General features: G+C 58.7%; 35 protein-coding genes and 10 pseudogenes (2 of these 45 only partly in view). 30 read left to right on the top strand and 15 right to left on the bottom strand.

Going from position 1 to position 57671, the window contains the following annotated elements; translation table 11 throughout:
* Together ACVWY5_RS05945 and ACVWY5_RS05950 are read left to right on the top strand one after the other, a co-directional pair.
* On the top strand, positions 1 to 1050 hold the 3' portion of the coding sequence (locus ACVWY5_RS05945) for a Fic family protein (protein WP_028337971.1). Its footprint begins 66 nt before the window's first position; the window shows 1050 of its 1116 coding nt (coding positions 67-1116); the start codon falls outside the window, past its left edge; the stop codon is at positions 1048 to 1050.
* Positions 1051 to 1311: 261 nt separating this feature from the next.
* A pseudogene (locus tag ACVWY5_RS05950) lies at positions 1312 to 2158 on the top strand (IS3 family transposase); the annotation flags it as partial.
* A gap of 139 nt (positions 2159 to 2297) precedes the next feature.
* On the opposite strand, the pseudogene ACVWY5_RS05955 reads toward ACVWY5_RS05950, so the two are convergent.
* A pseudogene (locus tag ACVWY5_RS05955) lies at positions 2298 to 2501 on the bottom strand (SOS response-associated peptidase family protein); the annotation flags it as partial.
* A 172-nt stretch (positions 2502 to 2673) separates the two neighbouring features.
* Between ACVWY5_RS05955 and ACVWY5_RS05960 the strand changes: the two are divergent.
* Complete coding sequence (locus ACVWY5_RS05960; protein ID WP_028337846.1) at positions 2674 to 3060, top strand: hypothetical protein; 387 nt, start codon at positions 2674 to 2676, stop codon at positions 3058 to 3060.
* A 593-nt stretch (positions 3061 to 3653) separates the two neighbouring features.
* On the opposite strand, the gene ACVWY5_RS05965 is transcribed toward ACVWY5_RS05960, so the two are convergent.
* Genes ACVWY5_RS05965 through ACVWY5_RS05975 form a run of 3 tightly spaced genes read right to left on the bottom strand, consistent with a single transcriptional unit; the run spans position 3654 to position 7847 of the window.
* Complete coding sequence (locus ACVWY5_RS05965; RefSeq protein WP_038378054.1) at positions 3654 to 5405, bottom strand: oleate hydratase; 1752 nt, start codon at positions 5403 to 5405, stop codon at positions 3654 to 3656.
* Positions 5406 to 5442: 37 nt separating this feature from the next.
* Positions 5443 to 6201 (bottom strand): glucose 1-dehydrogenase, encoded by a 759-nt coding sequence (locus tag ACVWY5_RS05970; protein ID WP_028337845.1) that lies wholly within the window; start codon positions 6199 to 6201, stop codon positions 5443 to 5445.
* A gap of 26 nt (positions 6202 to 6227) precedes the next feature.
* On the bottom strand, positions 6228 to 7847 hold the full coding sequence (locus ACVWY5_RS05975) for an oleate hydratase (RefSeq protein WP_051376399.1): 1620 nt from the start codon (positions 7845 to 7847) through the stop codon (positions 6228 to 6230).
* A 577-nt stretch (positions 7848 to 8424) separates the two neighbouring features.
* Between ACVWY5_RS05975 and ACVWY5_RS05980 the strand changes: the two genes are divergently transcribed.
* The 4 genes and pseudogenes from ACVWY5_RS05980 (at position 8425) to ACVWY5_RS05995 (ending at position 13814) form a co-directional block, all read left to right on the top strand.
* On the top strand, positions 8425 to 8748 hold the full coding sequence (locus ACVWY5_RS05980; RefSeq protein ID WP_028337843.1) for a hypothetical protein: 324 nt from the start codon (positions 8425 to 8427) through the stop codon (positions 8746 to 8748).
* Positions 8749 to 9062: 314 nt separating this feature from the next.
* Complete coding sequence (locus ACVWY5_RS05985; protein WP_028337842.1) at positions 9063 to 10466, top strand: sensor domain-containing diguanylate cyclase; 1404 nt, start codon at positions 9063 to 9065, stop codon at positions 10464 to 10466.
* Positions 10467 to 10672: 206 nt separating this feature from the next.
* Positions 10673 to 11663, top strand: a pseudogene (locus tag ACVWY5_RS05990) (IS481 family transposase).
* Between the two features lie 384 nt (positions 11664 to 12047).
* Positions 12048 to 13814, top strand: coding sequence for a putative bifunctional diguanylate cyclase/phosphodiesterase (locus tag ACVWY5_RS05995; protein ID WP_321177130.1), 1767 nt, complete (start codon positions 12048 to 12050; stop codon positions 13812 to 13814).
* A 223-nt stretch (positions 13815 to 14037) separates the two neighbouring features.
* On the opposite strand, the pseudogene ACVWY5_RS06000 reads toward ACVWY5_RS05995, so the two are convergent.
* Positions 14038 to 14253 (bottom strand): annotated as a pseudogene (locus ACVWY5_RS06000) (transposase); the annotation flags it as partial.
* A 242-nt stretch (positions 14254 to 14495) separates the two neighbouring features.
* Between ACVWY5_RS06000 and ACVWY5_RS06005 the strand changes: the two are divergent.
* A pseudogene (locus ACVWY5_RS06005) lies at positions 14496 to 15440 on the top strand (IS110 family RNA-guided transposase); the annotation flags it as partial.
* Here the strand turns inward: ACVWY5_RS06005 and ACVWY5_RS06010 are convergent.
* A complete protein-coding gene (locus ACVWY5_RS06010) occupies positions 15429 to 15650 on the bottom strand; it encodes a hypothetical protein (protein ID WP_244481911.1) in 222 nt (73 codons plus the stop codon). The pseudogene ACVWY5_RS06005 and the gene ACVWY5_RS06010 sit on opposite strands and share 12 nt — an antisense overlap.
* Positions 15651 to 15816: 166 nt before the next feature.
* Between ACVWY5_RS06010 and ACVWY5_RS06015 the strand changes: the two are divergent.
* From ACVWY5_RS06015 to ACVWY5_RS06030, 4 genes and pseudogenes are all read left to right on the top strand, one after another.
* A pseudogene (locus ACVWY5_RS06015) lies at positions 15817 to 16083 on the top strand (transposase); the annotation flags it as partial.
* Positions 16084 to 17507: 1424 nt separating this feature from the next.
* Complete coding sequence (locus ACVWY5_RS06020) at positions 17508 to 18713, top strand: HlyD family secretion protein (protein ID WP_051376398.1); 1206 nt, start codon at positions 17508 to 17510, stop codon at positions 18711 to 18713.
* On the top strand, positions 18713 to 20683 hold the full coding sequence (locus ACVWY5_RS06025) for a glycosyltransferase family 2 protein (RefSeq protein ID WP_028337838.1): 1971 nt from the start codon (positions 18713 to 18715) through the stop codon (positions 20681 to 20683). Before ACVWY5_RS06020 ends, ACVWY5_RS06025 begins: the two co-directional genes overlap by 1 nt.
* A gap of 58 nt (positions 20684 to 20741) precedes the next feature.
* A complete protein-coding gene (locus ACVWY5_RS06030; protein ID WP_321177129.1) occupies positions 20742 to 21806 on the top strand; it encodes a hypothetical protein in 1065 nt (354 codons plus the stop codon).
* 335 nt (positions 21807 to 22141) lie between these two features.
* Here ACVWY5_RS06030 and ACVWY5_RS06035 read toward each other — a convergent pair whose 3' ends face one another.
* The 4 genes from ACVWY5_RS06035 to ACVWY5_RS06050 form a co-directional block, all read right to left on the bottom strand.
* Positions 22142 to 22510: a hypothetical protein gene (locus ACVWY5_RS06035; RefSeq protein ID WP_051376397.1), complete on the bottom strand. Its 369-nt coding sequence runs from the start codon at positions 22508 to 22510 to the stop codon at positions 22142 to 22144.
* Positions 22511 to 23361: 851 nt separating this feature from the next.
* Entirely contained in the window at positions 23362 to 23694 is a 333-nt protein-coding gene (locus ACVWY5_RS06040) for a hypothetical protein (RefSeq protein WP_321177128.1), read from the bottom strand.
* 524 nt (positions 23695 to 24218) lie between these two features.
* Positions 24219 to 24962, bottom strand: coding sequence for a nucleotidyl transferase AbiEii/AbiGii toxin family protein (locus ACVWY5_RS06045; protein WP_431016665.1), 744 nt, complete (start codon positions 24960 to 24962; stop codon positions 24219 to 24221).
* Positions 24963 to 25068: 106 nt separating this feature from the next.
* The gene (locus ACVWY5_RS06050; protein ID WP_051376395.1) at positions 25069 to 25305 is read right to left on the bottom strand and encodes a hypothetical protein; all 237 of its coding nucleotides are present in this window, start codon (positions 25303 to 25305) and stop codon (positions 25069 to 25071) included.
* 1205 nt (positions 25306 to 26510) lie between these two features.
* Here ACVWY5_RS06050 and ACVWY5_RS06055 point away from each other — a divergent pair.
* The 5 genes and pseudogenes from ACVWY5_RS06055 to ACVWY5_RS06075 all read left to right on the top strand — a co-directional run bounded on the left by ACVWY5_RS06055 (position 26511) and on the right by ACVWY5_RS06075 (position 36046).
* Positions 26511 to 27263, top strand: a complete 753-nt coding sequence (locus tag ACVWY5_RS06055; protein ID WP_028337833.1) for a hypothetical protein — start codon at positions 26511 to 26513, stop codon at positions 27261 to 27263.
* Entirely contained in the window at positions 27176 to 34318 is a 7143-nt protein-coding gene (locus ACVWY5_RS06060; protein WP_321177127.1) for a shikimate kinase, read from the top strand. Before ACVWY5_RS06055 ends, ACVWY5_RS06060 begins: the two co-directional genes overlap by 88 nt.
* A 360-nt stretch (positions 34319 to 34678) precedes the next feature.
* Positions 34679 to 35167: a mobile mystery protein A gene (locus ACVWY5_RS06065; protein WP_028337917.1), complete on the top strand. Its 489-nt coding sequence runs from the start codon at positions 34679 to 34681 to the stop codon at positions 35165 to 35167.
* A pseudogene (locus ACVWY5_RS06070) lies at positions 35164 to 35749 on the top strand (mobile mystery protein B). The gene ACVWY5_RS06065 and the pseudogene ACVWY5_RS06070 overlap by 4 nt, the downstream one beginning before the upstream one ends.
* 156 nt (positions 35750 to 35905) lie before the next feature.
* Entirely contained in the window at positions 35906 to 36046 is a 141-nt protein-coding gene (locus tag ACVWY5_RS06075; protein ID WP_321177126.1) for a hypothetical protein, read from the top strand.
* A gap of 789 nt (positions 36047 to 36835) precedes the next feature.
* Here the strand turns inward: ACVWY5_RS06075 and ACVWY5_RS06080 are convergent.
* Positions 36836 to 37720: a LysR family transcriptional regulator gene (locus ACVWY5_RS06080; protein WP_321177625.1), complete on the bottom strand. Its 885-nt coding sequence runs from the start codon at positions 37718 to 37720 to the stop codon at positions 36836 to 36838.
* Positions 37721 to 38612: 892 nt separating this feature from the next.
* Between ACVWY5_RS06080 and ACVWY5_RS06085 the strand changes: the two genes are divergently transcribed.
* The 3 genes from ACVWY5_RS06085 (at position 38613) to nolL (ending at position 42685) form a co-directional block, all read left to right on the top strand.
* A complete protein-coding gene (locus ACVWY5_RS06085; protein ID WP_038378073.1) occupies positions 38613 to 39911 on the top strand; it encodes a glycoside hydrolase family 28 protein in 1299 nt (432 codons plus the stop codon).
* A 258-nt stretch (positions 39912 to 40169) separates the two neighbouring features.
* Entirely contained in the window at positions 40170 to 41150 is a 981-nt protein-coding gene (locus ACVWY5_RS06090) for a pectinesterase family protein (protein WP_051376403.1), read from the top strand.
* 419 nt (positions 41151 to 41569) lie between these two features.
* A complete protein-coding gene (gene nolL / locus ACVWY5_RS06095) occupies positions 41570 to 42685 on the top strand; it encodes a nodulation factor fucose acetyltransferase NolL (protein ID WP_028337919.1) in 1116 nt (371 codons plus the stop codon).
* A gap of 204 nt (positions 42686 to 42889) precedes the next feature.
* On the opposite strand, the gene ACVWY5_RS06100 is transcribed toward nolL, so the two are convergent.
* On the bottom strand, positions 42890 to 44257 hold the full coding sequence (locus ACVWY5_RS06100; protein WP_028337920.1) for a carbohydrate porin: 1368 nt from the start codon (positions 44255 to 44257) through the stop codon (positions 42890 to 42892).
* Positions 44258 to 45685: 1428 nt separating this feature from the next.
* Here ACVWY5_RS06100 and ACVWY5_RS06105 point away from each other — a divergent pair.
* On the top strand, positions 45686 to 46192 hold the full coding sequence (locus ACVWY5_RS06105; protein WP_028337922.1) for a hypothetical protein: 507 nt from the start codon (positions 45686 to 45688) through the stop codon (positions 46190 to 46192).
* Positions 46193 to 46492: 300 nt separating this feature from the next.
* Here the strand turns inward: ACVWY5_RS06105 and hemN are convergent, their stop codons facing one another.
* The gene (gene hemN / locus ACVWY5_RS06110) at positions 46493 to 47827 is read right to left on the bottom strand and encodes an oxygen-independent coproporphyrinogen III oxidase (protein WP_028337923.1); all 1335 of its coding nucleotides are present in this window, start codon (positions 47825 to 47827) and stop codon (positions 46493 to 46495) included.
* 2207 nt (positions 47828 to 50034) lie between these two features.
* On the opposite strand from hemN, the gene ACVWY5_RS06115 reads away from it, so the two are divergent.
* The 6 genes and pseudogenes from ACVWY5_RS06115 to ACVWY5_RS06140 all read left to right on the top strand — a co-directional run bounded on the left by ACVWY5_RS06115 (position 50035) and on the right by ACVWY5_RS06140 (position 53527).
* Positions 50035 to 50760, top strand: coding sequence for a helix-turn-helix transcriptional regulator (locus ACVWY5_RS06115; RefSeq protein ID WP_028337924.1), 726 nt, complete (start codon positions 50035 to 50037; stop codon positions 50758 to 50760).
* A 343-nt stretch (positions 50761 to 51103) separates the two neighbouring features.
* Entirely contained in the window at positions 51104 to 51526 is a 423-nt protein-coding gene (gene tnpA / locus ACVWY5_RS06120; RefSeq protein ID WP_028337925.1) for an IS66-like element accessory protein TnpA, read from the top strand.
* Positions 51523 to 51876, top strand: a complete 354-nt coding sequence (gene tnpB, locus ACVWY5_RS06125) for an IS66 family insertion sequence element accessory protein TnpB (RefSeq protein ID WP_028337926.1) — start codon at positions 51523 to 51525, stop codon at positions 51874 to 51876. Before tnpA ends, tnpB begins: the two co-directional genes overlap by 4 nt.
* 69 nt (positions 51877 to 51945) lie before the next feature.
* Positions 51946 to 52386 (top strand): annotated as a pseudogene (locus tag ACVWY5_RS06130) (IS66 family transposase); the annotation flags it as partial.
* 11 nt (positions 52387 to 52397) lie between these two features.
* Positions 52398 to 53299 (top strand): annotated as a pseudogene (gene tnpC, locus ACVWY5_RS06135) (IS66 family transposase); the annotation flags it as partial.
* Positions 53300 to 53368: 69 nt separating this feature from the next.
* A complete protein-coding gene (locus ACVWY5_RS06140) occupies positions 53369 to 53527 on the top strand; it encodes a transposase domain-containing protein (protein WP_321177628.1) in 159 nt (52 codons plus the stop codon).
* A gap of 121 nt (positions 53528 to 53648) precedes the next feature.
* On the opposite strand, the gene ACVWY5_RS06145 is transcribed toward ACVWY5_RS06140, so the two are convergent.
* Positions 53649 to 54374, bottom strand: coding sequence for an outer membrane protein (locus tag ACVWY5_RS06145; RefSeq protein WP_028337930.1), 726 nt, complete (start codon positions 54372 to 54374; stop codon positions 53649 to 53651).
* 561 nt (positions 54375 to 54935) lie between these two features.
* Between ACVWY5_RS06145 and ACVWY5_RS06150 the strand changes: the two genes are divergently transcribed.
* Positions 54936 to 55319 carry a hypothetical protein gene (locus tag ACVWY5_RS06150; protein WP_028337932.1) on the top strand — a complete coding sequence of 128 codons (384 nt, stop codon included), beginning with the start codon at positions 54936 to 54938 and terminating at the stop codon, positions 55317 to 55319.
* A 592-nt stretch (positions 55320 to 55911) separates the two neighbouring features.
* Positions 55912 to 56196: a hypothetical protein gene (locus tag ACVWY5_RS06155; protein WP_321177125.1), complete on the top strand. Its 285-nt coding sequence runs from the start codon at positions 55912 to 55914 to the stop codon at positions 56194 to 56196.
* A gap of 151 nt (positions 56197 to 56347) precedes the next feature.
* On the opposite strand, the gene ACVWY5_RS06160 is transcribed toward ACVWY5_RS06155, so the two are convergent.
* A complete protein-coding gene (locus ACVWY5_RS06160) occupies positions 56348 to 56647 on the bottom strand; it encodes a MarR family winged helix-turn-helix transcriptional regulator (protein ID WP_321177627.1) in 300 nt (99 codons plus the stop codon).
* Between ACVWY5_RS06160 and ACVWY5_RS06165 the strand changes: the two are divergent.
* A pseudogene (locus tag ACVWY5_RS06165) lies at positions 56646 to 57671 on the top strand (IS630 family transposase); it runs 93 nt beyond the window's last position. The gene ACVWY5_RS06160 and the pseudogene ACVWY5_RS06165 overlap by 2 nt on opposite strands.

A 57671-nucleotide genomic window follows, 5' to 3' on the forward strand; every position in this document is an offset into this window, starting at 1 on the left:
ACCCTCGTCCAGGTCCGCCATCAGCAGGGGCGGCTACTCGGCCGGATGGAAAGCCTGGGCTTCCAGCTGCAGGCGGAAGCTTCGCTCCAGACCCTGACCGAGGAGGTCGTTAAATCCAGTGAGATCGAAGGTGAAATCCTGGACCGCGACCAAGTGCGCTCATCGATCGCCCAGCGGCTCGGAATGGACATTGGGGCCCTTACGCCCGCTGAGCGGCATGTCGAAGGCGTGGTCGAGCTCATGCTCGACGCCACCCAGAACTACGATCAGGCGCTGACCGCGGACCGCTTGTTCGGCTGGCATGCGGCGCTATTCCCGACAGGGCGCAGCGGCATGCGCAAGATCACCATCGGCGATTGGCGTGCCGACGAAACTGGCCCCATGCAGGTGGTGTCGGGGGCCGTTGGCGGCGAAAAAGTTCACTTCGAAGCGCCAGCCGCCAAGCGGCTGCCGGGTGAGATGAAGGCGTTTCTGGGCTGGTTCAACGCAGAGCGTGAGAATGACCCTGTCATCAAGGCTGCGCTGGCGCATCTGTGGTTCGTGACCATCCATCCGTTCGAAGATGGCAACGGTCGCATCGCGCGCGCGATTGCCGACCTCGCGCTCGCACGGTCCGAGCACAGCCCGCAGCGTTTTTACAGCATGTCGGCGCAAATCCGGAAGGAGCGTAATGCCTACTACGATATTCTGGAGCGCACCCAGCGCGGCGCGCTTGACATCACCAGGTGGCTCGACTGGTTCCTTGGTTGCCTCGGCCGCGCCTTCGATGGCACCGAGACCATCATCGGAAATGTGCGGCAAAAGGCGGAGTTCTGGGAAAAACACGGCGCGAGTGGACTAAATGAACGGCAAACGCTGATGCTCAACCGTCTGCTGGATGGCTTCGAGGGTAAGCTCACCTCGTCTAAGTGGGAGAAAATTGCAAAAGTCTCGCAGCCGACTGCTACGCGCGACATCAATGATTTGATCAAACGCGGCATTTTGCAGAAGGACGAGGCTGGTGGCCGCAGCACCAGCTACTCTCTTACGAAGGTCGGAACTGAAAGCTGAACGACTAGCTCTTCAAAACCGCGAATACGCTCGCACGTCGATCATCGGCACAGTCGCCATTGTCTGAAGTCTCGCGATAGCTCCAACAGGAACGCGGTTGCCGCGCGCTTGTCGGCCTCGATCACGACACCGGCGTCCTGCTTCATGAAGGTGCCGTGTGCCGCCACACACCCCAAATCCAGAGGCGCCACGGCCTGTGACCTTGCCCCGCGGGCTTAATCCAGTTTGAAGTTCGTTCTGGCCCACGACAAGAACCAGAGCATGAAGCGCAGCCGCTTTTCGGAAGAGCAGATCATCGGGATTTTGAAGGAGCACGAGGCCGGCGTGTCGGTCGCCGATCTGTGCCGCAAGCATGGCGTCAGCGACGCCAGCATCTACAAATGGAAGGCCAAGTTCGGCGGGCTGGAGGTCTCGGAGGCCAAGCGGCTGAAGACGCTGGAGGATGAGAACACGCGGCTGAAACGGTTGCTGGCCGACGCCATGCTGGACAACGCAGCCTTGAAGGACCTCGTGGGAAAGAAATGGTAACGCCCGCGGCCAAGCGGAAAGCTGTCGCCCATCTACGGGACTCTTTCGGGATGAGCGAACGGCAGGCGTGTAAAGCCATCGGCTGTTGCCGAATGACCATGAGATACCAAGGTCAGACAATGTCGGCCTTCGCCAACGCATGCGAACGATCGCCCGAGAGCGGCGTCGCTTCGGCTATCGACGCCTGCATGTTCTGCTCAAGCGGGAGGGCTATGTGATTAACCACAAGAAGCTGTTCCGGCTCTACCGGGAAGAGAAGCTTGCGGTGCGTCGCCGTGGCGGCCGCAAGCGGGCAATCGGGACCCGGGCACCGATGATGGTGCCGATGGCCCCCAACGATCGCTGGTCGCTCGACTTCGTGTCCGATCAGCTCACGGACGGCCGCCGCTTCCGCATCCTGACCGTGGTCGACGACTGCACTCGCGAGTGTCTGGCGCTGGTGGCCGATACCTCGCTCTCGGGCACCCGGGTGGCGCGGGAATTGGACCGGCTGACGAACGAGCGCGGCAAGCCCAGGATGGTGGTCAGCGACGATGGCACCGAGCTCACCAGCAACGCCATCCTGACGTGGGCCGACCAGAGAGCCGCGTCGCAGAGCGAACTCAGAACTGGATAAATCTCGGGGCAAGGTCAAGGTGTCAAGGTCCAGCCACTTCTCCGGATCGATCACCGCGACCGGCATGCGGTCATGGTACGGCGAGACCGATTCATTGGGCTCGTCAGTAAGGATGGCAAACGACGGAACTTCGTTCGCCTTTGACTTCGGACCAATCCCAATTCCGACGAGCATGAGCGGCTTGCATGAGCGGCTTGCCGTCCTGGCGTGCGAACAAACATGGCTGTTTTTCGCCGTCTTCTTCCCGCCATTCATAAATGTATTCGGCGGGAATGATGCAGTGCCGGTTCGCGAGCATCGACTTGAACGATCCGCGCTTGCATGCTCACGTTGTATGTCGTCGTGATGTCAGTCCTTATCGAATCCACCAAAAGAGGTAGGTATCAGACGTTGGAGACCGTGTTACCCTCTGAAAGTTGATGGGAGCTGATCCGCGAAACCAATCACAACTTTACAGTCCTTCAGAGAGGAGACTTCCAATGGCGTCGAGTATAGCCGAAGACGAGAAACGCCGTACACAACAAGGGCCGCAAGTGGCCCAGGCATCGGCCGCCGGGTTAGGCGGCGCCGCCGAGCACACTAAAGAGTCGACCGCAGCCGCGCGCGGTTCATTTGTGTTTCCAGAATGGCAGAAGTCGATCGAAGCAACGACAAGCTTCTTCGCGGCGGCTTTGAAGGACGGATTGAGATTTTCTGCTTCCTCCTTGCACGATCAGGCCAATTTTCTAAAAGTCGTTGCCGAGGTCAAAACTCCCTCCGAGTTGCTGAAAAGCTATCTCGACTTGGCAGAGCGATCTTGGTCGAGATCGTTCAGTGAAGGCTCGAAGTTGTTGGATAATCTCAAGGTACAACAACATCAGCGGTGAGCAGTCGGATCGATTGATATAAACGGCGAGCTTGGGGCGGTCGTCTGATACTCCCCCAAGATCGTCCGATTGCCAAGTATGATGGCAATGCGCCTTCGGTAGAAGCAAAGCATTTTCGAGCGACCAGCGCCGCCGTTTGCTGAAAACGGACGCAGGTGTAAGGGCAGCAAGACTGGCTAAGCATTAGTGCCGGCAATTTGCATAAGGCCACGATCGGAGCAGCGAACCGCATCGCTTATGTACCGGTCCGCGCCACGGCTGCAGGCGCATAAGAATGCGGGAATCCGCGAGCTAAAGACCGCTGGCGGCGTTGTTCGATGGCATGAGCGCTCCGATTTCCGTGCTGGCCAGCCGTCAGTAATATGCTGAGGCGTTGTGGTGATCTTGCGAATGATCGACGTTGCCTATATTTGTAGTCTGCAGCAGTGATGGTCGCCGCTATTTGTCCGCAAGTTCGCTCATGATGCAAGCGCTGGGCTCGACGCTTGGCGAGGCGGCGCTTGCCCTCCGGGGCAGAGCGCAGGGACAGCGCGAAGGATCTTTTCGACGACCGACGATCAGCGCAAGATGGCCACCCGGCAATCAGATGATATTCATTGAGCAGTGTTTCCGAAGTCTGTACCGCCGATATTCTTCAGCATCAGCTTGCGCAAGAACGCTGGTTCTAGTTCGGGAACTTGGACTTCCTTGCCATCGCGCAGCCTGCGGATCCCCGCGAACAGCTTGCGGATATCATAGGTAGAATTGAACACCTCCGGCACGCAACGTTCGAGTTTGAGGAGCGCGTACACGGCCTCCATCGCCGTGCGAACTGAGTATTCCGTCGTGAAGACGCAATCGCGCTCCGTCGACTCAGCAAACTGGCCGATGAAGGCAAAATTGACGGCGCCGTTCGGCACAACATTTGGCCGATCGCCCGCCTTGCGCGGCATGAAGAGAGAGGTGACATAGGGCATCATCACCGGCACTGTCTTTGCGGCCGTTGCAGCAAATCCCGGTATGTCGTCGGCCGGCACGCCGAGGTGATAAAGCCATTCCTGCGTGATTTCCTCGCCTGTGCAATGTTGCATTGGCTTGTTCACGTAATCGCCGAGCGTATCAACAAAAAGCGAATAGAGCCAGACGACGATCTGATCGCTGGGCTGGTGCTTGAAATGCGGCTGGCGGTTTACGGTCCAACTGAGCAGCCAGCTCGAGTCCTTCGCCGTGACTATTCCTCCCGTGACGACCTTGCCGCTGAACGGCTCACGTTTAGCGATCTTGCGGATATAGGCGGGAATGCGCGCGTCCAGAGTCGTGATGGTCGCCGATTCCCATTTGGTGGCAGGGATATTGCCGGCGAAGACGTCCGGGCGGCCGAAGGCTGTGTCCTTGGCAGCGATACGTCGCCACAGATCCCAAGCAGGCGCCGGGCCTTGGTCGAGAATAGAGGAGGTGTGATGGTCTCCCATGTCCGAGTTTTCGGTGAGCGAGCCGATCGTCATGAATACAAGATCGTCGGCGCCGAGCCCGATACCGCCCGCGACGCCATCCTCCAACCAGTGAATGGCCGTGGCCTGCTTGCGTCCGGCCTTGATATCGAAATCGACACAGGTGACTTCGACGCCGTAGCGGAAGTCAACGTCCTGCTCCAACAGCCATTTGCACAGCGGTAGAACCAGCGATTCATACTGATTGTACCTGGTAAACTTCAGCGCGCTGAAATCCGGCAGGCCGCCAATATGGTGAACAAACCGATGCAGATAAAGCTTCATCTCGAGAGCAGAATGCCATTCCTGAAAAGCGAACATCGTTCGCCAATAAAGCCAAAAATTGCCGTTCAGAAAGTCACTTCCGAACACTTCGTCGATGCGCTTGTTTTCCATCTCCTCACGGGAGGCAAGAAAGACTGCAATCAACTCCTTGAGCGCCCTTTCGCTCAGCCTGAAAAGCCCGTCCGTGCGCGCATCCTGTCCCTGGTTCACAGTCGCCCGCTGCAAAGAGTAGTTTGGATCATCCTTGTTCAACCAGTAGAATTCATCGAGGACGCTGGCACCTTCGATTTCGAGCGAAGGGATCGATCGGTACAAATCCCATAGACACTCGAAATGATCCTCCATTTCGCGGCCGCCCCGGATCACGAATCCCCTTTCCAGGTCTTGGCCACCGTCGAGCGCCCCACCCGGTATTTTCAGCCGTTCGAAGATGGTGATCCGATCGCCGCGCATATGGCCATCGCGGATCAAGAAGGCTGCGCCAGAGAGCGCTGCCAGGCCTGCTCCGACGAACCACGCCGTCTTATTGTCCACACCTTCGGGTTTTCGGGGGCGGGCAAATGCTTCGTAATTTCCGCTACCATGATGCATGGAACACTCCGTCCGGGTGGGTGATCAGTTGGACTCATCAAAAGATGTTCTCGGGTGCCGGGTATTTGCGCGGGACGCCGACCGTCAGGCCGCCATCGATTACGATCTCGGAACCAGTGAGGTAGCTGGACTCATCGCTGAGTAGGAACAAGACTGCCTGCGACACTTCCTGCGGCTCGGCTGGCCGGCCCAGCGGAATGGGGAAAAGAGAGGACTCGAAGCTCTCGGTCATCGAGGTGGCGATGAAGCCGGGATGGATCGAGTTGACGCGGATCCCCGAGGCCGCAGCTTCCAGCGCAGCGGACTTGGTTATGCCCCGCACGCCGAATTTGGAAGCGACATAGGCATGGAGACCGGCACTGCCTCGCAGCCCCTCGACCGACGAGATGTTGACAATCGAACCTCCGCCGGCGCGCCTGATGGCCGGCAAGGCCGCCTTCATTCCGAGGAATACACCGGTCAGATTGACGGCGAGGGTCTTGTTCCATTGATCCAGCGAAAATTGCTCGAGGGGAGCCATGTTGGCGATCCCCGCATTGTTGACCAGCCCGTGCAGCGCACCGAACTGCCGTTCGGCACTCGCGACCGCCTCGGCCCACTCCTCCGGCTGGGTAACGTCCTGACAGACATAGACGGCGGATCCGCCTAGTTGAGCGGCAAGAGCTTCGCCTTCCGTATGCCGAATATCAGTGATTACTACCTTGGCCCCCTCAGCCACCAACAGGCGCGCATGAGCCGCGCCCATCCCGCGAGCCCCGCCCGTCACCAGAATGACTTTGTTGTTCACACGCCTCATGACGGATCCTTGCTTCCTGCCGTTGATCAGTGGCGGTGCAGCGTCTTCCAGGCATCGAAGAGGACGCTGGGATCATGCTGGCCTTTGTAGAACGGTGAGACCGGACGCTGGACGTCGAGTAGGCCGAAGACAGCGATCTGCGCCGCCCGCACGGAATATTCGACGGTAAAGACTACGTCGTCGGGGATCTCGCAGAATTGTCCGATGAAGGCGAGATTGCGCGAGCCGTTCGGAATGACTTCCGGTCGGTCGGACCTCACGCGCGGCATGAACTGGGCCGTAACGTAAGGCATCAGCGAGGTCATGACGCGCGAAGTATCGAGAATGTGCGCAATACTGTCTGTGAATCGCAGGTGCGAAAGCAACTCGATGAGGATTTCACGCCCCGTGCACTCCGCCATAGGTTTATGCACGTATTGGCCCGGCCTGTCCGGGAAAAGTCCGTATCCCCACCAGACCCAGACATTCTTCGGCTGTTCGTAATAGTGCGGTTGATGATTAAGGACGACGGTCAGGAGCCAATTGGAGTCTTTGATCGTTATCAGCCCGCCCTTGCCGGCTCGACTACCGGAGAGGGCTTCAAGCCGGTCGAAGAAGCTCGCGTCGTCTGCAGTGACGGTAAATGATTCCCATTTGGACTGATCGATGTTGGAAACGAAAGCAGCGGGGCGACCGAAGTCGGGGCTTTTGGCGGCCAAGCGCTCCCATAGTTGCCAGGAGCCTCCGATTCGCTGCGTTTTCAGCACCGGAACCGTGTCCATAGAGCCGTAGCTGCTGTCGGATGTCATTGACCCATTGGTGACGAACACAATATCCCGTTCGGCGAGCTCAATGGTGCGATCCTCGCCGCCCTTCCGATAGTGCAAATGGGTCGCGGTCTTCTGCCCGCCCTCGACAACAACATCAATATCGGTCACTTCCGCCCTCATCTCGAGCCGCACGCCTCGCGCCTTCAACCATGCGACGATCGGGCGGACTACCGCATCGAACTGGTTGAACTGCGTTCGGTAGATTCCTGCCATCGTATCGATCGTCGAGAACAGATGCAGGAAGCGTAAACAGTAGCGCTTGAACTCGACGGCACTATGCCAAGGCGCAAAAGCAAAGGTCGTGGACCAGATGAGCCAGAAGTTGCTACGGAAGAAATGGGGTTTGAACCAGTCCTGGATTGTCCTGACGCCGAGCGCCGATTCTGGCGTCGCACAAAGAGCGATCAGGTCGAGGCGATCTCTCTCGCTGAAACCGAGATCGGAGACGTCGACGATCTGCCCGCCTGAAACCAAGCGCGCCTTGTCGTTCCAGAAGAACTCCTGATGAAACTCCATCAGTTCGTCCTTGGCCGATTTCGTCGGGTCAGCGATCGAGGGAATGAAGGACAACAAGTCGTAGGTGCAGTTGAACTTCTCCTCGAACATACGCCCGCCACGCATGACATATCCATCCTTCGGATTGCCGTGTGCGTCGAGGCTTCCACCGAACTGCTCCATTTGTTCGAAAAGGACGATATTCGGGCCCGATAGCCCGCCCTCCTTGAGGAGGTAGGCCGCTGCGGCCAACGCGCCGATGCCGGTTCCGATCAAGTAGGCGTTGCGAGGAGCCGCCTGCTTCGGTGACTCCAGGCGGGAAAAGAAGGAAGCAGAGCACATAACGTTCTCCGGCATGTAACGGTTCGAATACCGTCAGTGCAATCGGCGCGCCGATAACGGTGCGTGCAAAGAAGTTCGTGAAGCACAGCTCCGGGACAAATCACTGCAAAGATCATAATAAGCAGCAACTACGCCGCGTTGATCGGGACCAATCAAAGTCATGCCAGCAGATTTTCGCGGCTCGCAAAGGACCGATTGGGGTCCTTGCTTGAATAAGGAATGGAAGCATCGTCATGTCGGGTTTCTGACTTCGCCGTCTTCAACCAGACAGGGGCGGCAAAACGGAAATTCATTACTACCGGTGGCGCCTGTGCCGACCAATAAACATTCCAGCGCGACCAGTTTGGCTAGTGCCGAGTAAGCGGATTGTTGCCTATTCCTGCAACACTGCGCCATTAGGCGCGCTTACACCGAAGCGGCACCGCATTTTCAATGTGCTGAAAGCTATCTGACAGGTTCCGAATATTGGCCGCCTACAAGATCTGGCAGGGGCCTAGCTCAACCGGCTTATGTATATAGCGGAATCTCTGTCCCGCATTTCGGCGCGGGGACGCCCAGCAGGTAACGGAGGTCACAGGTGGCGTACAAGAAACTCATCAATCAAAGCGGGCTGACACTTACGGTGTTGCTCGTCACGCGCGTTGGCTCAGAGCCGAACCAGCCCGGACCGATCGTCGCAGCGGCGCTACCGGTGGGTGGCAAGCAGACGATTGAGTACGGTAATGCGCAGAATCCTTTCCTTAACGGGCTCGTGATTTCCTCATCCTCCGATGGCGCCTTTTCGAACGGGTCGCAGATCGTGACGACTCGGGGCAGCAGCTGGGATACCGTACTGAACACGCACGATACCCTTACCTTCAGCGGAGCGGGCGGACTGAACGTGGTGGCCTCTAACACATAACGCGCCACCGGCGTGGGAACCCCGCGGCTGCGGAACTCGGCCCTGCTGGATGGCAAGCCGATCCTGGCGGCGTCGCCGTGCTGCTTGAGTGAGTGCAGCAGATGGACGGAAGGTGAAGCTCATGACCTCCGCGCCCGTCAGCAGTGATTATCGTGCTAGGCTGTTAGATGGCCTTCGGCGGAGACGAACCATGATGCCTTCATCTTGGTTGTACAGCAGGACTCTTTGGACAGCAGGACTCTAAGGTCTCTGAAGAAAAGCCCAGGAGTCAGGAAAAGACTGCGCGGAATCATCGTGGAATGACGGTATAGCATATGAGTACCAATCTTACGGTGCATGAGCGGCCCAACGCGCTGCGGCTGGTCACAGAGGCCTATACGATCCTTCTCATCACCGGCTTCGCGCTGCTGCCCACTCAGTTCATCGCCTACCTATATTTCCAGCAAGATCCCGCGCTGAAGTTTGAAGATCACCTGTTCCACGAATTCGCGATCGTCGTCGCCACCCTCGAGGGGCTGTTCGTCACATATGTGACGTGGCGTTGCTACCGGTCTTCAGGCGAGCCCCTGTTGCGCTGGTTGACGCTTGGCTTTCTGGCGTTCGCGCTGATCTATTCGCTGCACGGTGCCTTCACTGGGATGGCACACCGCAATATTTGGCTGTTTCTGCTCTATGGGCCGGCGTCGCGTCTGGTGATGTCGATTTTGCTCTTCATCGGGCTGCTCAGCTACAATCAGCCGTCAGACGAGCCCGAGAAGCGTTCGGACGCGCGCGCATGGCTGATGTGGATTGGCCTATTCCTGACGGTGGACATAGCTGTCGCACTGGTCGCCTATTCTCACTATGCTGGGCACCCGGCGGTCCGCTTGTCCATGGAGGGCGGCGCATTGCTATTCAGTGCGCTGAACGTCTCGGTCATGCTCATGCGACGGATTCACTCGCCGCTCATGCTTGTTTTCGGCGTTTCCGTCGCGTGGTTCGCGCTATCGTCGCTCGCATTCATTCTGGCGGCGCCATGGAACCATATGTGGTGGCTGGCCCACGCGATCTTTGCCGGCGGGTTCTTTCTGCTCAGCTATGGCGTTGTTCAGGCTTTCCGAACAACGCAATCGTTCGCGACCATCTATAGCCAGGAAGAAATGACGGCACGCCTGGCCAGATCGATGGCAGACACTAAAAAGGCGCTTCAACAAGTGCAAATGAGCAATCAAAGGCTAGAACGGCTCGCCGCCACCGATCCACTGACTGGTGCCGGGAACCGGCGCCACTTCATCGAGCATATCGGCGCCGAGATCGCGCGGACCAAGCGGACCGGTGCTCCATTGTCTCTGCTGTCGCTCGATCTCGATCATTTCAAGGATATCAATGACTCACGCGGTCACAGCGTCGGCGATGAGGTCCTGCGCGTATTCGTGCGAAAATGTCTGGAGGCGATCCGGCCTTACGACTCTGTCGCGCGCGTGGGCGGTGAAGAATTCATGGTATTGCTGCCGGGGGCGACGCTCGACGCGGCTTGCGCGGTAGCCGAGCGCCTTCGGTCAGCCATCGAACGCACTGCATTCGACGTCGGAGCCGAACCGTCGGTTGGCGTCACCATCAGTGTTGGAGTATCGGAATTCGGGCGCGATGGAGACACGCTCGACGGGTTCCTGAACGTCGCCGACCAGCGGCTCTATCGCGCAAAGTTTGAAGGTCGCAACCGTGTGGTTGTCGCCTAGGTTATCGTTCGTCGCGCACTTCGACTCAAGCGCGCGCCGGCGCGACGTCGGTTCTCACTGTCGTAAGTCAGAGCCACAATACTACTAACAGTTCTATTCGGTCATGGTCCATCAATTGCAATGTTTGCATGCGAGTTCGCGCCGCACTAGATGTTGATCCCGGGTTTTGATGGGGCATTCCTGTCTGCCGAATCAAAGGATGCACTATGGGCCAGGTTCTTCATGGGAGCGCCACGACGACAGAGGCGATCCGTCGAGCGATACAGCATAGTCAAGCGAGCCTGAGAACGCTGGCAAAGCGCTACGGCATCAACCAGAAGACCGTCGCCAAGTGGAAGAAGCGGACCTCGGTCGCCGACCTCCCAACCGGCCCCAAGCGGGCGAAATCAACGGTACTGTCCGTCGAAGAGGAGGCGGTTATCGTCGCCTTCCGGCGCTACACGCTATTGCCGCTTGATGACTGCCTCTATGCACTGCAGCCGACCATCCTGCAACTGACACGCTCATCACTGCACCGCTGTCTGCCGCGCCACGGTATCGGCCGACTGCCGGACGTCGAAGGCGACAGACTGGCAAAGAAGAAGTTCAAGAGCTACCCGATCGGCTTCTTCCACATCGATATCGCCGAGGTGCGGACCGAACAGGTAAGCTCCACATGTTCGTGGCGATCGACCGAACCTCCAAGTTCGCTTACGTCGAACTGCACGAAAGGGCTACCACCGCCGTATCAAGGGAGTTCCTGCTGCGCTTGATCGCGGCCGTTCCCTATAAGATCCATACGGTGCTCACCGACAATGGCATCCAGTTCACGACCCCCGGTGCCGGAGGCTCGGCTGTGCCTTTGATCAAGGAGGCCATGGCAAACGGCGAACTCTTCTGGGCCCACGCGTTCGAACTCGCCTGTGCAAAGAATGACATCGACTATCGGACACCAAAGCGAAGCACCCATGGACCAACGGTCAGGTCGAGCGAATGAACCGAACCATAAAGGACGCAACGGTCAAGCGCTTCTACTACGAGAGCCATGACCAGCTCCGCCAGCATCTGGCCGACTTCGTCTCGGCTTACAACTTCGGCCGCAGGCTCAAAACCCTCAAGGGCCTCACGCCCTACGAGTTCAATTGCAAAGCCTGGGCTTCCAGCCCCGAACGCTTCTCTATCAATCCGCTCCAGCAAATGCCGGGGCTAAACATCTAGGCCGCGACCACTAGCTGCCGGGAGCTGCAATGTCGTTGCCTGCTACGGCGTCGCTCAACAGCCTTGGTTCTGTCGAGCGCTCAGCCGGCGGTCGTCTCACCCCACCAAGGCGGGCAGCCCCGGCGCGCGACGCTGCGATCACCAATCCGCTCGTCAGGCATTTGGCGGAAGGTCCCGATCAGTGGGCGCCACTGGCAGGAGCCTGGTCGCAATAAGCGCTGTTGCACGCTGACTAACGTTCACTAGCCACTCGCGTTCCAGAGCGTCCAGAACGTTGAAGCGGCATATTGAGGGCGCAACTCGTTGCTTCGGCCGCGTTGACGATGTGCGAAGTCGCTGGTCGATCGAACAGGACGGTTGCCGGTGACAAACGATCGAGAGTCGATGGCGCAGCTTGCGAAGCCGGCAATGGTTCGGCAATCGGCGCACATCATCTGGTCCTCAGTTGACATTCATGCTACGGGTAGGAACCTCACTGAACCAATCTGCGTTAGCGAAGATCCGAATGAGATGAAATTTTTAACTCCACCATCTCGCGTAATGCAGTTCGATTGGCGGAGTTCTGCCACGAGGGACTTCATTGCTCTCTTCGGCGGCCTCGTTGTCGCTTCAATCTTAGCTCATCTCTATGAGATTAGTCCTCGCTTGATTCAGCTGGGGCGGGGCTTAGACTCGGTACTCGGCGACATTGTATTCATCATATTCGTTGCGTTCTTAATGAGCGTTTCGCTTACAATCTTTAGTGTTCGGCGCTATCGAGAACTCGCGCGCGAAACTGAAGCACGAATCATTGCAAAAGGAGAAGCCCGCGATCTGGCGCGACACGATCCATTGACGGGCCTGCCGAACCGCCGCTTGTTTGATGAAAAACTTGATCTGTGCCTTGGCCTCGCCACCGACACGCAACAAGTCGCTGTTTTGATGCTTGGCCTCGACGGCGTAAAGCGGATCAAGGACACGCATGGACATGCAGCGAGGGACAAGGTGCTTTGCGAATTTGCTAAGCGGCTTGCCGAAATCTTGCGCAAGGACGGCCTCCTGGCGAGGATCGGAGGCGACGAATTCGGGATCGTCCTGCCAAACATTAGTTCCCTCGAAGATCCCGCCAATCTGGCACGCGGTATCGTGGCGTCCACCGCCGACACTTTCGCGCTTGAGACTGGCGCGGCCGAGCTTGGTGTTGGAATTGGCATCGCCATCGCTCCGCTTGACGGTGTCAATCTCCACGAATTGGTCAGGCGCGCAGATCGCGCGCTTTATCGCGCGCAAGGCGACGGCAGGTCGCGTGTTCGCTTTTTCGAACCAGGCATGGACATGCATGTCGAGCGGCGCATTCAAATCGAGCGTGAGCTTCGCAGCGCCATCGCGGCGGATATTATCGAGCTGCACTACCAACCGCTGGTTTCACTCGAAAGTAATCGCATTATCGGGTTCGAGGCCTTGGCGCGTTGGGAAAATAGGACATTGGGGCAGATCCCGCCCGACGTTTTTATTCCGATTGCAGAAGAAACGGGCCTCATCAACGCTCTTGGAGATCAGCTTTTTCGCCGCGCCTGTTTTGATGCCAATGCATGGCCGAAGACGTTTTCGCTTGCCTTCAACATTTCGCCAGTTCAATTGCGGGATTCCACGGTTGGAGAGCGCATTCTATCGATCCTTGAGCAAACCGGCCTCAGTCCACGCCGCGTGGAGGTTGAAATTACCGAGAGCGCGTTCGTGGAAAGAACCGGGGTTGCGAAGACCGTGATTGACGAACTTCGTCAAGCCGGCATCCGGATCGTGCTCGATGATTTCGGAACAGGTTATGCTACACTTAGCCAGCTGCTTTGGTTTCGCCTTGACAAGATCAAGATTGACCGCAGCTTCGTGTCGCATCTCGACGACAGTGCCGACTGCCGGGTGATCGTTCGTGCTATACTCGGCCTTGCTGAAGGATTTGGTTTGACCGCCACGGCAGAGGGGATCGAAGACGAAGGCCAGCTGGTCTACCTGGTGGCCAATGGTTGCACAGAAGGACAAGGCTATCTGTTTAGTAGTGCTGTTCCAGCCTCCGGTATCCCCGCGTTGCTTGATCGCGAAGCCGGCCGCGCAGCGGTTACTGAAGATGGAGCAGGAAGCCTACATGCGCCAGTCGACGCGCTGATTTCTTAAGAAGCTTCTGCCTCTACGACGGTTTCCCGAGCAGGTCAGGCTCAATCTCCTCCAATGACACGTGGAGCGTGCTCGGGAGCGCTGATTAGAAAGAAGGGGTCTAGATTTGTGGCGCAGCATTGGACGCATCAATCGGAATTGTTGCTCAGGGTAGCCGCATTCGATCGTGTCCCTGGGCGTGGTGTAACAGGGGTCACCACGTTCGCCGGCATGGCCGGATCGGTCAACTGGCGATTGCCGGGAAGCTGACGGCGTGATCATCGCCCAACGGGGCGATCGTTTCCAGTGTCATGTAGCGGCCGCGCTGAACCGCCCACTCGTAGTTCTGCTCGAGCAGGATCGCACCGACGAGGCGCACGATGGCGTCTTCATTGGGGAAGATGCCGACCACTTCGGTTCGACGCTTGATCTCGCCATTGACCCGTTCGAGCGGATTGGTAACCGGTATGAGATGTCTCGGTGCCAACGTTCCGCTGCGGTGTTCTATATCGTAGCGTATGGTACGACCATCGGGACAGAGGCACCGGAGCACGATGTGCGGGCAGGCCGATACACACGATGAGCCGAGAGCTCGAGTTAGTAGCTGGCCGCCTCTGCGACTCGCCCGGTTGCGCCGAGAGCGCGTATCCGTAGTTGTCGTGTCGCCCGCAGCTCCCGTCATGTGTCTGGCAGGAGGTGCGAATGCGACGGGTAATTGGCATCGATGTCCACCGAACCTTCGGGCAGGTGGTATTTTGGGGGAACGGCAGGCTCCGACATGCGGGCCGCATTGATATGACGCGGACTGCGCTGGAGGGGTTTGGCAAGACGCTGCTGGCCAGTGATGAGGTGGTGCTCGAAGCGACCGGCAACAGCGTAGCGGTGTCGCGAGTTCTGGCGCTCTTCGTGGCGCGGGTGACCATTGCCAATCCCTTGCAGGTGAAGGCGATCGCCCAGGCGCACGTCAAGACTGCCAAGATCGATGCCGGCACGCTCGCCAGTCTGCAGGCGGCAGGATACCTACCGCAGATCCGGACGCCTGACGCGGAGACCGAACGCAAGCGCAGACTGGTGGCGCGGCGCTACCAGATCGTGCGGCATCGCACGCGGTTCAAGAACGAGGTGCATTCGATCCTGCACGCGCATCTGATCCCGAAGTGCCCGCATGCCGATCTGTTCAACGCTCGCGGCCGGGCCTGGTTGGCTGCTTAACAGCTGCCAGACGATGAGCGCGCCGCCATCGATCGGCACGTCCGTGAGCTTGACCGGCTGGCAGAAGACCTGGCCCTGCTCGACCGCGAGATCGCGCAGGACGCAATCGAGGATTCCGCGGTCAACCGATTGATGACGATCACCGACGTCAACTTGGCGGTCGCCGCCGGCATCATGGCGGCGATCGGCGACATCAGCCGGTTCAACAGCCCGCAGAAGCTGGTAAGCTATTTCGGGCTGAACCCGCGAGTGCGGCAGTCGGGACTCGGAGCCGCCCATCACGGCCGTATCAGCAAGATCGGCCGCAGTCACGCGCGTGCCATGCTGGTTGAGGCGGCCTGGGCCGCGGCCAAGGCGCCCGGTCCATGCCATAGTAGCCGTAGCGCCCGCGCAGGACGGCGGCAAACCACTCGTGCTGCGTGGTCAGTGGCGCGTGCATGAGCCGCCAGGCTTGTGCTTCACGATGAACCGGCCATCTCTGGTCCGCCCGCAGTAGTGGGTGAAGCCGAGGAAGGCGAAGGTCTCTGGCCGCCGCTCGCCGCGCCGTTGACGCGAGAGGGCCGCGAACCGGCCAAACTCGATCAGCCGCGTCTTGTCCTCATGGACCGTCAAGCCGAAGCTGGCCAGCCGCGCTTTGAGGGCCAAGAGCATTTTTTGCGCATCTGAACGGCACTCAGCACCTCGGCCATCGCGCTTTGGACGATCTTGTCTTCTAGCACTGGCACACCGAGAGGCCCCTTACCGCCATCGGCTTTGGGGATGTAGACTCGCCGCACCGGCTGTGGCCGGTAGCGACCGGTGTGGACCCGTCCGCAGGCGTGTCCACTTCATGCGCAACGCGCTGGCGCATGCCGGCAAGAGCGGACGGCGCGTCGTCTCCGCCTTCATCGCCACCGCCTTCGTCCAGGACGATGCGGAGGCGGCGCGGGCGCAATGGCGGCGCATCGCCGACCAACTCCGCCCCAAGCTACCGAAGCTCGCCGCCTTTCTCGACTAGACCGAGACCGACGTGCTCGCTTACATGAACTTCCCGGCCGCGCATCGCGCCAAGCTGCACTCAACGGATGAGATGGACAAGCGATTTCTTCATGGCCGAGACGACAATTGCGGAGGTCGCCGTAAGTTCATTGTTCGGTCGCGCTGCGGGCCATTCTTCCGTCCCGGCCACCGATCTCGCAGCCGCCGCGCGCGCAAAGGGTGTCGGGACCTGGCAGCGTTGTCTGAGACGGCGCAGCCAGAAAAGCCGGCGCATGGGCTGGCCGGAGTTCGAGACCCTGACGGCACGCTTCCGCCTGCCAACTCCACGCATCACTCGCACATGGGCGCAGGCGCGGATATGACGCGGGTTACTCTCGGGAAGAGCCGGGTGCGCGAAAGCCGCCCGCCCGGATCTGTGAGGGCAAAACCAAATGGCCGAGCTACTCGACCGCTGGCGGCCTGTCGTGGATCACTGTTTTGATCTGCTCGAACGTGAAGGCGCAGGGCATCCTCGAATGCCCTGTGTGCTCAGGCCGCGCGAGCGGCAAGGCGCCTGATCCTCGATCACCTCTCTTCGGCCCGGCGGCGTTCAGATGTACATAGCATCAATGGCGATCAGATATCCGAATTCCGGATATCGGATGCGCCTCGAAGATCCGTCATCCACACGCGGCTAATACCCTCCGACTGAAGCGCCGGAGTTGACCGTTGCAGTCTCCGAACAGCTCCTAACTGCGCCAGGGAGTGTCGTACGCACGATCCAAAGCACACTTCCACGATCATCCGCTTGTCCCGCCAAGGGGAGCCCTATCGGGCCATCTAGGATCAGCGACGCCTGCGAGGCCGACTCACTCAACACCAAACGATCCACCCAAGACTTCCAGAACGTCGCTGAATCTGATTTGCGGTCTTACGTTAGAACAAGACCCAGACTGTCCGAATTCTTACATGCTGTCGGTCTGGTACGCGCTTCCTTGAGAACAATTACCTTTACTGATCGAGCTGTCGCAGTTGGCACAAGTTTTGATGAGAAGGGTCCATCCGCCGCACCCGCTCGCGAAGCGACGGCTACAATATTGCTTTTTAGGCTACGACCTTTTTGCGCAATGACACGGACTATCACATGGAGTCGGTCTCAATAGTACGTCACAAAATCTGCCCCCAATGCAGCTCTGCATTGGTCCACCTTGAGTGGCATGAACGCATCGGTGTGCGGGAAGTTCAAAATCTTTGGCGCTGCTGGAACTGCAGGAACGAATTTATCACCGTTGTTACTTCTGAAGGGACGGATCCTCCTGCCGCTGAGATCGCAAAGCTATTCTTTACTAGCCTGTTAGTCTGATCAATGACGCCTGAGCCGCTAACAGTCGTATCCGAGCGGCGCCGGGCTTGGCAATCCAGAGCAGGGGCGGAGGGTCGCTTAGGGGAAATAGAGTCGACCTCAGGCTGCACAGCATATGTTTGCCCCGTGTGCGAATACCGCTGCGCCACCCCTCCCATCATAAATGCAGTTGGAATGTCCTTATGAGCCTCGTACGTGCGATCGTCGGCTTAACGCTGTTGGCAGTGGGATTGTACGTTGTTATCGGCGAGCACTTCGCTGGAACATCGGCGGATGCTACACTCAATGCTCGACTCTACATCGTTCGCGCCCCAATCGAAGGAAAGGTAACGCTTGTCGTAAAGAGCATCGGCGCCCGCATGAGCCGCGGCGAGCTCATCGCAGAAATCAACGACCAGCGCTTCGATACCGCGAGGCTACTTGAGCTCGATCGCGATCGCGCAAACCAGCAGATTGAGCTGAACCGCCTCGTTGGCCAGCGAGAGGCCTTGTCCGCATCCAGGTCTCGCTTCGATGCTCAATCAACTGATTACCAGCGTGGCAGGGTTCGGCAGATCGAGGCCCGAATTGCCGAAACGAAAGCAGCTCAAGACGCTGCAGCCGCGCGCCTTCGTCAGGCGGACGCAGAATTTAAGCGCGCAAACGAACTAAGCACGCGTGGTGTACAAACGGCGGCGAATCTGGATCGCGCTCGCGCAACTTACGACGTTGCGCAGCAAGAACTGGAGAGTGCGCAGCAGCGAGTGAATTACCTGGAGACGGAACTTACGTCCGCTCGCGACGGCGTGTTCATCGGGGAGTCCTATAACGACGCTCCATCCTCGGCTCAACGTATCCGAGAGCTCGAGCAGCGGCTGGCCGAGCTGAATGTCGACAAAGAGCAGGTGAAAGCGCGTATTGTCCAGCTCGACGGCCAAATCGCTGCCGAGCGTCTTCGTGCCAATAGTTTGAGTTTCGCTACGCTTAATGCCAGCGTTGTTGGTCTAGTCTGGGACATATTAGTAGACGATGGCCAATATGCGCGGCGCGGCCAGGATCTCGTCAAGATCGTCGACTGCAGTACGCTGATCGTCACTGCGGGCGTCAACGAATCTCTCTACGACAGTCTTTCGGTCGGAACGGCCGTCCAATTTCGGTTGTTTGGGGATGATCGGATTTTCAATGGAACCATAACCCGCCTTGGCGGAGCCGGTGCAGCCTCGCTCTACACCAACCTTGCGGTTGGTCCAAGTGCACAACATCTCCAGCGCTTTGATGTCACCGTGACTGTTTCAGACCTCGCAGGAGAGCCAGATCTCAGCTGCGCGATTGGGCGTACTGGACGCGTTATCTTCACAGCCGGCCCAATCGCTCAATTCCGTCAGTTTATCACGCGGTACGGACTCTGATGCTTCTGCTGTCACCAATCGCTGCTGCCTTCGCAGGTGCTGCTTTCATAATTGGCCTCCGCCTTACCATCTTTCCGTTCCTTAATCCTATGAACTGGTATTGGCGCGCTCTGCTCCTGGGGACGGCTGGCTTACTGTCTTGGCGTTATATGGCTTGGCGCTTCACCGAAACGCTGGCGCCACTCGACTGGACTGCGGACGCGCTGTTCAGTTGGGGATTCGCCTTGCTCGAAGCGCTGACAGTGCTGTCCTCTAGCATTGCGTTTTTTATACTGTCGCGGGTGAAGGAGCGGACGGCCGAAGCAGACCAGCACTCCGAATGGTGGCCGCCTGGAGAAGCGCCGCGCGTGGATGTTTTCATCACGACCTACAACGAGCCGTCGGAAGTACTCGAGCGCACGATCGTCGGCGCGACAGAAATCCGCCATCCTCGACTTCGGATTTTTATTCTCGACGACGGTGCCAGGAATTGGGTGCAGCAACTCTGCGAGCTGCACGAAATCGGATATTTGGCACGCTCGGACAAGGAGCACGCTAAAGCGGGGAACATCAATCATGCACTTCGCGCGCGCGCTCGAGATCCGGATCCCCCGGCCTTTGTTGCTGTACTTGACGCCGATTTCGTTCCCCATGCGGACTTCATCGAGCGGACGCTAGCGTTGTTTCACGAGCCAAGCGTCGCGCTCGTGCAGACCCCTCAGCACTTCTTCAATCCTGATCCGATCCAACATAACCTGAGAATAAGCACCGCATATCCGGATGAGCAACGTCATTTCTTTGACAACGTTGAGCCAGCGCGCGACGCTTGGGGCATTGCTATCTGCTGCGGAACCTCATCCGTAATGCGGGTCCAAGCCGTCGAGCAGATTGGCTGGATTCCGACACAAAGCGTAACCGAGGACTTTCTGCTCACGCTTAAGCTCGCGGAAAACGGCTGGCAAACGGTGTACCTTAACGAGCCGTTGACGGAAGGCTTGGCTCCCGAGGGATTGAAAGAATATATCACTCAGCGCGGACGGTGGTGCCTTGGCCTGATGCAGATTGTCCGCAACTCATACAACCCCTTTGGCATGCACGGCCTTGGTCTGATGCATCGAATCGGCATTATTGATTCGTTGCTCTACTGGCTCAGTACCTTTCCCTTCAGGCTTGCCAGCCTGATCATCCCACTCTTGTACTGGTGGTGTGGCATCACCATCGTGAACGCGTCGTTGGTGGAAATTATCAAATATTATGTACCCTATTACCTAATGGTTCTGGTGTCCCTGAACTGGCTTTCAAAAGGGTTATTTGTCCCGCTTCTCAACGATACGGCTCAGCTGATCGCGGCCTGGCCCATCAGCCAGGCAGCCGCTCTCGGGCTGCTGACCGGGGGATCGCATAAGTTCTCGGTGACGGCCAAAGGCGGCGACCGTGCCAAAGTCGTTGTTCAATGGATATTGATGCGACCATTCCTACTCCTACTCGGACTGACGATCGGTGGTCTGATCGTGCCGCTGAACTCCGATTTCGTCTTCAATACGTCCGCTACCGCGGGCGACGGCACGGCTATTGTGATGTTCTGGACGGTTTATAACATTCTGGTGTTGCTAGTAGCAGTCGTGGTGTGCATCGAACGACCGCGATACGATCGACCTCAGCGCCAGATCCCAGAACCCATCACGTTGGTGATCCAAGGTGAGAAGCATCGCGGATGGCTTCTCAATCTGGGCCGTGGGGGCGCTCGAATCAGCGGTCCATCCGGACTTTCCGCTGGAGCAGCAGGGAAGCTCAACCTGCCGGGGATTAGCGGAGTGGACGCGCATGTTGCTGCGACAACACGTGATGGCTATCGACTTAAGTTCTCTCCAACTCCGGAGCAAAGGGTGAAAATTATCAAGAAGCTTCACACCGAATCCGCCATGCCAGGGGCCAATCGAGGAAACGTCTTGCAAATGATCCGTGAGTTGGCGCGAGCTCTAACGAGTTGAGGAGCGCGAGATGCCGAAAAGACCTAGCCTACTGTCCTTGGTGTTCTGTGGAGGCGCCTTGCTCATATTGGTCCCTGCGATCGTGACCGCAACAATCTACACGGCCTTACTACAGCAACGGGGAGAGCAGCTGCAATTCGAGGCTCTAAGGATTCGCGGCGAATTGAGCTCCGCGCTGTTGGCCCGCCGGCTCTATGGGGTTTGGATGGATGTAGCTCGGTCCGCTGAGCTCATTGACCCAACAGATCTAAAAAAGGCGAGAGAACACATAGATTTCTTGAGCCGCCTTGATCAGCGCTACACTTGGCTCGGCGTGGCGGATCTCGAAGGGACCATTCTTGTGGCTAAAGACGGCATGCTGGAAGGAGTAAGCGGTGCACAGCGACCTTGGTTTAGGCGGGGCCTTGTCTCGCCAGCGGCTATCGATGTGCATGCCGCTCAACTACTGGCCACCCAGTTGCCTCCATCCCTTGAGCCCTATCGCTTTATCGACCTTGCTGCGCCGTTGCGCCACGCCGGCTCCGTTGCCGGTGTCATCGGCGCTCACCTTGATTGGAAATGGGTTGCAGAAGGCATGGATTCGTTGCAAGTACCCGGCATTGACGTGCTGCTGCTTTCGGGTGATCGAACCGTCCTATTTGGTCCACCGGATCTCATCAACAAGCCGCTTAACATCGGCTCCGCGCTTGCGGCTAGTCGCGTCACGACTGCGTCTCTACGCGAAGGTTGGCCTGACGGTAGGGACTACTTCACGGTGATCGTTCCCACGGTCGGCTTCGCGAACCTTCCAAGCTTCGGCTGGTCTCTTCTGGTTCGGCAGAGTGCCGACGAGGCGCTTGCGTCCACCCATAACTTGATCCGATCATTCTGGAGGAGTTTCGTTGCTTGCGCCATTGCCACACTAGCGCTGCTCTTATGTGCAGCGCAGTGGCTGAGGACGCCCCTCCGCCGGCTCTCGAATACAGCGGAGGCCCTCGTGCACGATCCTTCCGCGCGGCCGCCATACCCGGAGACACGCTTTAGTGAAGCGGCGAGGCTCAGTGACGCGCTAGCTCGCATCCAATCGAAGCTGATGGGGCACTCTGGTCGCAATTGGACCCAAGCACCGGGTGGAGACGACTAGCTGAACGACGGTCAAAATAGTCTTCACGGCGGCCTCCGGCGCCGACGTTCAGGCACACCAACCTCGGTCACCAGCGCATTGGTGCTTGGCCTCTTCTGGTCAGGACCATACCCCATCACCGCCATCGACGATGATGGCGCCCCGCCAAACGCCTGTTCGAGACGGCTGTTGACTGCCGATCACGCATTGAAGCTGTCGTTGACACGTCTGCCCTGTCGGAACATCCGTAAACCTTCCACTCGACATCCGTCGGCTGTGCGCCAGCGTTAAAGAAAGAACAGCACAAAGCACGATCGTGGTTGCCACCGTTATCCGTAGCGCGATTGCCGCTCGGTTCATCTCGACATCACTCGCTGGCGATAGGCGTCGATCATGGCGGTCGTCACGTCATGCGGGTAGCAGATCGCCGCAGCGCCGCCGGGTCGGGAGTAGGCGCTTCGCGCGCCGCAGGCTCGGCCGTTCCGCTTCACGTCATCTGGGCAAGCGCAGGGTTTACCCGTCGCGTGGTACTGACCCCGGCTGGTCTTGATCAAAATCGAGGCAATCGCAGCGGCCGTCAGCGCGGCCTCAATGTTGCGCTTTGGGGCAGGCGGCAAAGTCTTGTCGGGGACGTTGATCTTGTTGACGGGCGCGCTGTCGCCGACGCCAGAGGCCGGCGTCGTGGGTGGTTTCGGCTGCATCACAATGACCGGCCCATCAGTCATAGCGAGTGGCGTTGCGGGTCCAACGGTCTGCGATGGCGCAGACGGCACCGGCGGATACGCTACAGGCGCATCCTGACGACCAATCGAATAGGCCCCGAGGGCTGTGACGCCCAAGAGCAAAATGACAACTCCGCTCCGCATGATTTCTCATTCAAGCGCAAGCCGAGATGCAGCGCAAGCAGTGGTTGAGTGTTTCCCGCGTCAGTGCGTTTTCGGATGTGCATGCCATTTGGTTGCGCTCTAAATTTTGTGGTCGCGCAAGGGGCACGCTGGAACAGATACTCATTTGGGGTATCTTCGCGATTGTCGTCGCGGTTGCTGCCACCGGTCCCGGTCGTCGTCCCTTTCGGATGGTTCGTTCTCGCTTGTGTGATCTCGCCGTTGCTGGCGGTCATCCTGCTCGCATTGTTGCCGAGACGTGGGGATGATGGCGACCCTTCGTAGATGGAGTGTCACGAAGGAAAGGCGAGGAAATCTCCGTTTTGCGCTGAGTACATCAAACGCGAGGCCATCGTCTGCAACCTCAGCAGCAGTTGCGCGTGGGCATGGGCATCAATTTGCGATGCAGCATCACTTCGACGCTTGAACCCAAGATCAACCGCAGTCGGATGTTCGCGGGCGGGTGTTTCTTCTGTGCAAGGATGTGTTCGACGGAGTTCTCACGCACAATAGGTCATATACCCGCTTAGCAGCGACGGCTGGTCGTGTGCTAAGCCGGTGCAAGCCTTGTCCGATCGCGAAACAATCGGCCTGAAATTCGACAGCTTGGTAGTCCAGCGCAGAGAACGATTCCGCTTCTGAGGTCAGGCTGGAGCCGGTGACCTGCTTCTGCAGAGCGGTCTGACCGTTGACTATGTGGCCCAACTCATGGTCGAACAAGTGATCAATAGCTGAAGGGCGAGATCTGAGGCGTACTTCGCGCGTGCTGGGTCCTTCGGCTGCCAGTTGCGTTGCGCGGTGGTCGTCAGATCATAGAAGCTGCGTCTCGGTTGATAATCTCTGCGAACGATCTCCGCACTAGGCCATCCTACGTGGGGCAAATTGTTGGGGTGCGAAAGCATCTGATCAAACAGATCGCGCAACAGAAGCCCCGTCCCGCGGTTGATCTTGATGACATTCTTGCCGTCGTCCTGCATATCAGCAGATGCGCCAAGATAGGCATCTTGCCACAACTCGGCGGCCACAGAGTCCGCCGCCTCCAGCCCGCATGCTTTGACATGGCATTCGCGCGATCGTTATAGCGCTCGCTTAAGCTATCGACATCGCTTGGGAAGAGGTCCTGCGGGAAGGGATCAGGCGCAAGACTGCCGCGGCAGTGTTTGTGTCGTAGTCCGCTCCCGCACGGACACGTTGGTTGCGGCTGAACTCGACCATCATGAACCGGTCTCAGCCCCTCGGCGATGGTGGATGATCTTCCTTGTCTGGGCCTCTCATCACGATCAAGGTGCAGATTTTGAGAATTGTTGGTCCGCGATGTTGGGTTTGAGCATTCAGAAATGTGTTTCCGCTTCTCTTATGACAGAACTGCTAAAGCTTGCCGATCCAATTTCCGATCTCCGCCAGGATCTCGTCGAAGCTCGACTTGCCCTCATAGTACAGGGCGCTGCTGCGCTCATAGGCGTCGGCATAGAGCGCGCGCGTCTTGGCGTCGCTCGGGGTGAAGGCCTCGTTCGTGGCGATCTCCTTGTTGTCCGCTTTCGGAAAGCGATCATTCTTGTGCTTGTTGTAGGCCTCGGTGCCAATGTAGGTTCGGACATCGTCGCGTTGAAGCAGTTGGTGAATGTCTCAATAGGGGCGCTGCCGTCAGCCTGCTGATGACGGAGCTTCGTCGCCACCGTTTGCAGCTTCTCGAAGGTGTAGCGCGGGTCATAGCTAGGGACAGCCTTGGCCCGGTTGTCGATGACCTCGACCTTGCCCGCGGCGTAGTCATAGGCCCACGAACTGATGTCCCTCGGCTCGTTTGGTGCAACGGTGTCGAAGCCAACTTCGGGCAACACCCCGTCGCGAGACCTTCCATGGCCTCGACCGTGCTGGGAAAGGTCAGCTTGAGTCCCGCGCTGCGATATTTCGGGATATCATCAAAGTCCGCGTCCCGTTCGACCGTGGCGATGCCATCGATCTTGATGCTTTGCGCCAGCCAATCGTAAAAGTCTTTCCGGGATTGAATATGTGCCGGCTTATCGTGGTTCTTGCCGGTCTTTACATCCCGCTCAGCCGGAGGCTCGATGAGAATGTCGATGTCCTCCGAAAAGCGACCGATAATGCCGTGCCCCTTGGAAAGCGACGTGCCGCCCTTCAACTGAAACGTGAAGCCAAACTGCTGGAGTCCATGGAGGCAATGCATGATCCAGTAGTCCTTTTCGACCAGGGCTGGATCGATGCCTTTTTCCTCCGCCACGATGCGGATCAAGTCGCCGAATTGCGGATGGTTGTGAAGGAAATCACGCGGCATGCGACCCGCTCGCTTTCAAGGCGCGATCGAAGAACTTCCTTGTTCGCTCATTTCCATAGGAACGAACCGCCTGTTGCAGGCGCCGCCGGTCCGATGACATGGCACGTTAGGCGACCCTCCTGAGAACCTCGTCTTTCGCTTCGGCAAGCCGATCGACGTTGTTGACCAGATCAACGAGCAGAAACTCCCGCGTCAGCGACTTGGGAAAGCGTGGTTTCACGCGAAAGGCAAACTTGCGATTGCCGAGCTGAGATTCGCCGTGGCGCTTGTGGTTATAGACGACGGTCTTGTCGTAAAGCTGCGTGGTACCGACGCCGAGGCTGTTGTAGGCGCCGCGGGCCACGTCCCGAACGAGGCGGGACTTCTGACTCGTCCAAACGCTTCGCCCTTGACTGCAAAAAAGCCACGCTCCAATTCCTGCATTGGGTTTCTGTCGATCGGCACCGGTATTATCCATACACTGCAGTTGTTCAGGCCACTGGTCGGTAGCTTTTCCGGACGGCCAAAGCGGTCGGGAAGTTGGGCACGAGAAGCGTGCCACCTGCCGATCCGGTTTCCTTTTTGCCACCGGGCTCCACTTTGAAAAAACGGAGGCGCGGCGCTAGCAGGAAGTGGTCGTGGCCGAGCGGCTCATCTTGCCGGCGGCCGGCACGTCGCACTGGCCGCGGCCGGCGTTTGTGAGCAGACAGATCCACTTTCACGATCAGGTCACGTCAGCTTTCCGTCAGCTGAACTCGGTATCTGCCTCACCCCGCCGTTCGTGATGAATGTCCTCGTCGGGGAACCAATTTGTTGCGGGTAGGTAGTGCTGTCCCGTCTAGATCGGAGATGAAAAGATGCGGGGCATTGATGAGCGCGGCAAGCCGTTCATGTCGGAGGCTGGCCGCACCGAGGCCGACAATGCCGATAGTGCTCGCGTTGAAACGGCTGCTGGCGAGCGTGAGGAGCGTCAATCATTCAACTCTGTCGTGGATCAAATGCGCTCCGAGCCCGACGATTTGCGAACGTCCTCGTCTGGTGGCGAGCGCCCCGCAAGCGCCGGTCTGCCGGACCGGCCTGTCCGTCCAACTTCCGCTGCCCATCGGATGTTGGCGCATGCGCTGCACAACGCGACCCGAGCCAACCAGAATCTCCGCTCTTCCGCCGGCGCCGGCGCGCTGCGTACCGGTGCAAGATCCTCGTTCGATGATCCGCAGACGTCAACCTCGCAAGCGCGCGCGCTCCGAGAGGAAGGGCGCCTGCCCGGCAGGGGCGATAGCGCAGGAAGGTCGCGCATCGACGATGGATCCTCGCCGAGCGCCCGTTCTCCGGATTCCTGGAGACCGGATCAATCGCATCAGCGCGCACAAAATGAGGGCGCAGCTTCCGCGCATTCGGCAGACGAGCCATGGCGTTCCAATCGATTGGATGGAAGCTCGCAGTTTATTGTGCGCGGCCCGTACATAGAAGCCGGTTTTAATCGCGGTGGCGAGCCGGCCGGCTGGCACACCAATAACAGGCCCTTTCAGGCGCCTGACGGCCCACGCCCTGAGCGATTTGGTGCCGGCCATGGCGCCCCACACGGGAACGCAGGCGGCGCGCGTCCGGCAGGCGAACGCTGGCGTGCTGATCGAGTGGAGGAAAGCGAGCGAGAAGGCGCGCGTGGCCTCACTGTACAAGGCCGCTTCGTTCGCCCTGGCGAAATGCCAGCCTGGCGCATCGATGATATGCCATTACACAACATTGGTGGAGGCCCTGACCGGTTTGATCGCGATGCTGGCGCCTCACGTTTCTCAGGTAGGCCCTGGCACGGCGATCAAGCCGCTGGGGGCTTCCCGAGAGGGCCGCGGCATTCGCATATGGAAGCCAGTTTCGGCCAAGGCAGCGGAGCGCAAGGATGGCGCCTCGAGGAGCAATCCGCGCTGTCAGCCGATGGTCGAGGACCTGAGCGAGATCGTGGAGGTCATTGGGGCGCACCGCATCCGGATGCAAGCTCGTCGCGTTCAAACCGCGGGTCGTGGCGTGCCGATCGAGGCGCCGGATCACCACAAGGTGGCGGTCCGGCCTTGCAACCGCAATTCGCCTCCAACTGGCGCGATGGAGCGTCAGGCTGGGATATGCCTGCGGCGCCCCTTCGTGCCTCGGACTCCACGCAACCCTATCGAGGCGATGTCGCACCAGGCGCCTACGACGATCTTCCGAGCCGAGGTGGAGAGCTTTGGCAGAGCGATCGAATGGCCGCCAGCTCGCAGCAAGGTGCACTCGAGCGACATGCCCGCCCGGTTCCCGGTCGGCAGGACCAGAGGGACCGACGGCATCTAGGCGCTGCGCCCGCGCAGCAGAATCCGCAGCCTTATGATGTTCCCGGTGGCGCAGCTTGCCGGGGGGCTACTGACGCGCGTCCGCAAGCGCAGCCCTGGCGCACTCAGGGCCGCTACGACCCCGAGCAAAGAGGCCGGCTTGCACCCCAACCTCGATCGGTCGCAGGACCAGGTGGCGCACCTGGATGGCGCGGTGACAATGCCACAGGCCGGCACGTTGGCCAGGTAACATCGCAAGCTCACTCCAGAGATTCGGACGACCTCAATGCCGCGCTCGCAGAGATCGCCGGCGCTCGCAACATCGATGCCTTCTCGCGTGCCGTGGTGCGTCACGGCAAACAATTCCGCGGCCAGGAACTCGCCGAATTCCAGCAAAAGGCGGCTGCACATTTCGAGACGCGATTTGTCCCGCAGCTTGAAAACAACATCGGCTCCTCATGGGCCTACGCTATGGCATGCAACGCGGTCAGCCGGGCAGGTGAGGCCGGGGCAAATGCTTGCAGAGCTCTGGCGGCTCGTCTGTCGCGCCTTGACAGTGCCCTTATGAAGCGGGTCGATCCCAGAGCCTTCTCCCTCTTTGCTTCCTCGTTTGGCCGCCACTCCCGGGCCATGGAATGTCGCGATGCGACGATCCGGATCGCCGAATTCTGCCGCGATCAACCAAGCGTGCTTAACAGATCGAGCAGTCAGGATCTGTCCTTGCTGCTCAACGGTTTCAGCAAGTGGCCCGAACAGGTGCCCTGCCGCGACGCCGCCGTCGCAGTGGCAGGCCATGTTGAGGCCGATGGGTTGACCGATTTTGCCTTACAACACCTCTCCACCCTGGTGAACGGCTTTAGCAAGTGGCCGCAGGAGCAGGCTTGCGGTCAAGCCACAATTGCGGTTGCGAGCGAACTCGTCCATCGCGGCGCAAGCGGGCTCTTTCGTGCCGATGAGCAGCAATTGGCGAACCTCGTCAACGGCTTTGGCAAATGGCCGCAAGACGCAAATCTTGGCCACGCCGAAGTCTTGATCGCGGCCCAAATCGATCGTCGCGCAAGCGGTAGGCCGGGTCTGACCGGCTTTAAGCCAAAGGACCTGGCAATGCTGCTGAACGGCTTCGCCAACAGGCCGGAAGAGCAAGTATGTGTTCGCGCCAGCAGCGAGATCGGCCGGCAGATCGTCTGCCGCGCCGAGCGTCCAGCTCAACTCTCGGATTTTTCGTCACAGGATCTGTCCAATCTCGTCAACGGGTTCAGCAAGTTGACCGGACAAGTACCAACCGAGGACGTTGCGCGCACGCTAGCCAGTGAGGTTCTTCGCCGCGCCGACCGACCGGCCCGTCTGTCTGAATTCAACCCCCAGGACATAGCAAGCTTGGCGAACGGATTCGCCAAATGGCCGGACATGACGCAAGCGTTCCAGGCAATAAGCGCGATCGCTCGCGAGGTCGTGGACCGCCGCGTCCAGCTCCCGCGTTTTCACGAGCGGGAGCTCGCGAACCTGGTGAACGCCTTCGGCAAGACCATATTGGCGGACGACAATGTCAACCGCGCGGCCACGGTCGAGGTCGCAAGGCAGATCGTGGTTCGGGCTGCGCGCGCAGACGGGCTCACCCGCTTTAATCAGCAGGATCTTGCTAGTCTCGTGAACGGCTTTAGCAAATGGCCGACAGAAGACTGTGGCCAGGCGACAGCTTTGATCGCGGCCGAAATCCGTCGCCGCGCGACGAGCGTCGACGGGCTCCCAGATTTTAGCTTTCAGCACCTGGCGAACCTGGTGAATGGCTTCAGCAAATGGCCGGAACGGGCAGGTCAAGCCGCAGTGCCGATTGCAACGGAACTTAGCCGCCGCGCTGAGCGCGACTACGGCCTTGCAAACGCAAGTCCGCAGGACCTGGCGAACATCGCGAACGGATTGAGCAAGTGGTCCGGCGAGCTGAGCTCCCATTCCATGGCCGTCGCCCTTGCTAGCGAGCTGCGCGATCGCGCTGGCCGGGGCAGCGGACTGTCTGATTTCAGTGAGCAGCACCTGGCAAATCTGGCGAACGGCTTTTCCAAGTGGCCAGGACAGGCCGCTGGCCCAGCCCTGGTTTCGATCGCCACTGAACTGGTCAGTCACCGCGCCAACTCGCTCGCTCGCTTCAATAGCCAACATTTGTCAATGCTGGTGAACGGTCTAAGCAAGCTGGCAGACGATAACGACTGCGCACAGGCGACAGCTTTACTGGGCGGCGACCTCGCGCGCCGCGCGGCTGGCGCGCGCGGGCTCGCTGAAGTTTCTCCGCAAGGACTTGCAAACCTCGTCAACGGGTTCAGCAAGTGGCCACGCGAGAGGAACTGTAGCGAGGCCATGTTGGCAATCGCGGCCGAAATCTGCGGCCGCGCCGGCCGGGGTGATGGGCTGTCCGACTTTACCCAGCAGAATTTGCGGAATCTTGCGAATGGATTTGGCAAGCTGGAACATGAACGCTGCGGCGAGGCGACAGCTGCTATCGCCCGCGGCATGATGCGTCGCGAGGGCGGACTGTCTGACCTCGAGCCATTGGCGGTCGCGACCCTCGTGCATGATTTTGCCAAATGGCCGGAAGAGGAGGCGTGCCGGCAGGCGGTGATGGAGATCGCGCGCAGCTTTGGGAGCGGAGCGCGGCGATTTAATGCCTTCACCACGGCAGAGCTCGGCATGCTTGCCAATGCTCTGGCGCGCTGCACGATGGAAGCCGAAGATCGTGGAGAGAACGATCAAGCCGCTGTTCTGAAGAACCGCCTGCACAAGCTCGCGCACCATCTGTACTATGCGAATGATCGCCTGCGGCAAGCTGGCGTTCTGAGCATCGCCAACGTTTTCAAAGCCTTGGGTAAGGCGCGGCTGTTTGACGATCTGTCCTTGCTGGCGCCGTTGGGGTTGACCAGGCTTGCGGAACTGAGCACCGGTGACGATTTTGCCACCGAGCATAACCTCGAGATCATGGGTCACCTCAGTGTCGCTGTTTTGCCCCTGGCGCGCAGCTCGCAGAAGCAGCTGCGCTGGCATCGCAGGCAAGCGCTGAACCTGTTGAACGACATTCAAGGCGTCACGCAAGACAAGATCGCGGCGGATCTGGCAGCGACCGATGCGGAGCGGATCCGTGGCCCCCACGCGAGCCGCACCCCCGCTTTGTCGATCTATCAGGTCCTTAAAGCCCGTGTGGTGCTCGAGAAGCTTTATCGACGCCCCTATGTCGAAGGCGAGCAATCGGATTTGCGGATCAGGCGGCAGGAGCTGGAGCGCGGGACCAAAGAGATCCTGCGCAGCACACGCGATCTGATTGAGCGCGATCTGTCCAATATGAGCTGGAACCTGATTGCGGACATCGAGGCGGATAACCCGCTCGATGCGCTGGATTCGTTCCTCGAGCAGAATGTCGCAACGGTCCATGCTCAACGTCCTGCCGCGAGATTCAACGCCCACCAGGTGTTGCGCGACATGGACCACGAGCCGCGTCCACCGCAGGGCAATGCCGGACTGATGCAGCTGCCGGTCGTCGACATGCGGGGGCAGCCCCTGACCATGGAGTCGGAAGTACGATATTCGGTCTTTCATCGCCTGACGCAGGGGAAAGTGCCGGTGGTCGCGGTGCAGCTGCCTGGAAAACCCAGCAGCTTCATGTTGACCCGCACGCTCGCAGTCGATGGCGTGCCATATCGGATGGATCTATTCGGCGGCAGCAAGCTCAAGCCGCCGCGATTGACCCTGGCGCAGGTCGCCGCGCGCGCGCCAGGCGGGCGGCGGATCGAGCAGACCGGCGGCAAGCTCCTGGCAATTCCGTATGCCGACACCGCAGCGGGCACGGATTTCGAGCGACTGTCGCGCGCCTGGGGGCCATTCAAGGAAGCTTACTTTTATACGCAGCGCAGGGGATTTGCGGGCTCACCATCCATCAAAGGTCTCACGCCCCAGGACAGCGTCCTCGAAGGCGCTTTCAAAATCTCTCTTCTCCCCGACCGGCCTGCCGAGCGGGGTCACGCATTCGCGCTCGTTGGACCGCAAGGTCCAATCGCGTTGCGACCGCATGACGGCACAGGATTCATCAAGACCTCACTGGCTGAGAAAATGCGCGCCGTTTGCCGCGCCGGCGACCAGAATGGTCCCGATCGCCTCCCAGCCTATGCCGAGGGTAAGAGAGCATCCCTGCCTGCCTCTGCGCTGCATCATTATCCTCGCAGCGAGACCGTCGCGGAGGAGGCAAGAGAGAAGGCCAGGATCTGGCTCAAGAGCAGAGACAACAAGGAACTCACGTCCGAGGAGCTCTATCGAACCGTGACAGCCGCACACATCGATGCTCCTGCCGCAGTTGCCGTCCCCTCAAGCGACGGGCGTCTGCATGTGCCAACCATCAAGAGCGACACCTTGGCGGGCACGACGGGCGTGCTGGTCGGGCGATCGCCGTACGACAAGCCGAACCTGCGTCCATTTTCAGCTGAGCAGGTCAGATCGGCAGCCGATGGGGACCCGACGGCGGCATTCCTCGATCGGTGCGTTGCCATACAATATAGCTTGAATGTCGCCCAGAAATCGCACGACGAACTGGTCGCGGACGATCCTACCTTCTTTGCAAAAGGCTTGCTGATCGTGGTGCCGGACGAGATCTGGCCAGCTGACTTTGCCGACCGCGACCTCGTCATGTCTTCCGAGGACGTCAAGATCCATTCGAGCTGGACGAGCAGTAAGGACCGCGCGAAACAGGACACCGCGCTCGAGACCGTCGGGATCCTGCAGGTGACCGAAGTGTTTGCGCCGGGCTCGCTGGTTGCCGTGCCGCCTGTCGAACAGAAACGCCTCGATGGCGATTTCGACGGAGACGCCGTCATCATCGTCGGTGACCGTCCCGCGCTCTATCAGCATGTGCGGCAATTCGATCAGGAGGAGCAGGCGCGTGGTGTGCGTTCGCTCAAGCCGCCGAAATCGCACACCCCCGCGATCGAGGACAATCGGTATCAATTCAGCCGCTCGAGCCAAATCCTCGCCGCCACGCAGGGTGTGCTGGAAACCTATACCGGCCTATTGCGAAGCTTTCTGGGCCAATCGCATGAAGCGCGACACTGGTTTGCCGAGCGTGCCTTGTTCGGCACCTACGAAGGTGTTCACCACGAACTCAAGCGCGAGCTGCGTGAACTGCTGGACCAGGAACAGGCGAGCCGGACGGATATCGAGGGCAAGCTCGACCGAGCGAGAGCCGAGATCAAGGCGGCACGCCATCCGGTCGCCCGCGAAATGGCTGATCGGCTTATTGCCGACCTCGAGGCCTGGGAGCAATCCTTGGGCGCTGCGCACGACGGGCCGCATGACGCAAGGCTGACATTAAGTGCGGAGCTGTGCGAACTGTTCCCGGATCTGGCGGAGACTTACCCGGCAGCTGTTCAGCCGCGAGAGCGTATCCAGCTTCTCGTCGACAACTATCCCGCGCGTATGCATCCCTTGCCCGATGGTTACGTTGCCGACGACCTTGTCAAAAGCGCGAACAACTTCCTGAGCCTCGGCGTCAAGGTTGGCACCGACGCCTATAAATCCGACACGGGTGCTCGGCTGTACGCGGCCAAAAGCAAACGTTTGCAGGAATTGCTGCAGGCAACCCCGACACCGAAGTCGGCGCCCTATACCAAGAGCATGGCGGCTCATCTCAACCGCGGTAGGTTGGACGTCGAGGCGACGTTGGCCGGTCTGAAGGACAATCCGACGCTGGCAGCCTCCGTCATGGAAGCCTCGATCAGACTCAGCGTGGAAAGCGGTATTCTGCCAAAGCCGTCCGACGCCCGGCCTACGGCCGAAGACGGCGCGATGATTACGCTGAGCCGCGAGGAGGCCGCCGTACGCGCCAGGCGCGAGACGGATCGGGCAAGACGCGAAGATGACGCGATCACGAAAACAGTCGGCGATGTCGTGGCGAACTTAGAGAAACAACACGGCATTCAGGTGAATCTGCCGCACGATCAGCATCGCCTGCGGACTGACCAATCATTGACCGACCAACTCACCGGCAAGAGCCTCCCCTCCGGCACCACCTCACAGCTGATCAGCAACGCCGTACGGCACGTCTTTGAAATCCCTGACGGCGATTTTACAACGGGCTTCAGGAAAGCCGTGCTTGCCTTTGATGAGCAGGGGTGTACCGAGCTCAGCACAACCAATTGGTTTAGGATGCGAAATCCCACTTATGTCGGGATCAAAACTATCTTTGCGATGCCTGAAGGTTACCGCTTCGAGGTTGAGTTCCATACACCAGCCAGCTACCAGGCCAAGCTTGCCAATCACGATACTTACAAGATGCTGCAGCGAGGCAGCAGAGGGACAATGGATCAATCCAGAGTCGAGCGCCTCGTGCAGCGCGCAAGGCAGATCGTTAACGAGGTTCCACTTCCCGATCAAGCGACGAGTATCCCGAATTGGGAAGCAGAAGCAGACGGCACCGCTGATGCCAGCGCGGTCCTTGCATTGCGAAATGCCGAGCCCAAGATGCCCAAGCGTTCTCCCATGGCCGGACAAATCGTTGCAGTCTTGGGCGAGAGGCCGATCGTGCTCGTCGGCATGATGGGCGCCGGGAAATCTTCGATCGGCTGCAAGCTTTCGAATATGCTGGGCCTCGATTTCGTCGATTCCGACAAAGTGATCGAGACCAAGGCCGGCAAAGAGATCAACGAGATCTTCAAAGACCATGGTGAGCAGTATTTCAGGGATATGGAAGAGAGAGAGATCCTGCAATTGCTGGAGCGAGGCCCCATTGTGCTCGCAACCGGCGGCGGCGCCTTCATGAGTGAGAAGATCCGCGATCGTACCCGCGAGAAGGGAATCTCGATCTGGATTAACACCGATCTGGACACGATCACCAAGCGCTTGGCCAAGGATACGGCGCGTCCGCTACTGCAAACCGATAATCCAGAAGAGACGATCAAAGAGATGGTGCACGAGCGCGCCTCCGTCTATCAAATGGCCGATCTGAAACTTGACCCGACAGTCCGCAAAATCAACAAAAACGCCGGTGCACTGCTGGATAAGCTCCATGCGATGCTTAGCGGTGGCCTTGTCCGTGAACCAGGTTGAGCGGGTGGCATATCGGGCATGACCCTCATATCTGGGATGCTCATGGGAAACGCGAAGGCCCGTCAACAGGCGGTCCCTCAGAAATAGATGACCCGTAAGTCCATGAAATCACGCTATAAAAGCATATTAGTCAGAATCTTAAGATTGCAGCCTAATTTTTCCGATGAGAAGGTTGTACCCTAAAATTTGTGGACTATTATTAGGTTGCAGTCTAATATTAAGGCCGCATTATTAGGCTCGAATACGAAAAATGAAACACGACAGCGCGCTCGCGACCGCATCTTAAGATTGCAGCCTAATTTTTCCGATGAGAAGGTTGTACCCTAAAATTTGTGGACTATTATTAGGTTGCAGTCTAATATTAAGGCCGCATTATTAGGCTCGAATACGAAAAATGAAACACGACAGCGCGCTCGCGACCGCCTTGATGGGCGCCTCGCGCCCTTGAAGCCAGTTGAGCGTTTCCACCCGCCCCCGAAGGGGTGGGTCCGCGCCGTCCGCGATGCGCTGGGTATGAGTGGCGTCCAGTTCGCGCGCCGCCTCGGCGTACGGCCGTCCAGCGTCGCGGCCATCGAAGCCTCGGAAGAGAGCCGCACGATCCAGCTGAAGACCTTGCGCCGTGCGGCCGAAGCACTTGGTTGCACGCTCGTCTATGCACTCGTGCCTAACGACTCGCTTGAGGGCGCCGTGCGCACGCGCGCGCGCGCAATAGCATTGCGCGACCTCGGTCGCGTTGCGCATACGATGAAACTCGAAGCACAGGAAACGCCTGACAGAAATACCGACGCGCGTCTCGAAGCGTACATCCGGAACAAGGTGAAGGAGCGGAATCTCTGGGATGAGCCATGACGGACCTGTTTCGGGAGCCCAACGACGCAACGCCTCTTGATCCGGCGCTACGCGGCGATTTAATTCAGACATGGATCACGACCCGCGCCGATCTCAACGAGGCTGAAGAGGAAAATATCGTGGATGGCGCCGCATGGGCGCGTCGTCGCCGTGGCGGCGCCGACGCTCTGCTCAATGAAGATTTTTCGATGTCCCTGCACAAGCAGATGTTCGGAGAGGTTTGGAAATGGGCCGGCGGCTACCGCCAGAACGAACTCAATATTGGTATCGCGTCGCATCTGATCTCCGCCGAGATGCCAATGATGTTCGACAACGCGCGATTTTGGGTTGAGAACAACGCCCGACGAAATCGCGATACGGCTGCATCATCGTCTTACGCAGATCCACGGCTTTCCGAATGGCAACGGCCGCCATGCCCGAATGATGGCCGATCTATTGGTCGAGAAACTTGGCGGGAAGCCATTCACGTGGGGAGGCGGGAGTATCCAGGACACCGGAACGCTCCGTGCAACACATGTGGCTGCGCTCAAGGCCGCTGACAATCATGATTTTGAGCCTCTGCTGAAATTCGCGCGTGCGTAGTTTTTGGCCGTCATTCCCCACAAAACAGTCAACTTTGCGCGCAGTTGCGCGCTTCGACGGATGACTTTGTGGCGTGCGACGAGGAATGTACGATACAGCCTCAAGTGACTGCGCGAGTTTGAGAAACTGTGGGAAGCCGACTGCCGGAAGGTGAGCTTGGCGATCGGGAAGGTTGCCGCTAACAGCGTCAATTTGGATGAGAATTTTCATGGGATCGGCTTCTTCTACGGCGCGGCGCTGATCGGCGGAGGCAAGACGGGTAAGGACATGTTCTACGAAGAATGCTGCCCTCGCTGACAAGCGTTGCGACGGGCATCTCGAAGGCCTTAAGAAGGAAGGGACGACCTGATGGCTGGACAGCACGCTGTGCATCCTCGATTCTTGCTTCAAGCGAGACGACATCACCTGGCCGCCAAACTTCGCGCAGGCGCGCGCTCGCAAGAAAGAGCTGGCGCGTGAACTAAACGTAGGCCAACGCGCCATCGCGAAACTAGAAACGTCGCGCGGATCTGTATGTCAGCAACACATCGAAGCTTTAGGTAGCTCACTAAAATCACCGCACGTTTCCGGAGGGAAGCGTGACTATCGTCGGTGAATTAGGTAAAAGGCGCGCGCGAGAGTCGTAGTAGACGGCTCGGCCGGGGGCATGCGAGATTGCCCTATGTTCCGATAATCCTAGTAGCTCAATTACCCGAGTACATCACCTCCGAAGTCGCAAACTCCCGCTCGATGAAGCAGCGGTCCAGCGCAACTGATGCGGACAATCGGCCTCGTCGGAATCTCCCAAAGCCCAGCCAGCGGCAAACAGGCCTGCTGGGCTGACCTGCTTATCTCTTCGAGAGCGGCCTTTCTCCGTATGCAATCAAGTTCTTCGAGCCTTATTGGCTTCGGCAGAAACGGCTTGTCGCGCCGCAAACAACAAAGTTAAAGACTGCTCTCAATCAGCAGGATTCCGCAGGTGATTCGTTCGCACCGGGAGATCGCGGAGTTCCTAAATCCGACCCTGATTTAGTCCCAGGCGGGCAGGGCCTTCCGACGGTCGGCGGACCGCCATCCGCGATTGGGGTCACCGTCTATCCATGGTCTCTACTGAACTAGCACGGTGGGTTGATGGTGCTTGTCGTCGAATATTCCTTTGACCCTTTGTAAAAGCCTGGTCGCAACTTCCTTTCGCAGCCCCGGCCTCGCACAGATGAGAGCCCTTAGATTGGACAGTTGCGGCAGGTAGTAGTCGGGCGATTGAACCAGATCGTCAGGCACGCTGGAAGGCAGTGCAGTCAGACCAACACCAAGGCGCACGGCTGACAGTCTCACCAGGTGGTCGGAGGCGCGAAGAACAATCTTGTAGGCCGACCCCATCTTGTCCAACTGAGCAATCATCCAGTCGTGATCAGGATGGGTTACTATCGGAATAGGAGCGCCCGGACGGTGCACGAACTCGCGCGAGCGAACCCAGGAGGCCGGGAATGCCCGTTCTTCAAGGATGGTCTTTGAAAGATCGGAATCCGCATCCGTAGCGAAAATGCAGGCTACGTCTATGTAGCCTTCGATCAGACCCTTGCGGATCGCGCTGGAATGATCGGCGCATATAAAGAGATCCGAAAAGTCGTCTTTTCCGGCCCGCTCCAAAAGTCTTTGAGCAAAGAGGCTGCTGAGGCCGACACGATGAACGGTCGGGTTGCCACGACCGGAAAGCCTGAGCATTTGGTCGTTAGCCTCGAGTATTATACGAGCCTGCTGGAGGACGAGTTCGCCGAGGTCGGTGACGGTCGTGCCATTGGGCGTTTTGACAAACAGTTGCCCGCCAATCAGTCCTTGCAGTCGCTTGACCTGAGCGGTGACCGCGGGCTGACTAAGCCCGAGCTGGCCTGCGGCTTTCGTCAAGCTGCCTGTCTCGGCTATGGCTACAACAGTACGAATTGACTCAATTGGAACGTTTAGCGCTCGCAGCATAGTTTCGCACAGAATCATGAACCTGCATCGGTTCTACCACTGAGGTCGCAAGATCACACCGTAAGCAAAGAGCTAACCAAATGTCGGGTAAAGTAGCTGCCACTACAGCAGCTATGTACGTAACGTACACAGCCAGGCGCGCTCGCGCCCAAATCACGACTCATCGTCTTCTGCAATGATCGACGGTCAACTTGCGACCTCATCGTCGTCGCTACACCACCGCCACCGCTTGCAAGTGGTCGAGCGCGTACTGTCTTTTTGGCATTCGATGCGCGGCCGCGGCGTGCTGCCTGCTCTTCGATTCGATAAGGCTCGCAAAACTACGACATGCTGAACGCGGAAACGCTTCAAGCTGCGAGCAACGGCGCCGCGAACTGCACTATTCAATCACCCACTGCGCCGAGCCGTTCTGTAAACTACGGCGGCGCCCGAGCAGTAACTTGTCGTTCAGCTGCGATCTGGCGGTTCTTTCTCGTCCCGGCTTATCGTCCCCGACGCGCTGCTCGGTCTTATTCGAGAGTTTGCAGGCAAGAATGTTTGATCCCGGGCAAAATAAAGGGCCGAGATCGAAAAATCAGTTCACGTGCATAGCCGTCGATCGACCTGATCCTGCTTCTGGTTCTGTTCAGTCCAAAGCAGGCTGCCCTACCTGAGCACATGGTGCCTGGCCGCCTCGTATCTGGCTTGCGGCTGCTCCGTTCGCTGAACAATTGATGCGGACGTGAGGTGCTCCGGCTCTGCCTCGATGGCATCAGCCGTCGAGTGCCGTCGGTGGCAAGGCCCACGCTCTCGTTTGCGGTCTTATAAATGTCATCTTGCGCAGGCCAGTGCGGCGAGAGGCGGCCGATTGGCCGGCGCTCAGCTCAGGACAAGGTAGTGGCGAGGATGCTCGCGGCACGAGACGAGGTCGATGACAAAGCTTTTTCGCGAATGGACCCTGTTGTTTAGCGTTGCCTTCATCGCTTTTTGCCCCACCGCGAAAGCACAAGATCGCCGCATTGTCGCCGAACCCGGAGCACCTCAAACGGTCTGCGACCGCCCGGTGCCATCTGGTGGGAACGACACGGCGAGGCTGCAAGGTGCCATCGACCATTGCCCCGCCGGTGCTGCGGTCTATCTCGGGCGTGGCGAGTTCCGATCGGGCTCACTCGAGATGAAATCGGGCGTGACCTTGTGGATCGGACGCGGTGCAACGCTTTTCGCCATCCCCGAACCTGCTGCCTACGACAAGGGCCGCGGACAGTGTGGTCGAATCGGGGCGAAAGGCGACGGTTGTCGGCCGTTCGTCAGCTTCTCCAAAACGCGCGGCGGCGGCATCTACGGCGACGGCATCATCGACGGCCAGGGCGGTGCACCGATGGTCGGCAGCGCCGAAACCTGGTGGCAGCTGGCCCGCCGCGCACAGGCCGAGGGCGGCAACCAGAACGCCCCGCGTTTGATCCAGATTGATCATGCACAGGACATCACTGTTTCTGGCGTCACCTTGCGCAATTCACCCAGTTTCCATGTCGCGATGAACCGGGTCCAAGGTGCCACGTTCTGGGGCCTCACGATCGATGCACCGGCCGATGCCCGCAATACCGACGGCATCGATCCTGGCGCCAGCCAGGACGTAACCATCACCCACAGTTTTATCCGCACTGGAGACGATAACGTCGCAATCAAAGCCGGCGACAATGGCGCAACCCGTCATATCTCCATCACCGATAACTACTTCGGCTGGGGACACGGGATGTCGATCGGCAGCGAGGTGAATTCCGGCGCCAGCGACATACTGGTCCGCAACCTGACCTTGGACGGCACGACGTCCGGCCTGCGCATCAAGAGCGATATCAGCCGAGGCGGCCTGGTCGAACGGGTGACCTATGAGAACGTGTGTCTGCGGGGCAACCGATGGCCGGTCGCGTTCGATACAAAATACGATCCACGTGCCCAAGGCACGAGGATTCCAGTCTATCGCCAGATCGTTCTGCGCCATGTGCGTGGCGACAATGGTGCGCTGCTGATGCGCGGGGTCGACGAGCGGCACGCCCTTGATGTGACGCTCGAGGATGTTCGATTTGCCGATTCCGCGACTTGGCAGCTCGAACATGCCAATGTGACCGCCGATCATTCTGATGTGTCGCCGCCGCTGCCCGGGCGAGCCAGAGAACCGGCGTCGCGCGGATGGGAGGGATGTGCCAGAGCATTCCGGGACGGTAATGACTAAGCACAACTCGGTGTCGAATCTCAGGCCGGTCAGATGCGCCTCGATACCGCTTTGATTCACGGGCGTTGCGACGAGACACGGCGCTGACACCCTCATTGCAGCAGTCCGACAGGGTCACCGCCATCGGACGTTCCCGCAGTTGCGCGAGAGTTCCGGCTCGGTGGAGAAACGTGTTGATCATACTCAGCTGCTTGTCGCGGCGGGACGTTATCCCGACTGCATCGAGCGTGCGGCGAGCCCGACAAAAGGTGAGACCAAATGTGGATTTTCGCGCTGTTCGCTGCAGTTCTGGCCGGAGGTTTCTGCATCTCGGCGGCCCATGCTCAGCCACTTTTTGTCTCGCATGCCGACAGGGCAGCCTATCACTCGGTTCAGGAAGCGATCGACGCATTACCGATCCAAGGCGGGGACATCCAGATCGCGCCGGGCATTTATCGCGAGAAGGTCAAAGTCTCTAAATCTGGTGTACATATCAGAGGTTCCGGCAAGAAGCCGGATGATACGGTCGTTGTGTATGGCGACGGCGCGATCAATGTCGGAGAAACCGCTCGTTCTGCGACGCTGGACGCCTCTGGCGATGATTTCCGGCTTGATAATTTGACAATCCAAAACGACTACGCGCTCAATCCGGCCAATCCATCCTCGCAGGCGGTGGCGTTGTCGGTTACTGGAGACGGGGACGTTATCACCCGCGTCCGCCTGCTCGGCGCCCAGGACACGCTGTTTGCCGGTAAGCGGCCGAACGGCCGAATATCGCGACAATACTTCTCGAACTGCTACATCGAGGGGCATGTCGATTTCATATTTGGTGATGCCAAGGCCTATTTCCGACAATGTGAGTTGCACGGCATCGCAAATCAAGCGGTCGTGTATACCGCACAGAGCAAAGGAGCCTCGGACGAGGACAGCGCGTATGTTTTCGATCATTGCAGGCTGACTGCCGACCCTGCCGCGCGCTATGTGGCGCTCGGCCGGCCTTGGCGCCCCTATGCCACAGTGGTGTTCCTGTCGACGAAGATGGATGCACCGATCATCGCGGAAGGCTGGCGCGAGTGGACTCCGGGCAAGACGATTACACTTAAGACGGCCAACTATGCCGAATACAAATCCTCCGGCATTGGAGCCAATCCGGCAGGCCGCGAGCCTCACTCTCATCAACTGACCGATAGCGAAGCCGCGAAATGGTCGCTGAGGGCGTTCTTCGGCGAGGCCACGGATTGGCTGCCCAGCGAAAGATAGGGCACAGAAACATTCACGAAAAAGGCGTAGTTGATGCCATGCGCCGTCCTGGTATGGATGACGGCGAGGGAAGCTTTGCTTGGGTTCGAACGCACCCGCGGCAGCTCAACTTCAGGCGGGCTGCGAAGCCACAGCTGGCCGGCTTTATGTTGCATGTTTCAGAAGACGTCATGCGATCGCCGCGCCGCTGCTTGTTGCTAACTCTTGATCTCGTCAGCTTTTCGAAAGCTTGCGGCCGCACAGATCGCCGATCTGCAAATCCTCGTATAACTCCTTCCCTCTTTCTTTATACCGATCACCTGCCTCCATATAATTGAACATTGGTGCCCAGCCAGCTATCGGAGCGTAGTCTCTAAATGGCAATTGCCTCCACGATGATCGGTCGGATCGATCTCCATGGAGCAAAGCTACAGCAGCGAATGATTGATACATTGCGAAATTTAACCGGATCGACTGCACCTGGTGCGCCAGAGGCGAACGATCGCGATCTAGCTTTGGATTTTGCCAAAGGAGTGCTGATCATTTTGGTGATCGTCGGTCACCTGATCCAGTATATCCTCTACCGAGATGAAGGCTTCTGGGATTCGCCATGCTTCAAATGGATCTACATGTTCCATATGCCTCTCTTTATGGCGATAAGCGGACATCTTGCTTGCCGTGCGCTGTTGCGAAAGTCGTTAGCGCAAGCCGTCGGCGATCGGGCGATGCAGCTCTTGCTGCCCATGCTGTTTTGGTGCGCCCTCCTGGAGACAGCAAAGTTGGCTGTGCTCCCCCGCGCGCCTGACGCATCGGGCAACATTTTGCCAGTTCTGAACGATGTTGCCGGCACATACTGGTTCATCTGGGCAGCGTTCGTTCATTTTCTTCTCGTTAAAATTCTTTCGATCTTCGATCATTGCTCGCCCTGGATCTTGTTCGTATCAGTCGTACTGGTCGCGCTCGCACCCCTGACATTCTCCATATTTCCTCTCATAAAGTACACTTACCCGTTTTTCTGCCTGGGCTTCTCATTTGCGCAGTCGAAAGTCCGGTGGACAAGCATAACACCATCTTACAAGCTGATCTTGGTCGTGTCTTTCTGGATAGCGGCACTGGTGTGTTTTCTGGCCTGGCAGAAGGACACTTACGTCTACAAAAATCTCGCGCTGGTTCAAGATGTGCTGTCGGCGAAGAACGTGCTTCTGATGCTTTTTGGCTCTGCGGCAGCCTCAGCGATCATGATTGAGCTCTTCTTGCAATGCTGGAGATCTGGCCGCTCAAATCGAGTGGTCCGCTTTGTCGCCGTGGAAATAGGACAGAGCACGCTGGTGCTGTACTTGATTCAGGGTACGGTATTTCGCCTCATGGATTCGATACGGTACGCAGTGCCTTCGGATCTCACATTTAGGTTGGCCGTGGCGGGAATTCTAGGGGGAGCGATTGTTCTCGTCGCGCTGATGGTGCGCCGAACCGTGCGCGACATTCCTTATCTGTCTCAGCTCATTCTAGGAGCTTCGCCCCGGGCCCTTTTGTCCAGCGGATCAGCCCGCGCATAAGTAGAGCTGTAGCCGAAATCCGATCGGAAGCCCCCGGGATCATCCGAGAGCCGGCTCCCGGTTCGCTCTTCGCAGCCTCCAGCCGACGCGTTGACAGAAGTAGCACGTAATTTTGGTAATGCCTCAATCTGAAATTCAAACTGACGCATTACCTATTTTTAGAACCGAGGACTGGGAAGCCGAATTGGTGTGCATCCTCGATGACTAGAAGAATATCAGCGTAGACACCAGAAGATTGAGGGCGTGCTCCGTTTGGGGCGTGTGTGTGACGCTTGTCGGGTTGTGCATGTATGACAGTCCGACGGTTGCATACACACCCGGGGCGAGATGTGCGGTGTATGTTCCCGTAATTGCCGTGGTATCGCGATGCGCAAGCTGTCCTTTTGCCAAGGCGGCATCCACTGCAAACTTGCTCCAAGCGGTGTTGGTGGCGACAAGAGCCATCAGATCACTGGGACGACTATCAAAAGGTCCCTTCGCATACAGCCGAAGCTCGTAATACCGGCTGATCCGGTTCAAGTCAGGCGGAGCTCCCATGATGGAGAATCCGCCATAGATGCCGCGAGATGGCGTCCCCTCGACATCACTCTGCCAGAGCTGCCTGTCAGCAGCGACGTAATGAAAGTTATTCCCGCTCTCCCTTTGTTGATCCAAATCCGCTAGATTTTTGTAGCGGCTATTGTTGAAGCCAATGCCCGCCCGCAGCCACGTGTCGGCTACGCCGGGAGCGGCCTTGCTCTTGTAGCCAAGTTCGTCAACGAAAAGAATGCCTGTATTGGCCGTGCTCCAGTTCAGGCCGGTTGGATTGTCGGTTATCTGCGCATAAGGACCATCTGGACTGATAGAGCGCTGCACGGAGACTTTGTTGTACCAGCGATCATCAAAATTGTACTTAAGGTTGATGGCGGGCGTGGGAGCGGCGTTGGTGCTCATGCCTGCCTGGAACAAGGCAAACATGTTTGATCCTGAGATCCCTCCGAACAATGTGCCGGTGAACTCATTCTGATTTCTGAGATAGCCAAGTTTGAGTTCGAATTTCCTGTCGAGGAAAGTTTGATAATAGGCGAGTGTATTCAGCCCCACTCGATCCGGTCCCGGGCGCTTCCATGTCCAGTATTGCTGCTCCGCTCCCACGACAATCTGGCCATCGGGAATGCCAAACCGGCTGAGATCGTAGGTGACGATCATGAAGTTCGCCGTAGCAAACGTCGGATTCTGCCCCATGTAGAGCTGGTTGGCGATGCTGCTTCTGGCCGCATTCGGCAGCTGGTTGTTGGCAAACGTGTTGTGCGTCCAGCCGATATAGCCGATCCCGACGTCAGCCAGAGCGAATCTAACACCGTCCCTGTCCTGAACAATCGTATCGACAGGGCCCGGTATGGTGAGCCAGATCCCTTTTTCTCGGAAAGTGTCGAAGCGAGCGAAGGGGTCGATCGTCTTTCGCGTTTGCGTCTGAATAGCCCGATCGGCGCTGCTGCGCTTTATGAGAGACAGGTTGGGAGCTGATGCCGGCGCCGAGGCACGAAGTCGAATTGGCGGATTGACCACGCCGATCCGGAGCTTTGTGGACATGTCGGGCGCTCTTGGCGTTCTTCTCTTAGTGGCTTGGTCCACAGCGCTGCTCTTGGGACCAGGCTCGTCAGCAGTTTGTGCCAAAACAGGGGGGGCGACCAAAAAAACCGCGAGAGAAAGTGCGACGGCAAGTCGCGGGTTCTTCTCGCTTGATCGCAAGCTGCAGGCAAGTGCTGTCGTAGCCGAAGATGTCCGAGGCGTCGTCGCCGCAACAAAGCAATCACCCACAGTTTTCTTCGCGTCCTTGTTTGCGAACCACGCATGAATTGAAAACCGGCCTTGATGGCCGAGAACGGACTTCCCAAGCCTTGGCGTCTAAGGACAAGGGGGCCGACGCCTCACGGGCAAGGCGGTTCGTCCATCCCAGCGAGATCCGCTTAACGCGCCGAGCCACGTCGCCCGTAAACGCGAGAACGATCTGGTCTGCACCTTGTTGTGCATCAGGCCGGATTTACCGAGAGTGAGCAGCGCTTGCTGGCTGGACGAGAACCGCTGGCAGCGAGCGCGCGGAGCCTCAGCTGTCCTCGCCGCCAAGACATTGCGAGCCTCGACCCTGCTTCACTATGGGGCAGAGGACTGCAGCTGTGCCGAGCATCCCGCTCGAAGAGGCCGTTCTCGACGAAATGGCGGCCACCGGAATGCAAAGCTAGCCAAGCCGGCGCCGTGGCTTCATGAAGCTGTCTTGGTATCGTCGTCTGCGAAGGGCGAAACGATCGATGACCGCGATTTCCAGAGAGCCTTGGAATCTCTTCGCGCAGCGATCGCGTCACAACGTTCATGATGGTGGCTCATGAGATCAGAGGAATCAGGTTTCGAGCGGCTTTGGTGGCTGTGGGCGAGCAGTTGCTAACTCCGTACGCTCCATTGGCATGGCCAAATCTGTAGTGCATTCCTAGTTCCTGGACCTGTGATCCCGCAGCGTTCGTTTCGGCCACGCTTGCCATGTGTCCGTCGTCTCAATCAACCTGCCAGAACTGGTAGTTGGCCATGTCCAGCGCTTGCCGTTCCAATGGCATCGAGCGCCAGCTGTCGCGCTTTACGCGGCAGCAAGCCGTGAAGTTGCCGGTCTCGGCAGCGCGAAAGCTGAGATGCAGACCTTGAAGGAATAGCGGCCGGTTCGCATCAGGCGCCGGCAAGACAAGAAAATCTGCAAGGTTCTCCTGAATGATGCGAAAATGCTGCGCTATGGCCCTCGAAGGCGAGAACTATTGCTTACCGCGAGCCCTATGATGGATTAGCTCCGCGTAAAGTGTTCGCTTTGCCTCGGTCAAGACGGGCCGCTTCATCGAGGCCAAAGGGGGCAACTGATCGGCGAGTTTGTGAAGAATGATGTTGTCGGCGGCTGCGGTTGGTTGGGATGCGTAAGTATCGCGAGTTCTCGCGTCAACGAGACAAGCCGATCAAAACGGGGAAGTCGGGCAGGGGACGATGCAGATGATTGATCAGGCGGCCGCTTCGGACTTGCGGCCGCTCTTATATGGCTCGTCAGGCCGCATTCGCTGGGGTTTGATGTTTTTGGTTGTCTTCGTCGGCTTGTGTGCGGCGGCAGCCCATTTTGGGGGGAGCCTCGCCGGATTTGTCGAGACGCCGGCAGCCGGGCCCGCCGATTCGCCGGTGGGCGTGGACAGGGCGTCCCTGATCGAGATACATTGGATGCAGCAGAAGACCAGCGAGGACATTGTAGAGCTCAACCGTCAAATCGATGCTCAGCGGCAGGACCTGAGAGGGATCCTGGACCAGATCACCGTGCTGACTTCGCGGATCGATTCTCTACAACATCCAGCACCTGCCCCTTCTGCCCCCTCCGTTGCTTCTTCGCCCGCGCAAGCTGCTTCGAGCCCGGCCAAGAAGCGCATCGAGCGGTCCAAACCACAGGGGCCCGTTTCCGTCGGAGGCGCGCCAGTGATTGCAGGACAGAAGACAGGCGAGCCTTGAGGCCTCAGGCTGCTGCGCGGGGAGCTTTCCACGTTTGGCAGCCGACGGCCTGCCCAGTCAGGCTGATCCTGTCTCACCGAGCGAGCATGCCGCCGGCGCGTGAGACATCAGGAATGCGGGCAGGTTTCTGACCACGTCAGCGAGGCCGGTTCGGAAAGCAACATCTTCAACGAATGAATTCCACCGCCGAACTTTCGTTGGGTCTTCCGCAAAGCCAGTTGTCAGCGTATCCGGAGCATTCGAGGGAGTTTTTAGTTTTCCGTCGAGCGAATGTCGCGGCGATAGCTCGTGACAGCCTTTCTAATAGGGGGTGCGGTCGAGATAAGCATCGAATGCGGCAGCAACAGAGCGGATAAGAAAACGGTGCTCCTGCTTGATACGGACGAGACCCTCTTCGATGTCCACTAACCCATCCTCGGCGAGCATTCCCAAGCGATCAGCCGCATCGAGAAAAGCGATCGGATCAAATCCGTGAGCGGCACAGATTGCCGGCATGTCGGCCTCCAAATCGCACATCAGGCGATCGATAATTGCAGCCCGGAGCCGGTCTTCCTCAGTGAGACAGCAGCCCTTTGATGTTGCCAGACGGCCTGCTCTGATGTGCTGATTATAGGAAGCTGTTGCGACCTCGTTCTGGACGTAGCCGTCACGGAGACGGCCGATGGCTGACGGACCAAAGCCGATCACGTTTTTACAGGTGTCGGCCGAATAGCCCAACGAGTTGCGCCGTAGCCGACCGCTTTTTTGGGCCAGCGCGAGCTCGTCGTCCGGCAGGGCGAAATGGTCGAGCCCGATTTGGTGGTAGCCAGCGGAGACCAGCGTATCTGCCACGGCCGCGGCTTGCTCGGCGCGGGCAATATTGTCCGGCAGCGCGGCCTCGTCGATCTGGCGCTGACGTTTCATATAGGAGGGAACGTGGGCGTAGCCGAAAACCGCAAGCTGGTCGGGTCGCATGGCCACCGCCGTCCTCGCGGAGTTCACACAGGACTGCACCGTCTGATGCGGCAGTCCGAAGAGAAGGTCGAAGTTGATACGGCTTATTCCATGCTGGCGAAGGCGTTCGACGGCAGAAGCCGCCTGCGCCTCGCTTTGAAGCCGATTGACAGCCCTTTGAACCACGGGGTCGAAGCTTTGCACGCCGATGCTCGCGCGGCTCACGCCGGCTGCACCCAAGGTCTCGGCCATCTCGACCGTGAACGCGCGCGGGTCGATCTCGATGGCGATGCTTGCCGATTCGCTGAAGGTGAAGCAGCGGCGTAGGAACTCCATCAGGGCGAGGAAATCGGCTGGAGCGATCGTAGTCGGCGTTCCGCCGCCGAAATGTACGTCGTTCACGGGCAGGGCGCACGGCGCATGCTCTGCGACCAAGCGAATTTCCTCGCTCAGCACCGCAACAAAATCGTGAATCGGTCGCTCGCTGCGAGTGAGGTTTGTCGGGAAACCGCAATACCAGCAGATTGATCGGCAGAACGGAATGTGGAGATAGAGCGAGACGGGTTCGTCGGGCGGCAGCCGCCTCAACCATGTCTCACAGGTCACGGCGCCTACGGTCGCGGAGAAATCAGGTACGGTCGGATAGATGGTATACCAAGGCAAGCGTGCATCGCAATATTTGTTCAGAAGCGAGGTCTGCAAGACTTAAACTTTCCATGCTCATAGAACATGAAGCTGACCGATGCGCCTTCCTTTGTCTTTGCGTTATGTCAATAATCCCACTTTCGTTTTCAAATCTAATTCGCGTTCTCGATGTCACCAGGCGCCTAGCGTCTGAGAACGGGAGTACTCGCTGGCAATCATTTGATGCTCGCTCAAAGAGTAAATCTTTCATATGAGCACGACTTCAGCGGCTAGACGTCCCTCGACTAACTTGCGCGCAGTGTCAGTCGTTTATCCAAAGACGATTGGCTTCGCGCCGCTTATCTTCGCCATGGCGTCACCGCTCCCGCAGGCGCCACGAGCAGGATGCATCACCTTGCAAGCTGGTGATGTCACGGACAAGAATTGTTCTTCGATGAAGCCGCCAAGTGCGAGATCGTACAACTTGACGCTGCGTGAGATTCAAGATTCTTGGACCCGCGATGAAAACATTTTGGACTCGACGTTAAAAGAATGGATGAGCCTCAATTCCGCCACGCTGCTTGTCTCATTGGCGCAAGCATCATCACGGATGTACTGATGGTGTTGGGGCGGGCCCGGCGCACTTCCAACCCCGGCAAAGTGCGTCGGGGCGCCTGGCGCCGAACTTAAGCCGCTCCACCAATTCACAACTGTTTCGATTGTTTTTTTTCGGCGCTCAGCACGTTACTGTCTCTAACGGCTCCAGACCAGCAGGCCGCAAGGACGGACTACTTGCTCAGAACTAATTGCGAAAGCGTGCAGACCGTCTTCACCAAGGTGCCCTCGACATAGTTGACGAAGCGAGTCGACAATGAGACCGGCGCGGCACTTCCACAGTGCTTTCGGCTCTTGACATCCGCGCTTGCATTCCGAGCCGTTGCACTGCACGGTTGGTTGCGACCCATCGGGACCGGCCTTGTCGTCGTCTTTGATTGGTAAGTCGCCGTGTTTTCAGTCAAGCGTTGGTGCCTGGCGTACCGACGAGTTGGAGGACAAGAGCGCCTCGAGTCGGCCGTCTTGGAGAGCTGCACTCGTTGATCTACATCAACCGGTGCGGCGGCTTGCGCAAATGGCGTTGTCGTGTTTCCTCCCGATGTCACGATTGCTTCAATGTCATACGCAGGAACCGACCGCGGTCCCGTCGAGCCGTGTCTAGACGGTCGAATCAGCGAACCCAACAATTGGTACGACACTTGCTGGCAGGATCCGAGGTCCTCTCACTTCTGGAGACGCGCATGCAAAGTGTCCTCTGCATCGAGCAGATCTCGAGACTGCGCGTACCGCCCGCTGTGCCTCTGGCGCCATCACCACGTGCCCCGTCGATTCATTCACACCGAGCCTGCGCGACGGAAGCCGTCAAAGGCCGGGCATTGATGCCGGGCGGTTACCGCTTGCGGCGACTGTTACGTGTCGCGCATCGATTGCGTCCTCGACAGCGTCGAAGAGCGAAGGCTCGGCCAAGGCTCAGCGATGCCAATCCGCAAGAGTGGGATGAAAAATGACGCTCCTGGCATCTTCGCCAGCAAGCAGAGCATCGAAGCCGATATCGCACGGGCGGAACCCGACACCGCTAGGCGAGCCCGCCTGCTCTAGCTCACGATCGCGAAGTTCAGCGCCTCGGGTCCCCTCGCGCTGGCACTTCGGACGGCGCAGCGTCTCGTTCAGGCCGAACTTCGGGTTCGCACAGTTTAATCTGACCCGCGCCCACGTCGTAGCCGCCGGTGCTGCTTGGTCCGCATGGCCAGCCGCGTTTTTAGGACGGTCGGATCGCCTCCGATCGGTTGCCCGCGCACGTCGGACCACCGTGAGACTCTCCGTCAGCGCGGACATTACTGGGTTAATTCAGCGTCAATCTGCATCGCGGGCCCAGACCGTCAACACGGACAACACTGGGGGATCCTCGAGGTCGCCAGTGCGTCGTCGTCGTCGGCGGGTCGGACAGATCACATTGATGGGGACCGGCGTTGCGGTTGCGGCATGCCGTTCAGCCTCAGACTAGGGGTAGCGGTCGACATCGCAGCTGTTTGACGGAGACGATCACGCCATCGCAGTCGGCGGCAGAACAACGAATTCGGGAATGGCATCTGAGGCAGCGTGCGAGCGCTTCAGACTTCGCAAAGAGCAAACCCAGGGTTCAGGTCATGGAATGGAACTTGGCTCCGCCTGAAACAAGCGCAATTGAACGCAGGGACACCGACGTTGACCGGTGTCCCGGGCCGCGCAACATGGATCTTTTCAGCTTCACTGAATGCGCAAACCAAACGCATTCGCTCAGAGCGCTGTTCGAGCTTCTTGTCAGCTGCGCCACGGAGGAGGGCTTCAGTGAAGTTGCTTACGGCGCCCTCAACTTCATCGAACCACTTCGCCTGGCGGAGTATCCACCCCCGACCGTGGCCGTAAAATGGCCGCCAGACTGGTGCGACCGATACTTCAGACGCAAGTACCACACCATCGATCCAGTGGTCCGGCGGACGCCGATGCTGTCGCGGCCATTTTTGTGGGATCAGCTCGCTGAGCACTATCAACTTCATCCCGACGAGAGACGTGTCCTGGATGAGGCCAGAGAGGCAGGCCTGAAGCATGGCATAAGCGTACCGTTGTTTGGGCCCTTGGGCCGGGTATCGGTCGTGTCGTTTGCGTCTCCATCCGAAGATGCGGATCCGCAGGACCGCATCGGTCATCTCAACGCATTGGCTAGTCACTTTCACAGCGCCTATGGCGAGATCGCACGTCCCTGCAACAATGGTGGCGAGAAAAAAGTGGCACTGTCGCAGCGTGAGATCAGCTGCATGCGGTGGGTGGCAGAAGGAAAATCGTCATGGGAAATCGGGATGATCCTGGAAATCAGCGAGAATACAGTCAATTTTCATATCAAGAATGCGATGCGAAAGCTGGGCGCGACCAGCCGGCTCCAAGCGATCGTTATGGCAATCCGCCTCAATGTTCTTTGAATTCCTCCTCGATTGGAAGCAAGCCCCAATTGGCTAAACTGTTGCTCGCAGCGTCTGGCAAGTCGCGGCCCGCTCTATTTGCCGGAATTGCAGACGCAACGCTGCGTTGAGACAGGCAATTTGAAATCTGACACTGCGTCAGGTTGTGAATGCGCCGCAACCACCGACGACGTGCCCGATCGACTGACTTGGATCGCAACGTTCGAGCCCGGCGATGCGTATCATCCGGCCAATCACCTAGTTGCACGAACTGGAAAGTGAGGCGTAAGCGCTAAGCCAGAACCCTTGCTTCGGGATCTGGATAGCCGTGCGAAGAAGCCTCCGGGTTGGACGGAGGTTTGGGATGGGATTGGACAGCAAAAAGGACGTCCATTTAGACGGCTCATCTGCGGGGTCGGTGAGCCGGCTGGAGATCCTCGAAGGGCCGTCAGGACGTCGTGTGCGTTCGGAAGCTGAGAGAGCTCGGATCGCTGCCGAGAGTCTGTTACCCGGTGCTCAGGTGTCCGAGGTGGCGCGCAAGCACGGAGCGACGCGCGGGCAGATCTACGATTGGCGACGGCGGTTTCGACAGCGAGGTATGTTGCCGCCGTGCGAGGCGTCCCCGCCGACATTTGCTCCGCTGGTCGTGGACCATGCGTTGGAGGAGCGTCAGGCTCCGGCGATCAAGCTTGAGATCGCCATCGGTGATGTCGTGCTGCGGATGGATACGGCCATAGATGCTGACCAGCTATCTCTGGTGATCCGTGCGGTGCGAGCGTCACGATGATCGCGGCCGGTGCTGATCTGAAGATTTACGTTGCCACGCGGCCGATCGACTTCCGCTGTGGACACGATGGGCTTGCGACGAAGGTGCAGGAGATGCTTCATCTCGACCCGTTCAGCGGCGCAGCCTTCGTGTTCCGCTCGAAGCGAGCGGACCGGATCAAGATTTTGGTCTGGGATCGAACGGGCCTGGTGTTGGTGCACAAGCGCCTCGAAGGTTGCAAGTTTGTTTGGCCAACGATCGCGGACGGCGTGATGCGCATGTCGCCGGCGATGTTTGCGGCCTTGTTCGAAGGGCTGGATTGGAGATTGGTCCGCCCGGAAGAAGCACGGCGCCCGCAGACGGCGGGATAACTGCGGCAGAATGACTCGACAGCTATTTTGAACGTGGCACACGCGGCGGCGATGTGCTCGAAATAGCGCATGAGCATCGCGGCGCTGCGCGACGAAAACGAACACCTTAAGGCGCTATTGGCGCAAACGCAGGCGGCCTTGAGCGAGCATCAGGGGGCACTGGCGGCGTCGGAAGAAGCCCGACGCCGGCTGGAGGTCATTCTCGGCGAATTACGACGCGACAGGTTCGGCGCGAAATCCGAGAAGCTGCGACCAGATCAGTATCATTTGCCGCTCGAAGACGTGGAGATCGCGCAAGGCATCCTGGATGCCGCGCAGGAGAGAGCCGAGGCGGTGATCCAGGGCCGGTCACGGAACGCGACGGATCAAAGCTCTCATCGCAATCGCGGCTGCTTGCCTGCCCATTTGCCGCGGGTGGAGCGGGTCATCGAGCCTGCGAGCACGCTCTGCCCTTGCGGTTGCGGCGCCATGACGAAGATCGGCGAAGACGTCAGCCAGCGCCTTGACGTGATCCCGGCGCAATGGCGCGTGCTGGTCACGCGCCGCCCGAAATACATCTGTCGCCGCTGCTCGGGCCCCGTCGTGCAGGCGCATGCACCGGAGCACGTCGTGCCCGGCGGGCTGCCGACCGAAGCGGCCATCGCGCACGTGATCGTCTCCAAATTTGGCGACCATACGCCTTTTACCGTCAGGCCGAGATCTATGCGCGCCAGGGCATCCGGCTTGATCGGACGACACTGGGCAACTGGTCGGGCCGCGCCTGCTTCCATCTTCAGCCCATCGCGGACCACATGCGCCACACTTGGCCATGGCGGATCGGCTGTTCATGGACGAGACCAAGGCGCCAGTACTCGATCCGGGGCGCGGCCAAACGAAGAAAGGCTACTTCTGGGCGATCGCCTCAGACGACCGCGGCCACAGTGGTCCAAGTCCGCCGATCGTGCTGTTCCGATATGCCCCGGTCGCAGCGGTGCCTTTGCTGAGCAGTTCCTGAACGGCTTTGGCGGACACTACCTGCAATGCGACGCCTATGACGGGTATGACCGGTTGAACGAAGTCGTTCGACCGCAAGGGCCGTGGACGCTCGTGCATTGCTGGAGCCATTTGGCGCTTCGTCAAATTGGTACGCAACAGCAAGTCGCCGATCGCCGAAGCTGCCGTTCGGCACATCGCGCAGCTTTACGCCATCGAAGCCATGGTGCGCGGCTCATCGCCGGACATCCGGCTGGCCGCGCGCAAGGAGCACTCGCTGCCCATGGTAGCCGCGCTAAAGTCGTGGTTCGAGAAACAGCTGTCGATGATCTCCAGCGGTTCGACACTCGCCGAGGACATCCGCTATGCACTGAATCATTGGCAGGGGCTGACCCGCTTCCTCGAAGACGGACGTCTCGAGCTCGACACCAACCCGGTCGAGAACGCGATCCGGCCAATCTGCCTGACCAGGAAAAACGCTCTCTTCGCAGGACATGAAATCGGGGCAGAAAACTGGGCCTTGCTCGCGTCGATCATCGCCACCTGCAAGCTCAATTACGTCAACCCGGTAGCCTACATCGCCGAAACACTTGAGGCGATCATCGACGGCCATCCCCATAGCAGAATCGGCGACCTCATGCCGTGGCGCTTCCGCAAGGCGTCAAGCCAGCCTCAATAGGGCCCCGGCCGAGCGCTTACAGTGAGGCAGGGGTGATGATTGATTAAGAGGAGCGCTTGAAGAAAGAACCCCGATCGACCGTCGGGGTTCTCGATTGACCATAGCAAGCGCGTGGAGGTCACTATCTACCAAACGCCGGGCTGAACTTGTAATTCAGCCGTGCCGTGATGAGATCGACGTCCTGGTGGACGCGATCGCCACCAACGGCTGTTGGGAAGGATACGTTGCTGCCCTGCATGAACAAGTGGTCATACTCGACGCCGGCGGACCAACTTGGCGTGAGGCTGACTTCGATACCGGCGCCGAGCGTGCCACCCCAACGCACGTCGTTGTTTCTGGCAATCTCGGCCCCATTTACCACAGAGTTGATGTGATAGGTATTGCTTGTCACCGCAGCGCCGCCCTTGGCGTAGAGCAGCACGGCATTGAACGCGTAGCCGATGTGGCCGGTCAGCAGGCCCAACGCATCTGTCTTGGTGCCAATGATGCCTGCCGGGAAGGCGGTGCTGACATTGGAGCCGCTGAAGTCGGCCCAGTTGCCCTGACCTTCGATGCCGTAGACCGTATTGAATATCTGCCAACGATAGCCGATCTGGCCGCCGATGGTGCCTCCAGTCGAATTATGGCAGCCCTCGGGGGTGACGCCATTGAAATCCCAGCAATTGTGGCTCGATCCCCAGCCACCATTGAGACCGATGTAGTAACCGGTCCAGTCGTTGATTGTGGCTACGATCGCCGGCGGGGGCGCCTTGATGTTGACGGGCTGCGCGGCGAAGTCCGCGCCAAGCGCGGGAGCAGCCGCACTGAGTGCGCCGATGCTTGCAGTCAGAATCAGCAAATTCTTCATTCGAGTGTCGTTCCTTTCGATGCCCCCCGGCACCGCGGGTCTTAACAAGATCATCGCGGATTGCTGTAACTGCAGCACAACATTGTTTCGGAAGAAATCGGTTGAATCGGACCATGCGTCAGATTTCGGTGGGCGCTGCAGTAAGCCGAAGAAGACGCTAGAGGTTTACCCGATTGGTTATTTTCACGGCGGCATTGCTGAACTCTAGAAGCAGGTTCTACCTCTGCGTCGCCTTTGATCGCACTAACAAATCCGCCTTCGAACCGCACGATCAAGAAACGACTGAAGGAGTTTTCATCCCGCACTTCGCGATGGCGCTTATTTCAATGCGCACGCCCTTCAAGTTCAAGGGCCCTGTCAACGTTTGGGGTTCCACGTTGATCCCGGATACAAAGGCAAGCTGATATTCGCAGTGTTCAACACGAGTCCGACAACAGTGCAACTGACAGGGGTGAACGGCTTTTCAAAATCTGGTGTGCCTCAATCGATCAAAAGTCCGGCAAGAAATACGTATTCGACAAATCGCCAGTTCAAGGCATCGACAAAGAATTCGTGCGCAGAATGACGCGCGAGCGGTTGTCATTGCAACAGTTGAACGAAAAGATCAGCGAGGTTGATGAAGAAGTAGGTAAAAGACTGACCGCTGTTGAGACCGACGTTAGAACGCGTTTCGCGGAACAGAGGTCTACCGTCGATGGCATTTGGCTCGTTTGGCGCTCCATTACGCTTGGCGTCATCGGTGCCTTGCTCGTTGCTCTTTTCATAACAGTCTGGCCTACAATGCAGCTGGTAGGGAATTGGATTGCGTACAACGTCAGCGAACGTGACAGTACCGCCGAATGCCCGCGCGGACAGCCCAGCGTCACCTCAAGTGTCGCCGCCTGCGCCAGCGGCTCCATCGCCAAGCCCAGTGCAACGGCCGCAATAGACTTTCACAGATTCTAGTCGCGCTTCTGCATCCAGCCCACCGGGGATTACGTCAGTCGGTTGCTCCATATCCGCGTCGGGCATTGAAAGAAGCGTCGAATACATGCCTAGACAATTGGAAACTGGAGTATGTCTGTATGTCTGGCGTCTGGCATTGTTGGTCAGATCGAGCGACTTGCACAATTACGCACCTCTGCCAAGCTGAGATAGCGGCCGCCCATTCGAGCTCCTTTCAGCCATCCAACCCTGCACCTCATCCAAAATAGACGCCTAGGGCGAGACCTCCTCGGTGTAGGCGCTGTTGAGGACTCAATCATCGAGGCGGGGCGCAATACTCCTTCGTGGCGGAGCACAATCAACGAACCACGGAAGGCTAATGAATTTAGAGCTGCGACGGACTTGCGGCGCAAGGTCGTTGCTCTCGCGAGCGGGTGATATTCAAACACTCAAGGAGCTTGTATTCTACGGCGGCTTATCCGGCGCAAAACAAATGACTCTAAGAGCGAGCGGGAATCGGTCCAAGTGAGCTCTTGGTCAGCTCCGGATTAGTTGTTCGGGAAAAGCTCGACTTCGCCGCCCTTCATTCGTTCATACTGGTAAAGGAGCTGACATGAGCCGAAAAAACTCTCTTACCCTGCGGCGCGGCATTACCACTGTCATCGTTGAAGGCTGCTGTGCGATCACCTGTCTCACCGTGATGGCTGTAGGTTATTTGCTTCTCGCGCCTTTGCGTGGGATCAGTCGCTTAACGCAGTTTTTTCGGCCGGCCTGCTCACGCACGACGATGATTAGCTCATCATCAATGTCCTTGCGGCACATTTCAGCGTTTTCTGTCGCGAAGCGGGATGCGCCATTCGCGCGCAATCTTGGATTGATAGAACTTCTTACGCTTTGACCGATAGTTTTCGGCAAGCCATTTCTTGCCATTAGGTTCTTGGTAAGGCCTCTTCAGTTTGTGGTTACGAACGCGTTTGACTTTACCGGTTTGCGTCTTCTCGGCTCTAGTGGCTTCTCACAGTAATTTTGACCGGTTGGCTTTCAGGCGATCAGCTTAACTCCGGCAGAGTTTTGGGATCAACGAGGAGTTCAATACTGCGAGCTGTCCTTGGCAATCTTTTGATAAGGCCGGCTGTCTCGAGCGATCGCACCATTTGGTGAACCGAAGGCGGGCTGACGCGGAAATATTCCTGCATGTCGGCTTCCGCCGGAGGCCTTCGATGAAGCCTCGTATAGAGGTGGATGAAGGCTAGGTACTGCCCCTGTTTGGGTGTGAAGGTTTTTGCCGAAGGACTCACGCCGGCCATCCGATTCAGTTGTTTGTGCGTGCCTCTCAGGGAGACAGGCATGAATGTACGCTATCGGGTCGAACTCAGCCAAGTCGAGCGCGGCGAACTCAAGGCGCTGCTCAGCGGCGGCAAGCATGCGTCCCGCAAGCTCAAGCGCGCCCAGATTTTGCTGGCTGCCGATGCCGGGGCCGGCGACGAGGAGATCGCCAGGGGCATCGGCGTGAGCGGCTCGACCGTGTACCGGACCAAGCGCCGCTTCGTGGAAGGCAATCTGGAACTGGCGCTGAGCGAGGAGCCACGGCCCGGGGCGGAACGCAAGCTGACGGGCAAGGAAGAAGCTCTGCTGGTGGCGACCGCCTGCGCGGCCCCTCCGAACGGCCGTGCCCGCTGGACGCTCGATCTGCTGGCGGGTGCGCTCGTCAAGCTCACCGAACACAAAAGCCTGTCGCGCGAGGCGGTCCGGCGACGTCTGGCGGAGAATGACCTCAAACCCTGGCGCCGCGACATGTGGTGCATTCCGCAGATCGATGGCGAATACGTCGCCCGCATGGAGGACGTGCTCGATCTCTACGCCGCGGTGCCCGATTCCAAACGGCCGGTGGTGTGCTTCGACGAAAGCCCCGTGCAGCTCATCGGCGAGGTCCGTCAGCCCAGCCAAGCCGGGCCAGCTCGAACGTTACGACTACGAATATCGTCGCAATGGGACGGTCAATCTCTTCGTTCTCTTCGACGTGCATCGCCCTTGGCGGAAGGTCAAGCTCACCGAGCGGCGAACGGCAAAAGACTACGCCCAATCCATGCGCGACCTCGTCGACATCCATTATCCCGATGCCGAGATCATCCGCGTTGTGCAGGATAATTTATCGACTCACTCCGCCGGCGCCCTGTATCAGACCTTCCCGCCCGCTGAAGCCAGGCGCATCCTGCGGCGCATCGAGTTCCACTACACCCCAAAGCACGCAAGCTGGCTCAACATGGTCGAGATCGAGATCGGCATCTTGCGAGGATACAATGCCTCGACCGCAGGATCGACGACCCCAAGCGGCTGCGCCGCGAAATCTCCGCCTGGCAACGGCAGAGAAAT

This window comes from Bradyrhizobium sp. USDA 3256, from assembly GCF_054058275.1.

Bases quoted from the DNA above. Each gene is read 5' to 3' on its own strand.
- ACVWY5_RS06155 (WP_321177125.1), top strand. From the start codon at position 55,912: ATGAGCCGAAAAAACTCTCTTACCCTGCGGCGCGGCATTACCACTGTC.
- ACVWY5_RS05965 (WP_038378054.1), bottom strand. From the start codon at position 5,405: ATGCATCATGGTAGCGGAAATTACGAAGCATTTGCCCGCCCCCGAAAA.
- ACVWY5_RS06145 (WP_028337930.1), bottom strand. From the start codon at position 54,374: ATGAAGAATTTGCTGATTCTGACTGCAAGCATCGGCGCACTCAGTGCG.
- ACVWY5_RS06085 (WP_038378073.1), top strand. From the start codon at position 38,613: ATGACAAAGCTTTTTCGCGAATGGACCCTGTTGTTTAGCGTTGCCTTC.
- ACVWY5_RS06055 (WP_028337833.1), top strand. From the start codon at position 26,511: ATGGCGCCCCACACGGGAACGCAGGCGGCGCGCGTCCGGCAGGCGAAC.
- ACVWY5_RS06045 (WP_431016665.1), bottom strand. From the start codon at position 24,962: ATGCCGCGTGATTTCCTTCACAACCATCCGCAATTCGGCGACTTGATC.
- tnpB (WP_028337926.1), top strand. From the start codon at position 51,523: ATGATCGCGGCCGGTGCTGATCTGAAGATTTACGTTGCCACGCGGCCG.
- ACVWY5_RS06035 (WP_051376397.1), bottom strand. From the start codon at position 22,510: ATGACTGATGGGCCGGTCATTGTGATGCAGCCGAAACCACCCACGACG.
- nolL (WP_028337919.1), top strand. From the start codon at position 41,570: ATGATTGATACATTGCGAAATTTAACCGGATCGACTGCACCTGGTGCG.
- ACVWY5_RS06080 (WP_321177625.1), bottom strand. From the start codon at position 37,720: ATGATTCTGTGCGAAACTATGCTGCGAGCGCTAAACGTTCCAATTGAG.
- ACVWY5_RS06100 (WP_028337920.1), bottom strand. From the start codon at position 44,257: ATGTCCACAAAGCTCCGGATCGGCGTGGTCAATCCGCCAATTCGACTT.
- ACVWY5_RS06020 (WP_051376398.1), top strand. From the start codon at position 17,508: ATGAGCCTCGTACGTGCGATCGTCGGCTTAACGCTGTTGGCAGTGGGA.
- ACVWY5_RS06060 (WP_321177127.1), top strand. From the start codon at position 27,176: ATGGCCGCCAGCTCGCAGCAAGGTGCACTCGAGCGACATGCCCGCCCG.
- ACVWY5_RS05975 (WP_051376399.1), bottom strand. From the start codon at position 7,847: ATGTGCTCTGCTTCCTTCTTTTCCCGCCTGGAGTCACCGAAGCAGGCG.
- ACVWY5_RS06090 (WP_051376403.1), top strand. From the start codon at position 40,170: ATGTGGATTTTCGCGCTGTTCGCTGCAGTTCTGGCCGGAGGTTTCTGC.
- ACVWY5_RS05995 (WP_321177130.1), top strand. From the start codon at position 12,048: ATGGCGCAGCTTGCGAAGCCGGCAATGGTTCGGCAATCGGCGCACATC.
- ACVWY5_RS06150 (WP_028337932.1), top strand. From the start codon at position 54,936: ATGACGCGCGAGCGGTTGTCATTGCAACAGTTGAACGAAAAGATCAGC.
- ACVWY5_RS06160 (WP_321177627.1), bottom strand. From the start codon at position 56,647: ATGCCTGTCTCCCTGAGAGGCACGCACAAACAACTGAATCGGATGGCC.
- ACVWY5_RS05970 (WP_028337845.1), bottom strand. From the start codon at position 6,201: ATGAGGCGTGTGAACAACAAAGTCATTCTGGTGACGGGCGGGGCTCGC.
- ACVWY5_RS05960 (WP_028337846.1), top strand. From the start codon at position 2,674: ATGGCGTCGAGTATAGCCGAAGACGAGAAACGCCGTACACAACAAGGG.
- tnpA (WP_028337925.1), top strand. From the start codon at position 51,104: ATGGGATTGGACAGCAAAAAGGACGTCCATTTAGACGGCTCATCTGCG.
- ACVWY5_RS06105 (WP_028337922.1), top strand. From the start codon at position 45,686: ATGCAGATGATTGATCAGGCGGCCGCTTCGGACTTGCGGCCGCTCTTA.
- ACVWY5_RS05985 (WP_028337842.1), top strand. From the start codon at position 9,063: ATGAGTACCAATCTTACGGTGCATGAGCGGCCCAACGCGCTGCGGCTG.
- ACVWY5_RS06025 (WP_028337838.1), top strand. From the start codon at position 18,713: ATGCTTCTGCTGTCACCAATCGCTGCTGCCTTCGCAGGTGCTGCTTTC.
- ACVWY5_RS06115 (WP_028337924.1), top strand. From the start codon at position 50,035: ATGGATCTTTTCAGCTTCACTGAATGCGCAAACCAAACGCATTCGCTC.